The organism is Compostibacter hankyongensis, assembly GCF_039541075.1.
In the GTDB taxonomy this organism is placed as follows: domain Bacteria; phylum Bacteroidota; class Bacteroidia; order Chitinophagales; family Chitinophagaceae; genus Compostibacter; species Compostibacter hankyongensis.
Window position 1 is genome coordinate 288,356 of sequence record NZ_BAABFN010000001.1, and the last position, 57,671, is coordinate 346,026.

47 protein-coding genes (2 of these 47 running past the window's edge) are annotated in these 57,671 nt (G+C 56.4%); 33 read left to right on the forward strand and 14 right to left on the reverse strand.

What is annotated here, in order from left to right; all coding sequences use genetic code 11:
• The 3 genes in view from ABD851_RS01115 to tamL are tightly spaced (at most 35 nt apart) and all read left to right on the forward strand, a layout consistent with a single transcriptional unit that may run on beyond the window.
• A protein-coding gene (locus tag ABD851_RS01115) for a COX15/CtaA family protein (RefSeq protein WP_344973960.1) crosses the window boundary here: on the forward strand, positions 1-633 show its 3' portion. The gene continues 411 nt to the left of window position 1, outside the view; 633 of the gene's 1,044 nt are visible here — the last part of the coding sequence; its start codon lies beyond the left edge, outside the window; its stop codon occupies positions 631-633.
• A 35-nt stretch (positions 634-668) separates the two neighbouring features.
• Positions 669-5,720 (forward strand): translocation/assembly module TamB domain-containing protein, encoded by a 5,052-nt coding sequence (locus ABD851_RS01120; protein WP_344973963.1) that lies wholly within the window; start codon positions 669-671, stop codon positions 5,718-5,720.
• Positions 5,713-8,109, forward strand: coding sequence for a translocation and assembly module lipoprotein TamL (gene tamL, locus ABD851_RS01125; protein ID WP_344973966.1), 2,397 nt, complete (start codon positions 5,713-5,715; stop codon positions 8,107-8,109). The genes ABD851_RS01120 and tamL overlap by 8 nt, the downstream gene beginning before the upstream one ends.
• 51 nt (positions 8,110-8,160) lie before the next feature.
• Here tamL and ABD851_RS01130 read toward each other — a convergent pair whose 3' ends face one another.
• Positions 8,161-8,604 carry a GNAT family N-acetyltransferase gene (locus ABD851_RS01130; RefSeq protein WP_344973969.1) on the reverse strand — a complete coding sequence of 148 codons (444 nt, stop codon included), beginning with the start codon at positions 8,602-8,604 and terminating at the stop codon, positions 8,161-8,163.
• Between the two features lie 112 nt (positions 8,605-8,716).
• Here ABD851_RS01130 and ABD851_RS01135 point away from each other — a divergent pair, with 112 nt between their 5' ends.
• On the forward strand, positions 8,717-9,376 hold the full coding sequence (locus tag ABD851_RS01135; RefSeq protein ID WP_344973972.1) for a hypothetical protein: 660 nt from the start codon (positions 8,717-8,719) through the stop codon (positions 9,374-9,376).
• 33 nt (positions 9,377-9,409) lie between these two features.
• On the opposite strand, the gene ABD851_RS01140 is transcribed toward ABD851_RS01135, so the two are convergent.
• The gene (locus ABD851_RS01140) at positions 9,410-10,090 is read right to left on the reverse strand and encodes an SDR family NAD(P)-dependent oxidoreductase (protein ID WP_344973974.1); all 681 of its coding nucleotides are present in this window, start codon (positions 10,088-10,090) and stop codon (positions 9,410-9,412) included.
• A 141-nt stretch (positions 10,091-10,231) separates the two neighbouring features.
• On the opposite strand from ABD851_RS01140, the gene ABD851_RS01145 reads away from it, so the two are divergent.
• Positions 10,232-12,400, forward strand: a complete 2,169-nt coding sequence (locus tag ABD851_RS01145) for an alpha-galactosidase (protein ID WP_344973977.1) — start codon at positions 10,232-10,234, stop codon at positions 12,398-12,400.
• An 81-nt stretch (positions 12,401-12,481) separates the two neighbouring features.
• The gene (locus ABD851_RS01150; RefSeq protein ID WP_344973980.1) at positions 12,482-13,408 is read left to right on the forward strand and encodes a PfkB family carbohydrate kinase; all 927 of its coding nucleotides are present in this window, start codon (positions 12,482-12,484) and stop codon (positions 13,406-13,408) included.
• A gap of 67 nt (positions 13,409-13,475) precedes the next feature.
• On the opposite strand, the gene ABD851_RS01155 is transcribed toward ABD851_RS01150, so the two are convergent.
• On the reverse strand, positions 13,476-16,058 hold the full coding sequence (locus ABD851_RS01155; protein WP_344973983.1) for a lamin tail domain-containing protein: 2,583 nt from the start codon (positions 16,056-16,058) through the stop codon (positions 13,476-13,478).
• A gap of 167 nt (positions 16,059-16,225) precedes the next feature.
• Between ABD851_RS01155 and ABD851_RS01160 the strand changes: the two genes are divergently transcribed.
• Complete coding sequence (locus ABD851_RS01160) at positions 16,226-17,218, forward strand: aspartate-semialdehyde dehydrogenase (RefSeq protein ID WP_344973986.1); 993 nt, start codon at positions 16,226-16,228, stop codon at positions 17,216-17,218.
• Positions 17,219-17,227: 9 nt separating this feature from the next.
• Here the strand turns inward: ABD851_RS01160 and ABD851_RS01165 are convergent, their stop codons facing one another.
• From ABD851_RS01165 to ABD851_RS01175, 3 genes are all read right to left on the reverse strand, one after another.
• Positions 17,228-17,689, reverse strand: coding sequence for a class I SAM-dependent methyltransferase (locus tag ABD851_RS01165; RefSeq protein ID WP_344973989.1), 462 nt, complete (start codon positions 17,687-17,689; stop codon positions 17,228-17,230).
• Positions 17,690-17,707: 18 nt separating this feature from the next.
• Positions 17,708-17,848, reverse strand: a complete 141-nt coding sequence (locus ABD851_RS01170; RefSeq protein ID WP_344973992.1) for a hypothetical protein — start codon at positions 17,846-17,848, stop codon at positions 17,708-17,710.
• 168 nt (positions 17,849-18,016) lie between these two features.
• The gene (locus tag ABD851_RS01175; protein WP_344973995.1) at positions 18,017-19,063 is read right to left on the reverse strand and encodes a HEPN domain-containing protein; all 1,047 of its coding nucleotides are present in this window, start codon (positions 19,061-19,063) and stop codon (positions 18,017-18,019) included.
• A 183-nt stretch (positions 19,064-19,246) separates the two neighbouring features.
• On the opposite strand from ABD851_RS01175, the gene ABD851_RS01180 reads away from it, so the two are divergent.
• The gene (locus tag ABD851_RS01180; protein ID WP_344973998.1) at positions 19,247-19,675 is read left to right on the forward strand and encodes a hypothetical protein; all 429 of its coding nucleotides are present in this window, start codon (positions 19,247-19,249) and stop codon (positions 19,673-19,675) included.
• Positions 19,676-19,765: 90 nt separating this feature from the next.
• On the opposite strand, the gene ABD851_RS01185 is transcribed toward ABD851_RS01180, so the two are convergent.
• Positions 19,766-20,428, reverse strand: a complete 663-nt coding sequence (locus ABD851_RS01185; protein ID WP_344974001.1) for a DUF2461 domain-containing protein — start codon at positions 20,426-20,428, stop codon at positions 19,766-19,768.
• 223 nt (positions 20,429-20,651) lie between these two features.
• Here ABD851_RS01185 and ABD851_RS01190 point away from each other — a divergent pair, with 223 nt between their 5' ends.
• Entirely contained in the window at positions 20,652-20,837 is a 186-nt protein-coding gene (locus tag ABD851_RS01190; protein WP_344974004.1) for a hypothetical protein, read from the forward strand.
• Between the two features lie 129 nt (positions 20,838-20,966).
• On the opposite strand, the gene rho is transcribed toward ABD851_RS01190, so the two are convergent.
• Positions 20,967-22,667 (reverse strand): transcription termination factor Rho, encoded by a 1,701-nt coding sequence (rho, locus tag ABD851_RS01195; RefSeq protein ID WP_344974007.1) that lies wholly within the window; start codon positions 22,665-22,667, stop codon positions 20,967-20,969.
• Positions 22,668-23,044: 377 nt separating this feature from the next.
• Here rho and asnS point away from each other — a divergent pair, with 377 nt between their 5' ends.
• From asnS to ABD851_RS01220, 5 genes are all read left to right on the forward strand, one after another.
• On the forward strand, positions 23,045-24,478 hold the full coding sequence (gene asnS, locus ABD851_RS01200; RefSeq protein WP_344974010.1) for an asparagine--tRNA ligase: 1,434 nt from the start codon (positions 23,045-23,047) through the stop codon (positions 24,476-24,478).
• A 78-nt stretch (positions 24,479-24,556) separates the two neighbouring features.
• Entirely contained in the window at positions 24,557-25,207 is a 651-nt protein-coding gene (locus ABD851_RS01205; RefSeq protein ID WP_344974013.1) for a hypothetical protein, read from the forward strand.
• A 38-nt stretch (positions 25,208-25,245) separates the two neighbouring features.
• Complete coding sequence (locus ABD851_RS01210) at positions 25,246-26,202, forward strand: isopenicillin N synthase family dioxygenase (protein ID WP_344974016.1); 957 nt, start codon at positions 25,246-25,248, stop codon at positions 26,200-26,202.
• Positions 26,203-26,221: 19 nt separating this feature from the next.
• Positions 26,222-27,412, forward strand: a complete 1,191-nt coding sequence (locus tag ABD851_RS01215) for a chromate transporter (RefSeq protein WP_344974019.1) — start codon at positions 26,222-26,224, stop codon at positions 27,410-27,412.
• Between the two features lie 119 nt (positions 27,413-27,531).
• A complete protein-coding gene (locus ABD851_RS01220) occupies positions 27,532-28,629 on the forward strand; it encodes a fatty acid desaturase family protein (protein ID WP_344974022.1) in 1,098 nt (365 codons plus the stop codon).
• 7 nt (positions 28,630-28,636) lie between these two features.
• Here the strand turns inward: ABD851_RS01220 and ABD851_RS01225 are convergent, their stop codons facing one another.
• Positions 28,637-29,767, reverse strand: coding sequence for a GNAT family N-acetyltransferase (locus tag ABD851_RS01225; protein ID WP_344974026.1), 1,131 nt, complete (start codon positions 29,765-29,767; stop codon positions 28,637-28,639).
• Positions 29,768-30,005: 238 nt separating this feature from the next.
• Between ABD851_RS01225 and ABD851_RS01230 the strand changes: the two genes are divergently transcribed.
• The 6 genes from ABD851_RS01230 to ABD851_RS01255 all read left to right on the forward strand — a co-directional run bounded on the left by ABD851_RS01230 (position 30,006) and on the right by ABD851_RS01255 (position 35,821).
• Positions 30,006-31,223, forward strand: a complete 1,218-nt coding sequence (locus ABD851_RS01230) for a hypothetical protein (RefSeq protein WP_344974029.1) — start codon at positions 30,006-30,008, stop codon at positions 31,221-31,223.
• A 164-nt stretch (positions 31,224-31,387) separates the two neighbouring features.
• Positions 31,388-31,603, forward strand: coding sequence for a hypothetical protein (locus tag ABD851_RS01235; RefSeq protein WP_344974032.1), 216 nt, complete (start codon positions 31,388-31,390; stop codon positions 31,601-31,603).
• A gap of 217 nt (positions 31,604-31,820) precedes the next feature.
• Complete coding sequence (locus ABD851_RS01240; protein WP_344974035.1) at positions 31,821-32,033, forward strand: type II toxin-antitoxin system VapC family toxin; 213 nt, start codon at positions 31,821-31,823, stop codon at positions 32,031-32,033.
• A gap of 125 nt (positions 32,034-32,158) precedes the next feature.
• Positions 32,159-34,480, forward strand: coding sequence for an ATP-dependent helicase (locus ABD851_RS01245; RefSeq protein WP_344974038.1), 2,322 nt, complete (start codon positions 32,159-32,161; stop codon positions 34,478-34,480).
• Between the two features lie 2 nt (positions 34,481-34,482).
• Positions 34,483-34,959, forward strand: coding sequence for a regulatory protein RecX (locus tag ABD851_RS01250; RefSeq protein ID WP_344974041.1), 477 nt, complete (start codon positions 34,483-34,485; stop codon positions 34,957-34,959).
• A 67-nt stretch (positions 34,960-35,026) separates the two neighbouring features.
• The gene (locus ABD851_RS01255; protein WP_344974044.1) at positions 35,027-35,821 is read left to right on the forward strand and encodes an amidohydrolase; all 795 of its coding nucleotides are present in this window, start codon (positions 35,027-35,029) and stop codon (positions 35,819-35,821) included.
• Between the two features lie 13 nt (positions 35,822-35,834).
• On the opposite strand, the gene ABD851_RS01260 is transcribed toward ABD851_RS01255, so the two are convergent.
• Positions 35,835-36,860 carry a PDZ domain-containing protein gene (locus ABD851_RS01260; protein ID WP_344974047.1) on the reverse strand — a complete coding sequence of 342 codons (1,026 nt, stop codon included), beginning with the start codon at positions 36,858-36,860 and terminating at the stop codon, positions 35,835-35,837.
• A 65-nt stretch (positions 36,861-36,925) separates the two neighbouring features.
• Complete coding sequence (gene alaS, locus ABD851_RS01265; RefSeq protein ID WP_344974051.1) at positions 36,926-39,565, reverse strand: alanine--tRNA ligase; 2,640 nt, start codon at positions 39,563-39,565, stop codon at positions 36,926-36,928.
• A gap of 189 nt (positions 39,566-39,754) precedes the next feature.
• Between alaS and ABD851_RS01270 the strand changes: the two genes are divergently transcribed.
• Genes ABD851_RS01270 through ABD851_RS01280 form a run of 3 tightly spaced genes read left to right on the forward strand, consistent with a single transcriptional unit; the run spans position 39,755 to position 42,109 of the window.
• The gene (locus tag ABD851_RS01270) at positions 39,755-40,726 is read left to right on the forward strand and encodes a M23 family metallopeptidase (protein WP_344974054.1); all 972 of its coding nucleotides are present in this window, start codon (positions 39,755-39,757) and stop codon (positions 40,724-40,726) included.
• Positions 40,727-40,741: 15 nt separating this feature from the next.
• Complete coding sequence (locus ABD851_RS01275) at positions 40,742-41,506, forward strand: MerR family transcriptional regulator (RefSeq protein ID WP_344974057.1); 765 nt, start codon at positions 40,742-40,744, stop codon at positions 41,504-41,506.
• 36 nt (positions 41,507-41,542) lie between these two features.
• A complete protein-coding gene (locus ABD851_RS01280; RefSeq protein WP_344974060.1) occupies positions 41,543-42,109 on the forward strand; it encodes a thioredoxin family protein in 567 nt (188 codons plus the stop codon).
• Positions 42,110-42,111: 2 nt separating this feature from the next.
• Here the strand turns inward: ABD851_RS01280 and ABD851_RS01285 are convergent, their stop codons facing one another.
• Both ABD851_RS01285 and ABD851_RS01290 read right to left on the reverse strand, forming a co-directional pair.
• Positions 42,112-43,176: a mechanosensitive ion channel family protein gene (locus tag ABD851_RS01285; RefSeq protein ID WP_344974063.1), complete on the reverse strand. Its 1,065-nt coding sequence runs from the start codon at positions 43,174-43,176 to the stop codon at positions 42,112-42,114.
• 88 nt (positions 43,177-43,264) lie between these two features.
• The gene (locus ABD851_RS01290) at positions 43,265-44,443 is read right to left on the reverse strand and encodes an amidohydrolase family protein (protein WP_344974067.1); all 1,179 of its coding nucleotides are present in this window, start codon (positions 44,441-44,443) and stop codon (positions 43,265-43,267) included.
• 46 nt (positions 44,444-44,489) lie between these two features.
• On the opposite strand from ABD851_RS01290, the gene prfA reads away from it, so the two are divergent.
• Both prfA and ABD851_RS01300 read left to right on the forward strand, forming a co-directional pair.
• Complete coding sequence (prfA, locus tag ABD851_RS01295) at positions 44,490-45,554, forward strand: peptide chain release factor 1 (protein WP_344974070.1); 1,065 nt, start codon at positions 44,490-44,492, stop codon at positions 45,552-45,554.
• Between the two features lie 130 nt (positions 45,555-45,684).
• Positions 45,685-46,368, forward strand: a complete 684-nt coding sequence (locus ABD851_RS01300) for a YiaD family glycine zipper/OmpA-like lipoprotein (protein WP_344974074.1) — start codon at positions 45,685-45,687, stop codon at positions 46,366-46,368.
• Between the two features lie 174 nt (positions 46,369-46,542).
• Here ABD851_RS01300 and hemW read toward each other — a convergent pair whose 3' ends face one another.
• Positions 46,543-47,682 (reverse strand): radical SAM family heme chaperone HemW, encoded by a 1,140-nt coding sequence (gene hemW, locus ABD851_RS01305; RefSeq protein ID WP_344974078.1) that lies wholly within the window; start codon positions 47,680-47,682, stop codon positions 46,543-46,545.
• A gap of 169 nt (positions 47,683-47,851) precedes the next feature.
• On the opposite strand from hemW, the gene ABD851_RS01310 reads away from it, so the two are divergent.
• The 8 genes from ABD851_RS01310 to ABD851_RS01345 all read left to right on the forward strand — a co-directional run.
• Positions 47,852-48,961: a DUF4271 domain-containing protein gene (locus ABD851_RS01310; RefSeq protein WP_344974081.1), complete on the forward strand. Its 1,110-nt coding sequence runs from the start codon at positions 47,852-47,854 to the stop codon at positions 48,959-48,961.
• A gap of 37 nt (positions 48,962-48,998) precedes the next feature.
• Entirely contained in the window at positions 48,999-49,778 is a 780-nt protein-coding gene (locus ABD851_RS01315; protein WP_344974084.1) for a uroporphyrinogen-III synthase, read from the forward strand.
• Between the two features lie 74 nt (positions 49,779-49,852).
• Positions 49,853-51,901 (forward strand): thioredoxin domain-containing protein, encoded by a 2,049-nt coding sequence (locus tag ABD851_RS01320; RefSeq protein ID WP_344974087.1) that lies wholly within the window; start codon positions 49,853-49,855, stop codon positions 51,899-51,901.
• A gap of 246 nt (positions 51,902-52,147) precedes the next feature.
• Positions 52,148-53,422, forward strand: a complete 1,275-nt coding sequence (gene porK / locus ABD851_RS01325) for a T9SS ring complex lipoprotein PorK/GldK (protein ID WP_344974090.1) — start codon at positions 52,148-52,150, stop codon at positions 53,420-53,422.
• A gap of 74 nt (positions 53,423-53,496) precedes the next feature.
• Entirely contained in the window at positions 53,497-54,327 is an 831-nt protein-coding gene (gene porL, locus ABD851_RS01330) for a type IX secretion system motor protein PorL/GldL (protein ID WP_344974093.1), read from the forward strand.
• A gap of 74 nt (positions 54,328-54,401) precedes the next feature.
• Positions 54,402-55,934: a type IX secretion system motor protein PorM/GldM gene (gene porM, locus ABD851_RS01335; protein ID WP_344974097.1), complete on the forward strand. Its 1,533-nt coding sequence runs from the start codon at positions 54,402-54,404 to the stop codon at positions 55,932-55,934.
• 20 nt (positions 55,935-55,954) lie between these two features.
• The gene (porN, locus tag ABD851_RS01340) at positions 55,955-57,007 is read left to right on the forward strand and encodes a type IX secretion system ring subunit PorN/GldN (RefSeq protein ID WP_344974099.1); all 1,053 of its coding nucleotides are present in this window, start codon (positions 55,955-55,957) and stop codon (positions 57,005-57,007) included.
• 31 nt (positions 57,008-57,038) lie between these two features.
• Positions 57,039-57,671, forward strand: the 5' portion of a protein-coding gene (locus ABD851_RS01345) for a type III pantothenate kinase (RefSeq protein WP_344974102.1). Its footprint extends 105 nt past the window's final position; only the first 633 of its 738 coding nucleotides appear in the window; it begins with the start codon at positions 57,039-57,041; the stop codon falls past the right edge of the window.

A 57,671-nucleotide genomic window follows, 5' to 3' on the forward strand; every position in this document is an offset into this window, starting at 1 on the left:
CAGGGGCTTATCGGATGGGTCATGGTGAAAAGCGGGCTGGTAGGGGATAATACGAGCGTGAACCCCGTTAAGCTGACCATTCACTTTATGGCGGCCATGGTGCTGATCTGCTATACTTTCTGGTTTGCCCTTATGCTGCTGGTAAAGCCCGGGCAGTATACGACGGCGCCGGCCCTCCGGCGGTTTACGGTGCTGATCATCTGCCTGCTTTGTCTGCAGCTGGTGTACGGCGGCTTTATGGCCGGGCTGCATGCGGCCCTGTCTGCCCATACCTGGCCGGACATCAACGGCATGGCAGTGCCGGATACCCTGTTCCGGCAAAGCCCCGCGTGGAGTAATTTTGTTCAGAACCCCATCATGGTACAGTTTATCCACCGGGGGCTGGCCTATCTGCTGGCTTTGCTGATCCTGTGGTGGTGGATAAGGGCGTTGCGCACGGCCGGCAGCCCGCTCTTTCGTCAGACGCGCTGGCTGCCGATACTGGCAGTGTTCTTGCAGGTAACGCTGGGGGTGCTTACCGTAGTGAACAGCGCCGTTCAGATCCCGCTGTTGCTGGGCGTGCTGCACCAGTTCGTAGCGATGCTGCTGCTGGTCATACTTTTCGGTATGCTGTTCCTGTTAAGAAGCAGATAACGTTATACGCTTTGGCGTGTTGAATATATTTTTTCATGGCGGTAGGCGGCATAGTCAAAAAGGGACTAAAGATCATCCTTTGGATAACCGGATGCGTGATCGCATTGCTGTTGCTGCTCGCCATTGCCTTCACCTTGCCCGGCGTGCAGCAGTGGGCTGCACAGAAGGCTACTTCCTATCTTTCGCATAAACTGCGTACCCGCGTGGAAGTGGGGCGGCTGAGGATCCGTTTTCCCAGTGCTGTGGAAATGGAAGACCTCTTCGTGGCAGACCGGCAGCAGGATACCCTCTTGTATAATCATCGCCTTTTCGTGGCGATAGATATGTTCAAGCTGCTCTCCGGGGAAGTGTCGGTAAGCCGGCTGGAGGTGGAGCGCCTCACCGCACACGTGTACCGGGTGCTGCCGGATACTACCTTTAATTTTGCGTTTATCCCTGCCGCATTCGGCGATAGCACGGCCGTTGATACCGCCGCCGCTCCCGCCGATACCGCCGCTGGGTCTTCGCTGAAGATCACCCTGGGGAATATTTTGCTGAAAGACATCAACGTTACCTACCGCGACCAGGTCAGCGGCATGGATGCCGTCGTCAGCCTGGATGATTTCCGCACCCGGTTCCGGAAGCTCGACCTGGACAGCCTCTACTTCGATATCGATCATATCAACCTCTCCGGCGTCAATGCCCGGGTTATCCAATCCATCCCGCTGGTACCGCCGCCGCCTGCACCGGAAGACAGCAGCGCCGCTGCCCTGCCCCGCATCATGATAGAGCGGCTGGCCCTGCAGCAGATAAAGGCGGTCTATAAAGATACCACCGCCGGTATGGACGCGCGGGCCGATCTCGGCAGCCTCTCGCTCGAAGCCGCCGGCTTCGACCCCGGCAGACAGGAAGTATCCCTGAAATCATTCGCCCTGGAAAATACCGATGCAGGGTTGCGCCTCACGGCGGGGACAGACAGCAGCGCCGCCGACAGCACCGCGCAGGACACTGCCGCCGCAGAAAGCTCAGCCGGCTGGAAGGTTTCGGTCGGCACGCTGGCATTGGATCATAACCACCTCCGTTTCGACAACGGGCCGGATCGCAGAAAGCCCCTGCAGGGAATGGATTATGAGCATCTTGATATTGCCGGTCTGCTGCTGCATGGCCGCGGCATCGCTTACAATGCCGACAGTATGGCGGCGCAGATCGACAGCCTTGCTTTTACCGAACAGCAGAGCGGGTTCACCCTGCAACGCCTGCAGACAAATGTGGTGTACAGCGACACCGGCGCCACGCTTTCGGGCTTACTGTTAAAAACACCGCATTCCCTGCTGCGCGACTATCTCAGCGTGCGTTATGACTCGCTGGGCACGTTTTCCCATAATCCCGGGAAGATGGGCATCAAAGGAGATCTGCCGGAGTGTACCATCGGCATGCAGGATGTGCTGATGTTCACCCCCTTCCTGGCAGACAACGTCTATGTAAAGAAATTAAAGCAGACCAGCTTCCGCCTCACCGGCAAGCTGAGCGGTACGCTGGACAACCTGCATATACCCGTGCTGCGCGTATCCACCGGCCGGTATACCCATGTTTATTCCCGGGCCGACCTCCGGGGACTTCCGGATATGGATAAAGCCTATTTCGATGTATCGGTGAACGACCTGGCCTCTACCCGGAGCGAGCTGCTGTCGCTGTTGCCGGACAGCCTGCTGCCCTCCTCCCTGCAGCTGCCGGGGCGGTTTTCATTAAAAGCCGCGTACAAGGGTTCGCTTACGCGCTTTAATACCCGGGCGCAGCTGCAAAGCGATTTCGGCAATGCGCGCCTGCAGGCGGATATGAAGGGGTCCAAGGGGCATGAATCCTATGCGGCCACCCTGGGGGTAACGCAGTTCGAGCTCGGAAAGCTGCTGAAGCAGGATAGTCTGCTGGGACCGGTGACCCTGTCTGCCGACCTGAAGGGAAGCGGGCTGGATACTTCCAATATGGATGTAACGCTGCGGGGAGAGCTGGAGGAAGCCCTGGTAAAAGGATATACATACCGGAACCTGCAGCTGAACGGGCATTACGGCCGGAAGCAATTTACCGTTACGGCGGGGATGGACGATCCCAATATCCGCTTTGACCTGGACGGCAGCGGCGATCTTTCCGGTCAGTATCCTGCCGTAAAAATGGCGCTCAATGTGGACAGCCTGGATCTGCAGGCGCTCCATTTCAGCGACGACCCGCTGCGCGTGCGCGGCAGCATCCATGCCGATCTCCCTACGGCCGATATCGATCACCTGAACGGGCAGGTGCTGGTCAATAAAATTCAGATAGCCCGGGGAAGCGATCTGCTGCTGCTGGACAGCATCCGTTTGCAATCACGGGCCACCGATTCGCTTACCCGCATGGTATTGCAGTCCGAATTCATTACCGCCCTGCTATACGGTAACTTCCGGCCCAGCCAGCTGGGAACGGCGGTGCAACGGCAGCTGAAACAGTATTTCAATCTGACCGATACCACGCAGCAGGCAGACAGCCTGGGACAGCAGATCCGTTTCTGGGCTTCGCTGCATCATCCTGCCATCCTGCAACGGATGGTGCCGGAGCTGAGCACCTTTTCCGAATCCACCCTTTCCGGTTACCTGGATACCCGCCGCCGCACCATTGGCCTGAACGGATATTTCCCCAAAACGGTCTACGGCAGTTATGAGCTGGACAGCCTTGTGCTGAACATGGACGGCGACAGCACGCGGCTTGCTTATGAGCTGGGTCTGGGCCGGATCAACAGCAGCCTGGTCAAGACGTTTGACACCCGCCTGTACGGCGGACTGGAAGACAGCATCCTGTCGGTGAACCTGCACATGAAGGACAATGCGCGAAAAGACCAGTATCATCTGGGCCTCCAGCTGAAAGCGGCCGACAGCATGCTGACGGTTCACTTCCTGCCGGACAGCCAGCTGCTGGATTACCGGCGCTGGCAGATGCCGGGAGATAATTTGCTGAAATACGGTAAAGCCGGCATCCAGATCAATGACTTCGCCCTGGAAAACAACGGGCAGGCCCTGCGCATCAATAGCATGCAGCCGGTACCGAATGCGCCCATAGAAGTTTCCTTTAAGGATTTCCGCATTGAAACGGTGACGGATATCGCCGCTCAGGATACCGCGCTGGTAGGAGGCGCCATCAATGGCAGCATGGTGCTGGACAGCGTGCTGCAAAATCCGGTCTTTGCCGGGAAGCTGCAGGTGGACAGCCTGATGTTCCGCCGGTATCCGCTCGGTAATATGGGTATCCAGCTGCTGCATAAAAATGCCAATGCCTATGCCGCCGGTATCACCCTGTCGGGGGCAGGGAACGATCTGGAACTGAAAGGCATTTACTATACCGCTCCCGAAAGCCGGATGGCTATGCGGCTGGACCTGAAATCGCTTTCCATGAAAACCCTGCAGGCTTTTTCGCTGGGTCAGCTGAGTCAGGCTACGGGCAACCTCGACGGCAGCCTTACCCTCCGGGGTACGCTGGATGCCCCCGAGCTGCGGGGCAACCTGCATTTTAACCAGGCCGGACTGCATATCAACTACCTGAACGCCTCCTACCGCCTGCCGGATGCCACCATCGCCTTCGATGAGCAGGGTATCGGCTTTAACCGGTTTACCATCCTGGATTCCTCGGGGCAAAAAGCGGTTATCAACGGTCACGTATATACGCAGAACTACCGGGATTTCCGCTTTGGCACCAACATTACCGCCCGCGGCTTCGAAGCCCTGAGCGCAGGCACGGTTACCAGCGAACATCCGTACGCCGGACCGGTGTTTATCGATGCCGATATCCGTCTCCGGGGGGATATGAACCTCCCGAAGGTGGACATGACGGTGCATCTCCGGGAAAAGTCGGTGCTTACCGTAGCGCTGCCCAGCTCCGAGCCCGGCGTGGAGGAGCGCGAAGGCGTAGTGGAATTTGTGGATGCCGCCCATCAGCAGGACACGGTCCGCCTGGCCGCAGGCGATACCCTGCTCCGCCGTTCGGCCTATAAGGGACTGCAGCTGAGCGCCAACATAGCAGTGGATACTGCAGCACAGCTGAATATCCTCATCGACCAGGAAACCGGCGATAACCTGATGGCCCGAGGCGATGCGAACCTCAACGCCACCATCGACCCCAGCGGAAAGATCAGTCTTACCGGCCGTTACGAGCTGGTACAGGGCTCCTATCTGCTGTCCATGAACGGGCTGATCAAGCGGAAGTTTGACATCAGGCCCGGCAGCTCCATCACCTGGACGGGCGATCCCCTTTCGGCCAACGTGGATCTTACTGCCGTATATAATGTCCGGACCTCAGCCGAGGAGCTGGTGGCCGACCAGATCGCCGGCACCGACGCCAGCACGCAGACCACCTATAAGCAAAAGCTGCCCTTTGAGGTAAACCTTAACCTGAAAGGAGAGCTGATGAAACCGGACATCACCTTTGGCATCGATATGCCCGAAAGCCAGCAGAATGTCTTCAATGGTTCGGTATATGCACGGCTGAAGCAGGTGAACCAATCCACTTCCGAGCTCAACAAGCAGGTGCTGGGCTTGCTGGTATTTAATCATTTTATCGCAGATAATCCCTTCAGCAGCCTGTCCGGGGGCGGAGGCGGGGGGGTCGGCATGATGGCCCGGCAGAGCGCGGGAAAGCTATTGTCCCAGCAGCTGAACAACCTGGCGGCAGACCTCATCAAAGGGGTGGACGTGAATTTTGACCTGCAGTCCGAAGAGGATTATTCCACCGGACAGGCCGAGAACCGGACGGACCTTAACGTGGGGCTCTCCAAACAATTGTTCAACGACCGTACCACCGTATATGTCGGCAGCAACGTAGAGCTGGAAGGCCCGCAGACGCCCGGTCGCAAAGCCACCAACCTGGCCGGCGACGTGTCGGTGGAATACAAGCTGACAAAAGACGGAAGATACCGTGTCCGGGCTTACCGTAAAGACGAGTACCAGGGCGTTGTGGAAGGACAGGTGGTGGAAACCGGCGCCAGCTTTATCCTGGTAATGGATTATAACCGCTTCCGCGAATTATTCCATGATCCGGCGCGAAGGATGCGGCGGCGGCAAATGAAAAAGGAACCGTCAGATGAATAACCCTAATGTACATACGAAGATGCGGTGGTCTTTGCTCCTGCCGGCGGCATTGTCGCTGCTGGTATGCAGCTGCAGCAACCTGAAGTATCTGCCGGCCAACGAACAGCTGTATGTCGGGGGAAAGGTGAATTTCGATCCGAAGGTAAAAGATCAGAAAGACCTCACCGAAGAGCTGGAAGGGCTGCTGCGCCCCAAGCCCAACAGCAAGGTGCTGGGACTGCGGTATAAGCTGTGGCTGTACAACATCTCAAAACCCCCGAAAGGCAAAGGCCTGAATTACCTGCTGCATGAGAAATGGGGAGAGCCGCCCGTGCTGGCCCGTACGCTGGACCTGGATAAAAACAGGGATATTCTCGTAAACCGGCTCCAGAACCGGGGCTTCTTCCAGGGAGCGGTGGACGCCGACAGCAGCGGCAAAAACAGGAAGGTCACAGCCGTCTATACCGCTGATGCCGGCCATCGCTATACCATCCGCGAAGTGCGGTTTCCACAGGAGGACGATCCCCTGGACTCGCTGATCCGCGGTACGGCAAAAAGTACCCTGTTAAAACCCGGCGATTATTACGACCTCGACCGGATAAAGGACGAGCGGGAGCGGATAGACGCTGCCCTAAAGGAGCAGGGCTACTTTTATTTCAGCCCGGATAACCTGATCATGCGGGTGGACAGCTCTCTCGGCGGGGTGGTGGACATCAATGTCCGCGTCAAGGACGATGCGCCCGAAAAAGGCCTCCGTCCTTACGCCATCCGGAACATCAATATCAATACCAACTATTCGCTCAGCGGAAACCAGCGGCGGAGACGCGGGGAGGAATATACTTATGGCGATTTCAGCATACTGGACACCCGGCATCAGTTTCGTCCCATTATCTTCAAACGCTCTGTCTTTTTCAAACACGGCGGCCTGTATACCCGCAGGATGCATAACCTTACGCTGAACCGGCTGGTGAACCTGAATGTCTTCAAGTTTGTAAAGCTGGAATTTACCGATGTGCTGCAGAATCCGAAGGATTCCCTGGCGCGGGAAAAAGCGCGGGACACGGCCGGGATCGAAAGGGTCGATTTCTCAGAAAGGCCCCAGGCGACGGACTCGCTGGGCCGCGGCCTTATGGATGCCAATTTCTACCTGACGCCGGATAAAAAGAAATCGCTGCGCTTCCAGGTATCCGGCTATTCCAAATCCAACAACTTTGTGGGATCCGAGGTGAGCATCAGCGCGAGGAACCGGAATTGGCTGAAAGGCGCCGAGCTGCTCGAAGTAAAGCTGGCCGGCGGTTTTGAAACGCAGGTCGGCGGGAAGCAGGTGACCGGAAGCTCCAACTCCTACTCGCTTTCCCCGGAGGTCAACCTGTATATCCCCCGCTTTATCACCCCATTCAAAGGGATCAACGGAAGCACCATTTTTGTGCCCAAGACCATATTGAATGTGGGGTATGAACTTTTGAAACGGACCGGGTTTTACAACCTGAACTCATTCCGTTTTCAGGGAGGATATAACTGGAAGGAAAACGAGGCGAAGGAGCATACCCTCAACGTGGTCAGCGTCAATTACGTGCTGCCTTCCCACATTACCGATACCTTTCAGCACCGCCTGGACCTGGATCCGGTGCTCCGCCAGAGCTTTGAAAAGCAGTTTATCATCGGCACCAATTACAACTATGTGTACAACGACCAGCTTATCCGGGAGTCCCGCTTCAATACTTATTTTAACGGCAATGTCGATGTAGCCGGGAACCTGCTGGGGGCTGTTATGGGCAAGCATGATTTCGAGCATCCGGCCACCATCGGCAACATTCCTTTCTCGCAGTATGTGCGACTTTCTGCAGATGTCCGCAATTACTGGAAGCTCAATAAGAACGTGCGATGGGTGAACCGTCTTTTTATAGGCTACGGTTACGCCTATGGGAACTCCCGCTCGCTGCCCTTTGTAAAGCAGTTTTATATCGGCGGCAGCAACAGCATCCGCGCCTTCCGCGCCCGGGCGCTCGGTCCCGGCACCTACTATACGCGTGAGAACAATCTCTTTGCCAACGAGGCCGGGGATATCAAGCTGGAGATGAATACCGAGCTCCGTGCCAAGCTGTTCGGGCTGGTCAACGGCGCCGTGTTTGTGGACGCGGGAAACATCTGGCTGCAGCGGGCCACTCCCGAGCGCCCCGGCGGAGAATTTCATTTCAGCAAGGCCCTCAGCCAGCTGGCCGTGGGTACAGGGGTAGGCCTCCGCTTTGATTTTTCCATTCTCCTGCTGCGGCTGGACCTGGCCTTCCCGCTGCGGAAGCCCTACCTGCCGGAAGGACGCCGCTGGGTGCTGGACCAGATCAACTTCGGCGATGCCGGCTGGCGCAAGGAGAACCTCGTGCTCAATATCGCCATCGGCTATCCGTTCTGAGCCGGGCCGGAAGCAGCTGCAATACCCGCGGAAGCGCGACGTCGCTACCGCTTACCCATGCCGGTCTGCGGGAGCGCCGGAGCCGGACCGGGGCTTTCTCATCATATCCTGCGGCGCCGACAGCGGCCGGAACCCGAACTGTTCATACAAGCCGTGAGCATCCTTCGTTTCCAAACCCCATTTCAGGTCCTGCAGCTGCGGGTGCGCGGTGATCTCCTGCAGGAGCAGCTTGCCGAGTCCCAGGCCCCGGTGGCTTTCGAGGATGAACACATCCAGGATCCAGGCAAATACGGCGTAGTCGGTTACCACCCGGGCAAAGCCCACCTGCCCGCCCCGGCGGTCGAACACACCGAAGCAAAGCGAGTTCAGGATCGAGCTTTCCACCGCCTGCCGGCTCCTTCCTGCCGCCCAGTACGAGCGGTTGCTCAGAAAGTCGAAGATCATCCCCGTATCCAGCATGGATTTGTCGGTAGAGACATAAAAATCGTTTTTCACCACAGCTTGTGTAAAGGTTAACAGATAAACAAAATTATCAAATACACGCGTCATTGCGGACAGGACCCAAATAAGCGTTAACTTGTGTAAGCAGATGTTTAACCGACCGGACATGAAAACAAAGCCCCTGCTGCTCATCTCTTTTTTCCTGCTGTTGGCGGCCTGCCGCTCCGGAGACCGGCAGGCGGGCACGCAGGAGCAGGCAGACAGCGTCGATACCGCCGCCCCGAACATCAGCGACGATCTGCGTTCGCTTCCGCAATGGACCGGTTTTCTGCAAAAGACTACCGGCGGACGGTTTGATGTCCGGAAGTTCGATTTCCTGGGCAGCGATGTTCATCAGCCGCCGGCAACCGATTCCTTCTCGGCGGAGGAATGGAATACGTACCGGCCTTACCTGAAATATAATCCGGCCGGAACGCTGGCCATCGACCTGTATAGCTATAATATGATCCCCGTGAAGCGGAAAAACGGCACGGTGACGTTGGAGGGCGGGGAACCGGATGCCGAAGTGGCGCTGGTAGCGGTAAAAACGGGCCGGCGTCAGCGGCTGCTTTTCAGCGGCCCGGGCACGCTCTATCAGGACGCCCGCTGGCTGAATGACAGTGTCGCCGTCATCACCGGCATCAGCGATGCCAATGAAAGCAACCAGCCCCTGCCCGTGGTTTGGCGCTATCATGTGAATGGGCAACGTATGGAGACCTTCGGCTATGCCGACAGCCTTTCGCTCGGCGAGGCCCCGCATTATACGGACTCGCTGCTGCAGCGGTAGCGAACCGCCCGCGCCTTCTTAACAGGAAGGCGTTCAGCTTTCCCCGTACAGCTTCAATACCGCCCCGCGAAGGGGAGCGCCGCTTTCGCTGCAGATAAAATGCATGGCCGCGGCGATCTGCCCGGGGGATACCCATTTGCCGAAATCCGCATCCGGCATGCTTTTGCGGTTCACCGGCGTGTCGATGGTGCTCGGTACAATGACGCTGGCGGTCACGTTTTTTCCGCCTGCCTCGGCATTGAGCAAGGCGGCAAGCTCCGACAGCAGCGATTTGCTGAGCGTATAAGCGATCAGATCTTTGCCGGCAGCCGGCTGCAGCGCCGGGCGGCTGCCGACCAGGATCAGCCTCCCGTAGTCCTGCTGGAGGAAATGGGAAAAAAGAAGCCGGGCCAGGGGATAAGCGGTTTCAAAATTTATGGCGATCTGGCGGCGGATGTCTTCCATGCCGGTGTTTTCCAGCGCGCCGGGCGCAAAGCCGCCGGCCAGGAGCAGGGCGGCCTGCACGGTAGTGCGGGCAGTGGTGCGTGATACAAAATCAGCGACGGCTTTTTCATCGCGCAGATCAAGTGATTCCACCTCCAGGCGCTCATGCGCGGGGAGACGGTCCTGCTGTCCGCGTACAATGGCAATGACATGATAACCCTTGCCAAGGAAAAAGGAAACGGTTTCCTGTCCCAGTCCTCCGGCGGCTCCGGTGATGATGACGGTGGGCATATAAAATGGTTTTAAAGCGATGAGCTCCACCCATATGGCGGACCCGGCTAAGTTACTATAAATGCAGGCTTCTTTTCTTATCTTGCCGCCATTTCTCACGCACAGGATGGAGCGGCCATCCTGCTAACCGGACAAAAGAGTATGCAACAGTTTTATGGTTATCTCCGGATCTGTATCATCGCGCTGATATTTTGCAGCGCAGGATACAGGGGCGGGGCGCAGACGCCTGCCCTCATTACCATACGCACCCAACATACGGCGCTGGTTTTCCGGGGCGGCGATGCGGGACTGCAGCAGGTTTACCTGGGCGCCCCCCTTTCGTCGGACAAGGCCTACGAGACGCCCGGAACGGACATGCCGGCATATCCCACTTTTGGAACGGACAACCTTTACAGCGCCGCCATAAGGGTTACCCATGCCGACGGTAATCCTTCGCTGGAGCTTCGCTATGTGCGCCATACGGTAAAAAAGCTCAGCGACGATGTGACCGAGACCGCCATAGCGCTCAAGGACCCCCAGTATCCTTTCGAGGTTACGCGTTACTATAAAGCCTATTTCAAGGAAGACGTCATCACGCAGTGGACGACGATACGGCACCATGAAGCGGCTCCCGTTACCCTGTATGATTTTGCTTCCGGCGCATTGAACTTCGGTGCGGGGCATTACTGGCTCACGCAGTTCCACGGGGATTGGGCCTCGGAGATGCAGCTGCAGGAGAGCGAGCTCACCTCCGGTATCAAGATCATCGATACCAAGCTGGGAAGCCGGGCAGACATGTACCAGAGCTCCTCCTTTATGCTGTCGCCCGGGAGGTCTTCCACCGAGACCAGCGGGGAAGTGCTGGCCGGCACCCTCGCCTGGAGCGGTAATTTCCGGCTGCTTTTTGAGCTGGACCGGCAGAACAAGCTGCGCCTCCTGGCCGGCATGAATCCTTATGCCTCCGAATATCATCTCAAGCCCGATACGACCTTCACCACCCCGGCTTTTATCTTTACGTATAGCCGGCAGGGTAAGGGGCAGGCCAGCCGCAACCTGCATCGCTGGGCGCGGCAATACGGTCTCCGCGACGGGGATAAGTCGCGGTTTACCCTGCTCAACAACTGGGAGTCCACTTATTTTGACTTTGACGAGAACAAGCTGGTGCAGCTTTTTGGCGAAGCCAAAAAGATCGGCGTGGATCTGTTCCTGCTGGACGACGGCTGGTTCGGCAACAAGTACCCGCGTAATAATGATCATGCCGGCCTGGGCGATTGGCAGGAAAACAAGAAAAAGCTGCCGCAGGGGATCGGCTATCTGGTGAAAGAAGCCGGCAAACAGGACGTCCGCTTCGGCATCTGGGTAGAGCCGGAAATGGTAAATCCCAAGAGCGAGCTGTACGAACAGCATCCGGAGTGGATACTGAAGCTGCCCAACCGGCCGGAAAACTACTACCGCAACCAGCTGGTGCTGGACCTGAGCAACCCCGCAGTGCAGGATTTTGTATTCGGTGTGGTCGACGGTCTGATGACGAAGTATCCGGGGATTGCCTATTTCAAATGGGATTGCAACCGCATGTTCACCAATGCCTATTCCGCTTATCTCGGCAAACAACAGTCGCATTTGTTTATCGCTTATGTGGAGGGCCTGTACAAGGTTTTTGAGCGCCTGCGCAAAAAATATCCGCACCTGCCGATGATGCTGTGCTCCGGCGGTGGCGGACGTGTAGACTACGGCGCCCTGCCCTACTTCACGGAGTTCTGGCCCAGCGACAATACCAACCCGATGGATCGGATCTTTATCCAATGGGGATACTCTTACTTTTTCCCGGCCATCGCTACGGCCGATCATGTTACCAGCATGGGCGATTACCCGCTGAAGTTCAGGCTCGATGTGGCCATGACGGGAAAGCTGGGCTTTGACATGCGGCTGAACGGTTTGAAGGAAGAGGATATACGGTTCGTGCATGCGGCCGTACAGACCTACAAGCGGCTGGAAGATGTGATCTGGTACGGCGATCTGTACCGGCTGGTTTCTCCCTATCAGGGGCATCGCGCCGCGCTGATGTACGCCAACGAAGCCCGGGATCATGCCGTGCTGTTCGGCTATGCCATGCACATGACCCGCTGGGATGTCAACTCTCCGGTGCGGCTACAGGGTCTTGATCCCGACCGGCAGTACCTGGTGCAGGAAATAAACCTGCCCGAGGGAAAGAAATCATCCTGCCCGGAATCGGGACGGGTCATCACGGGAAAAGACCTGATGGAGCAGGGCCTGCATCTTCCGTTGCACGGGGATGCGGGCAGCGTCATGCTCGAGCTTACCGCCCGCTGAGGCGGTCTGTCTTGGCCGATTGGCGGGAGCTTGCTAACTTGTCTCCCGTTTAGGATTGATCATTGATTTAAAATAAAGCAGATGTCATTAATTGTGGTGGGCTCCATGGCCTTTGATATGATTGAAACCCCTTTTGGCAAATCAGACAGGATCATCGGCGGCGCGGCCACCTATATTGCCTGGGCCGCGCAGAACTTTGTAAAGCCCATCCGGCAGATATCGGTAGTGGGCGGCGATTTCCCAAAAGAGGAGCTGGATGCGCTCCGGGCGCAGGGGGTGGAGCTGGAAGGGGTACAGATAAAAAGCGACCGTCCTTCTTTTTTCTGGTCGGGGAAATATCATATGGATATGAATACCCGCGATACGCTGGTCACCGAGCTCAATGTGCTGGGCGATTTTGAGCCGGTGGTGCCGGAAAGCTACCAGGGCGCTGAATTGCTGATGCTGGGCAACCTGGCCCCTTCCGTGCAGCTGAGCGTGATCAGCCAGCTGAAAACACGTCCCCGCCTGGTAGTGGCCGACACCATGAACTTCTGGATGGAATCGGCCTGGGACGAGCTGTTGCAGGTGCTGAAGCAGGTAGATGTGTTGCTGATCAACGATGCGGAAGCGCGTCAGCTCAGCGGGGAATATTCGCTCGTAAAGGCGGCAAGGAAGATTGCCGAAATGGGGCCCCGCTTCCTGGTGATCAAAAAAGGAGAGCACGGCGCCCTCCTGTTCCATGAAAATCACGTGTTCTTTGCTCCGGCCCTTCCGCTGGAAGAGGTGTTCGATCCTACCGGCGCCGGCGATACCTTTGCCGGCGGCTTTATCGGCCATCTTGCCCGCACCCGCGATATTTCTTTTGATAACATGAAAAGCGCCATCATCATCGGCTCGGCCATGGCCTCCTTTTGCGTGGAGAAATTCGGCATACAGCGGCTGCGCGAGATCGACCAGGAGGATATCGAAAACCGTATCCGGCAGTTTATCGACCTGGTCAACTTCGATATCGATCTGATCGGATAAGCTGTTTTATCCGGCGTTTTACTCCTGATGAGCAGCCCGGAGCGCAGCAGCTTACTGGATAAGCCGCTTACCTGACGTTTCTCACTACGGTAACGGGCAACTTCCATTTCTTTACCGCTCCTTCGGTATTGAAGATTTCTATGTAAAGGATATACAGTCCGGTGGGCAGTACCCGGCCGCCGTTTCCCCGCCCGTCCCAGCGCAGGCTGCCCTGTGCGGAAAGCGTAAAGCTGCGGTAGGGATGCCCGACTGCGCGGCCGGAAGCATCAAATACCGTGATGTTGGCTACGCCGCCGGCCGGCCCGAGCCGGTAGCGGATGAAGGCCTCATCGTCGCGCCCGTCCTGGTCTCCCGGTGAGATCACCGGCGGGTCCACGGCGACATCCGCAGCGCCGGCGGCAGTGGCTGCGCTGCGATAGGTAGGGGTGGCATAGCCCGCATCGGCGGGAGCGCTTTGCCAGTTGGCAGTTTCTCCGGAAGGCTTGTTATAGTCGGTTTTTTCCAGCGAGATGCCCGCCGTGTTTTGCAACAGCTGAAAATGATCCTCTTCCCGGTAGGCCAGCTCATCCAGCACCGTGTCCTGTCCGCTCAGCAGGACCACATCGCCTTCTGTCTGCGGATAAGAAGGAAGCCTTCCGGGGCTGAGGAAAGCTTCGGGGTCCTTACAGTAATAACGGGAACGTATATCTTCGGGACTGGGGGTGACCACCAGCCAGGTGCCGGGAAGGAAGGGAGCGTGCTCTCCGGAAAGCCGGACGGCTTGGGTAAGAGCGCCGTCGTTTTCACGCCGGGCCAGATAAAGGTTGTGCAGGTCGATCATCTTCTGCGAGCGGTTATACAGCTCCACAAATTTTTCACCGCCGGGCTGCGGATGAAAAAGCACTTCGCTTAAAATGATATCCCCCGGCAGGGCCTGCTCGAGCAGCCCGAACGCCAGCGTGTTTTTCACCCCTACGGGTCTGCCGCCGCATCCTGCCGCCCCGGTTACTTCCAGCCGGTAACGCACGCCGCGTTGCAGCGGGCGTTTCAGATACAGGGCAACGGTGCGGAAGAAAGGAGCCCGGGCCACCACACTGTCGACCAGGATGTTTTTATCGATATGATAATGATCCGCTTTTGCCGCCAGGCTGCTGTCCATATCCTGGCTGAAGACAGCAGACAAAGTAAGGCTATCGATAACCGTGACCTCCACAAGGTCCGGTACGGATCCTCCGCCCGCAAGGTTGACCGAGTTGACGCTGCCGGGCGTGCCCCCGGAAGGATGTATGGAGGCCGACCAGTTGCTGCTGTCGCTGCAGGGGTGCCGGGTATCTTTCATTTCAAGGCTCCAGCCTCCGGCCGACCTGGCCGTATCCCCGTACCAGGAAGGACGGTAGGCTACCGCGTGGATCAACGCGCCATTGCGGCTGCGCAGGGAAAGCAGGTCGCCGTCTATCTTGGGGGTAGGGAAGCCCGTAAGGCCCGCTGTATTCCCGAAGGGGCGGTATTGCTCCTCATCGAGATGGCTGCAGAGGATCAGCATGCTGTCCGGGTCCAGGATAAAAGGCGGGAGGACGGCGCTGCGCGTGCTGTTGGAAAAAATCCAGTCCTGCAGGTTCAGGGGGTGGGCGCTGTTGTTCCGCAGCTCCACAAACTTTTCTGCGGGCAGGCCTTCTGCCGGATCGGGGTCGGCGAATATCTCGCTGATCAGCACATCATATTGCCGCGGGGGATGATAAGCGAAGGTAAACGCCGTATCGGGAAGCCGGTTGCCGGCTGCGTCGGCGATATCCCATATCCGGAGCTGCAGCGGGCGGTCTTCCGGAAGCGGGGTGTTGAAAAACAGGGAAACCCGCGCCGGCTGCGCAGGATCGTAGAAGGTGCTGTCCGGCCCGGCCCGGCCGGCTATGCGGTAATGGAGGAGCGACAGCGCGCTTTTGGCGGTAACGGCTTCGGAGAAGACAAGATTGAGCTGTCGCGGGGACAAGGGATCTGCCCTGATGATCTCCGGCGGGGCGGTGTCCGGCACAAAAGGCGCCGCCCGGATGTCGTCAAAAAAATGTTTTTGAAAAAAGCCGGAGGTGGACTGCCGGACCTGTATCCCGAAGAGGCGGCTGCGGGTATAGGTGCTGTCCGTACAGTTCCCTTCCTTTACTTCGTAGCGGCCGGTACCGGTAGTATCCCGGTAGAGCGACCAGCTGTATTGCCTGTCGCAGACCACTCTAAGGAACAACCGGTTGTTGGCGTGGTCGGTGACCCCCTCCCTTCCCGTGATCAGCGCGGTAATGCGGCCGGCCGTATCCTGACGGCAGAGCGAAATATTGTCGCCGGTGCCGCCGATCTGTACAAAATAGCCGGTGCTGCTGCTGTCGCCGGGCGGGGCGGTAGCGGCAAGATAAACCCGCACATAGTTTTTTGAAGAGGTATTGAAATGCAGCTGCATGCGAAAAGTCCACTGTGTTCCGGCCACGCCGGCGGAAGGGGTGCTGAGCAGAAAGGCGGTGTCTGCAACCCTGCAGCGGCTCTGCAGCCTTCCCCCGCTTATCTGCCAGCAGGCTGTATCTCCCTCCCAGGCCGGGGAATGGGTAAAATCCCCGTCGTCAAAGGATTCGCTGAGCTGTCCGAATGCGCTCAGCGGGCAAAGGCCTAACAGGTAAAGCCAGTAACGCATGGATGAAGTATGGATTATATTTAAAAATAACAATATTTTCTGAATGCGCCAAGAAGCGTTCTTGAAAATTAGGGGAAGTTGTATCTTTGCGGCCCCGCAGGGTCATGCCGGGATAAATGCGTTCGCGGCCGGCCACGGGTTTTCTGAATATTTATATCGTATCAATTATGAAGGTAGCGGTAGTGGGCGCCACAGGACTGGTGGGCTCCAAAATGTTGCAGGTGCTGGCGGAACGTAAGTTCCCCGTGACGGAACTGATCCCGGTGGCCTCGGCCAGGTCGGCGGGGAAAGAGGTGGAGTTTGCCGGTAAAAAATACAAGGTGGTGACGCCCCCCGATGCTATCGCGCTCCGCCCGGACGTAGCCCTGTTCTCCGCCGGAGGCGGTACTTCCCTGGAGTGGGCGCCCAAGTTTGCCGAAGCCGGGATCACCGTGGTGGACAATTCCTCCGCATGGCGGATGGACCCCACCAAGAAGCTGGTGGTGCCCGAGGTCAACGCGCAGGTCCTGACCCCGGAAGACAAGATCATTGCCAACCCCAACTGCTCTACCATACAAATGGTGATGGTGCTGGACCCCCTTCATAAGGCTTACGGGGTAAGGCGCGTGGTGGTATCCACTTACCAGTCGGTAACGGGTACCGGCGTAAAAGCCGTCAACCAGCTGATGGATGAACGGAACGGTGTGGAAGGAGAAAAGGCTTACCCTTATCCCATAGACCTCAATGTGCTTCCCCAGATCGACGTTTTCCAGGAAAACGGATATACGAAGGAGGAGATGAAGATGGTCAACGAAACCAAAAAGATCATCGGCGATGACAGTATCCGGGTAACAGCCACGACTGTACGCATACCCGTCATGGGCGGACACAGCGAATCGGTGAATGTGGAATTTGAAAAGGACTGTGAGCCGGTTGCCATACGCCGGCTGCTGGGTCAGACGCCGGGTGTGACCGTGGTAGACGACCCCGCCAACCTGCTGTATCCCATGCCCCGCGATGCCCATGAAAAAGACGATGTGTTTGTGGGCCGCATCCGTCAGGACGAGACGCAGCCGCGGACGGTAAACCTGTGGATTGTAGCGGATAACCTGCGCAAGGGCGCCGCCACCAATGCCGTACAGATCGCGGAATACCTGCTCGGGAAAGGCTGGATAGGATAAACCGCTGCTTCAGGCAATAATCCCCAACCCGAAGAAACGGGGATAGTTGTAAAACTGTTTGCCCGTTTCCCGCGCTACCCGGCTGACCGCTCTTTTTACGGCCGGATAGCTTTCCGTATCATGGAAGAGGGTGACCTTGCTATGCTGCGCGGCCCAGAGGCCGCAGCGGAAGGTGTCCCGGAAATTATGAATGATATCTACATGAATCATGTCGTAATGCCCGCCGTGCTCCCGGATAAAGTCGCGGTAATCTGCCTGCACCAGCGAGATGTTGGGCCAGGGCCGCACGCTTTCCTGCATCTGTAAGAAATTATTTTCGTGGCGACCGGCATGCGGATCGCCGGTAAACAGGTCTACGCCCGTAACCGTTTTGAAATAATTGGCAAAAACGGTGGTGGAAAAGCCAAATTCAACGCCGAATTCCAGACAGGAGCCGGTGTCTATATCGAAACGGCGGATGATATCTTCCACAATGCCTTCCAGGCCGCGTCAGGCGGAATCATAAAGCAGGTAATGTCCGGGATAATGGATTGCTGCGGGCTTATAGGGTATGGGTCTCCCGCTTTTAAACAGGAGCTTGTTTACCCGGTTGCCCAGCGCATTGAAATAATTGACGGCTTTTTTCTGCATGTAGCTTCTTTAAGGACAGGTATGGCGCTGCTTACAAAATAAGATAATCACCTCTCTTTTGCAAACGCCGGCGATCATTGGCGATAGCCGATGCGCTCCGGTCGGTAGCCATGGGTCAAGGGTTGCTGCTTGCTGCGCCATAGTCTTTGCCGGTAATTGCCGGCGTGGTCAGCTTCGCGAGAAGGCCGTTATCTTTTCTTCAAATACTTCCCGGGCTATGTTTTGCAACAGGATAACCCGCTGGAAAAGCAGATCCAGCTCTGCCGGGCTGACGGTATAATGATCCGTATAACGGGCCTGCACATACGCTTTTTCCAGGAGCTGCAGCAGCTGTTGTTCGGCGGCGGTATCTTCCGGGAAAACGGTGTTGAGCTGCGGAGCGCAGCGCCTGCAATATTTTTTTAGCTGCTGGAGGGAATGGGTGGGCTCCTGGTGATCCAGCAGCGCCAGGGTAGTGCTCCTGAAAACCTGCTCGGCAGCCTGGTGCAGCATAAAGGCGCCCATCGCTGTTTCTCCCTTTCGCCGGTGGAAGCCCGCCGTGTCAAGAAAAGATGCCGACCGGCTCAACCCGCAGGTAAAAACTTCCCGCATCTGCGCGGTGAGGGCTGCCTTCATTGCCGGATCGGGAGCGGGCAGACCGGTATGCCCGTCGTCATAGACCATGTTTTCAGAAGTGCAGACCCGAGAGTAAAACGGATGCCCTGAACGGAGCAGGGGATAAAGCCTGTCTGCCTTGTGCAGCGAGCAGGAAACGTCCGCAGCGCCGATGCATCCCAGCCCGATGACCGTTTCGTAGGCTTTGAAGCTGCGCTGTTCCTTGTCGGGTATTACGATCAGCAGATCGAAGCGGCCGGCTTTTTCTCCCGTCGCCGGCTTGTTTTCTACCACAAATATCTTTTCGGGACGAACGACAGCCGCGATAAACCGGATGATATGGCCCGGCGAAGCATGGCCGGACCGGAGTACCGCCAGCCGGAAAATTTCGGGATCGGCCCGGAAGATCTTTTCCATGAACAGCTCCAGGTCTTTCCAGAACCGGAGCAGGGAGGCCGCAGGCTTGGGCTGGCCGCCGGCGTTTACCGCCCCTTCCAGCAAAGACCAGAGGTGCTGCCTGACGGTGGCCAGGTCATAGCGGCTGAGAAAATCGCCGAGCGTTTCTACGGGGCGGGGCATTATCCCCGAAGCATCGGCAGGAGCAGCAGATACAGATTCCATGAGCAGGTATTGAGGGATGAAGGCAGTATTGCACGCTGGCCGGGGCCGGACCCGGGTAAATTATTTTGTATCTTCACGAGGTACGGACCGGTGTGGCAGAAAGGGACCGTTCCTGATCTCTTTCTTTCTCAAATATAGCACTTCTTTTCTAATGTAAGAAGTGCCTTCATAAATTTTTCTATTATGGAAAATACGCAGAAGGGCAGGCTATTGACCTTTCTCACCGCAAAAAGTATAGGCAAGCCCGAATTTTACCGTCGCACCGGGCTGGGGAACGCCTATCTGGATAAGGCCGGCCAGATCCAGCAGGGGAAGATCGGCGCCATTCGCAAAGCGTATCCCGAACTGAACATGCAATGGGTGCTGACCGGGAAGGGAGACATGCTGTTGCCCCGGGAGGACCAGGAGGACGGTCCGGTTTCCCGCCAGGCGTTGGAGGAGCCCGATCCTGCTTTCCGGGAATTATTTGAGGCCCTTATCGCTGCCAAAAACGAAACGATTGCCGCGCGGGACCGCATTATTGCCGCAAAAGACGAGCTCATCTCGGTACAGGCGGCGACCATCAAATCCCTGGAATCGGCGCTGGAGCTTTTAAAGACGAGGACGGGCTGATCAGGCAAGACCGGCCATGCCCGGATCAGTCCATGGCACGGCTGAAGCAATATCGCCTTGCGCCGGAACAGTGAACGCTGCACCTGAGCATCAGTCCATGGCGCGGTTCAGGAAGTCGATCAGCGGCTTCATGGCGGTAAAACGCTGCAGGATCAGCTTCAGCAGCTTGGGTGAGGCTACTTCGGCATCCGAAAAGCTGCTGCCCACGATAAAGCTCCGCAGTTTTAGAAAATCGACGGCGGGGTTGTCGGCAGAATAGCCCTGGGGCGGGCGGCTCAGCGCGCTTTCCGTATTCAGCTCCCCGAACAGCTTCCGGAATTGTTTTTCCCGGATAATGCCCAGAAATTCATCCAGGTTGTAATCGATCTCCTGCCGTATTTTTTTTAGCTCCGGTGCCGCCGGCATCCAGATCCCTCCTCCGCAAAAATGATTGCCTCCCGGCTCAATATGCAGATAATACCCGGGCAGATGCACCCGTTTGCCTCCTTTGTTGAAGCCGGCTGCAAAATTGGATTTGTAAGGCGTTTTATCCTTGGAGAAACGTACATCCTTGTATATGCGGAACACGCAATCCTTGACCTCCAGCCCGGCCAGGGAGGTATCCGTTTGGCCGTATGCAGTAATGACCTGCTCAACAAATGCTTCGAAATCGGCTTTGGCTTCCAGGTATTTGTCTTTATGCGCCTCGAACCAGGGCCGGTTGTTGTTTCGTTTCAGCTGGCGTAAAAATGTAAGCGTGGCGGGTTGCAGCATAGGGCGCTTTATTTGGTTTCAGGGCTTCAAATGTAATAAAAATTCGGGCAGGCGGGCACCGGGAGCGCACTGCTTTCGGCGTTGCTCCGCGCGCTAATTATATTTAGACCGGGCGCCCGGCTTCTTTAGACCCGGGCTCCGGCCTCGCCCTTCCGGCGACCCGGAGGGGAGCAGTAAAAAATCTGGCAGCATTTTCGCATAAGAAAGAATAAATTGGCTTAATATGACAAAAAAGACAATCAGCTGGCTGGTGCTGCCGGTAATAATTGCGCTGCTGACCGCGGGCTGCAGCTACCGCACGGTTTCCCACCGCAGCGGCAAGGTGCCGCCCGGGCAGGCCAAGAAGATATACGGCACCCAGTCGGCCAAGCCCTTTGCACCGGGGCAACAGAAAAAACGGGGCTGGTAAGCTGCCCGGTATTGCGTTGGGCTCCGGAGCATCCGTAAGGCCGCGATCAAACAGCTTACGGCCGTTAAAAAATAAAAAACCGGCGGATCTCTCCGGCCGGTTTTTTATTTTATCTGTTTGTAAGGGGGATCAGCGGTTCATGGAAATAAGAAACTCCTCGTTGCTCTTGGTATTTCTCATCTGGTTGAGCAGGAAGTTCATCGATTCTTCCGTATTCATATCCGCGAGGTGATTGCGTAAGATCCACATACGCTGCAGCACATCCTTTTCCAGCAGGAGATCGTCGCGGCGTGTAGACGATGCCGTTACATCGATGGCGGGGAAGATGCGGCGGTTGGACAGCTTGCGGTCCAGCTGCAGCTCCATGTTGCCCGTACCCTTGAATTCCTCGAAGATCACTTCGTCCATCTTGGAGCCGGTATCGATCAGGGCAGTGGCCAGGATGGTCAGCGAGCCGGCGTTTTCGATCTTACGTGCGGCGCCGAAGAACTGTTTGGGTTTGTGCAGGGCATTGGCTTCCACGCCGCCGCTCAGCACCTTGCCGGAGGCCGGCATAACGGTATTGTGGGCGCGTGCGAGACGGGTGATGGAGTCCAGCAGGATCACCACATCGTGTCCGCATTCCACCAGGCGCTTTGCCTTCTGGAGGGCGATGCCGGATACCTTCACGTGTTTTTCGGCGGGCTCGTCGAACGTGGAGGCGATCACTTCTGCATTTACGCTGCGCTCCATGTCGGTCACTTCTTCCGGTCTTTCATCGATGAGCACCACCATGAGGTAACATTCCGGATGGTTCTTGGCGATGGCGTTGGCCACTTCCTTCAGCAGCATGGTTTTACCCGTCTTGGGTTGCGCTACGATAAGTCCGCGCTGCCCCTTTCCGATGGGGGTGAACAGGTCCATGATCCGCGTGGAATAATTGTTGGGAGCGGTCACCAGGTTCAGCTTCTCATGCGGAAACAGCGGGGTGAGATAATCGAACGGAACGCGGTCCCGCACTTCGTCGGGGTTCTTGCCGTTGATGGTTTCCACCTTCAGCAGGGCAAAATACTTTTCCCCTTCCTTGGGCGGACGTACAGATCCGCGTACGGTATCTCCCGTTTTCAAGCCGAACAGCTTGATCTGGGAAGGAGATACATAGATATCATCCGGGGAGCTGAGGTAGTTATAATCGGAGGAGCGGAGGAAGCCGTATCCGTCGGGCATCATTTCAAGCACGCCTTCGCTGACGATAATGCCGTCAAATTCGATATTAAAGGCAGGGCTGCTGCTGGGCTCCTTACGCTGCTGATAACGGGGACGGAAAGGGGCGGAAGGTTCGCCGGGCAGGGGTTCGCGTACCTCGTTTTCGGGGTCCTCTGCAGCGGAGGGGGCTTCTTCCTCCGGTGTTTCCTTAGCGGGTGCCGGCTGTGTGGCAGGAGCAGCAGCGGCAAATAATCCTTCCTCGGGGTGTTCTTCTTTTTTCGGTTCCTTTTTGGGGGATGCGGCAGGAGCGGCTTCATTTTTGGGTGGCCTGCCCGGTTTACGGCCTCGCCGCGCGGGAGTGTCTGCCGGGGTTTCTTCATCGGCTTCGGGAGCGGCAGCGGCAGCTGCTTTGGGAGGAGCGCTTTCGCTTTTCGGCGGCCTGCCCGGTTTGCGCCGGGGCTTTTTCTCCCCGCTGCCTTCCTTACCGGCCGTGGTATCATCAGGGGCCATAACTGCTTGTTTGTCTAATATTTTATAGATGAGCGTCTGCTTGTCTAATTTTTTGACACCGGGAATATCGAGCTCTTCCGCAATGTCATGCAGTTCAGGAACGATCATATCGTTCAGTTGCAAGATGTCGTACATAAATTTTTGAAAATAGTTTTAGAATTGCGTAAGAAACGCATAGGGAAATTCCCCGCCACAAATTCCACGTTTTACAAGGTTAATCGCCAATAAATAATGAATAGTCTAATCGCTGTTTGGGAAAAGGACTGCTGACAGAAGCGGAAATATCAGTGATCATATCAGGCAGATGCAAGTGCAACATTACGATAAATTTTTGTATCTGCCAAATAAATATTATGTAACCGTTACCCCGCGGGCGCTTCCGCCGAAAGCGGCGGTTTGGGGACCGGGCGCTGCTGCCGGGCCCGGCAGGGACGGCAGAATTCCCGGAGCGGTTTATTTTAAAGACAGTTTAACTGTATCTTTGTTCCCCCAAAAAACATAATTCAACGCGCATGCACCCCCGTGTAAAGATCAAAACGCTGCTGCAATCCGGACGCTCCGGTTATGAAACCACCGTAAAGGGCTGGGTCCGCACATTCCGGAACAACCAGTTTATCGCCCTTAACGACGGGTCCACGTCCGCCAGTCTGCAGGTAGTGGTTGACCGGGAGCAAACCGACCCGGCGCTGCTGCGCCGGATCGTTACCGGCGCGGCGCTGAGCGTTACGGGTACGGTGATACCTTCCCCGGGAAAGGGTCAGCAGGTAGAGCTGAAAGCCACGGAGATCACTATCCTGGGAGACTGCGATCCGGATACCTATCCCCTGCAGCCCAAAAAACACAGCCTTGAATTTTTACGGGAGATCGCCCATCTGCGTTTCCGCACCAACACTTTCGGAGCGGTATTCCGGGTGCGCCATGCGCTGGCTTTTGCCATACATCGCTTTTTTAACGAAAAAGGGTTTGTATACCTGCACACGCCCATCATCACCGCTTCGGACGCCGAAGGCGCCGGCGAGATGTTCCGGGTTACCGCCTTTGATCTGAATGATATTCCCCGCAGCGCCGAAGGGAACCCCGATTTCCGGCAGGACTTTTTCGGCCGCCCCGCCCATCTCACGGTATCCGGACAGCTGGAAGGGGAGCTGGGCGCCATGGGTCTCGGGGAAGTCTATACTTTCGGTCCCACCTTCCGGGCGGAAAACTCCAACACCGCCCGGCACCTGGCCGAGTTCTGGATGATAGAGCCGGAGATGGCCTTTTATGAGCTGGAAGACAACATGAACCTGGCCGAAGAAATGCTGAAATACCTGATCGCCGCCGCCCTGGAGCATTGCGGGGACGACCTGGAGCTGCTCGGCAAACGCTTCGACGAAGAGGAAAAGCAAAAGCCCCAGCAGCAGCGCAGCGAAATGGGTCTGCTCGAAAAGCTGAAGTTTTGCCTGGACCAGCCTTTCCAGCGGCTGACCTATACCGAGGCAATAGCCCTGCTGGAGAACAGCCCTTATCAAAAGAAGAAGAAGTTCCAGTACCCGGTCTCCTGGGGTATGGATATGCAGAGTGAGCACGAGCGTTATCTCGTGGAAAAGCACTTTAAAAAGCCGGTGATCGTTACGGATTATCCCGCAGAGATCAAGGCCTTTTACATGCGGCAGAACGACGACGGCAAAACGGTTGCCGCCATGGATGTGCTGTTCCCGGGTATCGGCGAGATCATCGGCGGATCCCAGCGCGAAGAGCGGTACGACCGGCTGTTGCAGCGTATGGAAGTCCAGCATATATCGCCGGAGGAACTGTACTGGTACCTGGATACCCGCCGTTTCGGCACCTGTCCCCATTCCGGATTTGGCCTCGGTTTCGAACGGCTGATCCAGTTTATCACGGGTATGGGCAACATCCGCGACGTGATCCCCTTCCCGCGTACGCCCAGGAACATCTCATTCTGACACGCGGCAACCGCATTTTTTGTACTTTTGAAACAGCAGCACCCTGCCCGGATGATGCTATCATGTTTCTGTAACACGATGAGAAAGACAATCCGTTATACCTGCTTTCTCCTGCTGTTGACGGCCGTTGCCTGCCGTGAAGAGAAAAGTACGGAGCGGCCCTACGATCCCACCGGCAATATGGATTATCAGCCGGTGAAGAAAGGCGCCAGCTGGCAGTACGTATCCGCACAGTCTTCCGATACGCTCAGCATGCAAGCCACCGGCGAGCAGACAACGCGCGACGGCATCTCCTATTTTGCTTTTACCATGAGCACGGCCGACAGTAGCTGGACCGGCTACATGGGCAAGTCCGGAGTGGATTACTACCTGCTCAACAGCTTCTTTCCACCCGATTTCATCTCCGGCCCCCTGCTTTATCTCAAAGACGGCAGCCCGGCCGACAGCAGCTGGACCCAGCGATTGTCTTACAAGGGTATCGGGGGTACGGCACAGTTTGTGATCCTGGACCGGGAGATCAGCCTGCAGGTCGGCAGCCAGACCTTCCCGCAGGTGGTGCATGTGCAGATGAACCTTGCTCCGGATTACCTTCCACCCGGCTTTCCCGCGGAGACGACCCTCACGGCCGATTATTATATAGCCCGCGATGTGGGCATCGTTTATATGGTGATCCGGGCAGGGGGTGTCAAGGTGGAGGAAACGCGCCTGGTGGATTATGAGATCCCCTAATTATTATTACATTTACAATATTACCAAACACACGCACGATGTCTATGCACGCTGCTATACCCGTGGTAGATCTTTCGGCCTTTACGGCGGGCGATACCGGCCGTAAAAGCGCTTTTGCCGCACAGCTGGGAAGGGCATTTGAAGCGGTTGGTTTCGTGACGGTGGAGCACCACGGCATCCCGGCCGGACTGATCGGTGAACTCTATAAATATGTACAGGAGTTTTTCGATCTGCCGGAAACCGTGAAACGGCGTTACGAGCCGGAAGGGCTGGCCGGGCAGCGCGGCTATACCTCTTTCGGGAAAGAGCATGCCAAAGGATATGATGCGCCGGACCTGAAAGAGTTTTTTCAGTTCGGGCAAACGGTAGAAGACGATGCCCGGCTGAAGGCCGAATATCCCGAAAACCTGACGGTAAAAGAGATCCCCGGCTTTACCCCCGCGGCCCAAAAGCTGTACCGGGCCTTTGAAGATGCAGGCGCTTCCCTGCTGCAGGCCATCGCCCTCTACCTGGGGCTGGAGGAGCATTACTTTGACGAAAAGATACACAACGGCAATTCTATTCTCCGCGCGATTCATTACCCCCCTATCCGGAACGAACCGGCTTCATCCATCCGGGCGGAACAGCATGAGGACATCAACCTGATCACCCTGCTGGTGGGGGCATCTGCAGAGGGGCTGGAGATACAGGACAAGTCGGGACAGTGGGCGCCCGTAACGGCCGGTGCGGGTCAGATCGTAGTGAACGTGGGCGATATGCTTCAGCGGCTGACCAACAATAAGCTGAAGTCCACCACGCACCGGGTGGTGAATCCCCCCAGGGCGCAATGGCATACCTCCCGTTATTCGCTTCCCTTTTTCCTGCATCCGAAGTCGGAGATGGACCTTACCTGTCTGGCGGATTGTGTCAGCGACGCAATCCCCGCGCAGTATCCTCCCGTTACCGCCGGGGCATACCTGGAGGAACGGCTTCGCGAAATAGGATTGAAAAAATAAAAAGCTGCGGACCCGGTCAATGCTACTACGTCATCTTCCTTTCCTGAGAACCGTTTTCTGGTACAGCCTGACCGCCTTCGGCGGCCCGCAGGGTCACCTCGCCATCATGCTGAAGACCTTTGTACAGCAGCGGCGGGATGTTACGGAGGAAGAGCTGCTGGAGTACAATGCTTTTTGCCAGCTGCTGCCCGGCGCCTCCTCCACGCAAACGGTAACGCTGATCGGTTACAAACGCGGCGGCGTGCCGCTGGCCGTGCTGACCCTGCTGATCTGGATTACTCCCGCTTCCATCCTGATGGGCCTTTTGTCGTTTGTGATGTACTATATCGACAAAAGCATCTTCAAGTTCGTACAGCCGATGGCGGTAGGCTTCCTGGCCTATGCCGCCTTCAAGGCTTTCCGTATCAGCATCAAGAACGCCGCCACGGCTTATATCATGGCGGGAGCCATCCTGGCGGCGGCCCTGTTTAAAGGGCCCGGCCTGTTTCCCGTGCTGATCATACTGGGCGGCATCGTATCCAACTTCAGCAGCAAACGCATTCCCGAACATCCCGTACCGCCCCGGAAGATACAGTGGACCAACATCTGGCTTTTCGCCGCCGTTTTTATCCTGGCCGGTTTCTTCAGCGAATATGCCCGGGTGCATAACTGGCAGGACCGCAGGGCCTTTAACCTGTTTGAAAACTTTTACCGTTTCGGCAGCCTCGTATTCGGCGGCGGGCAGGTGCTGATCCCGATGATGTTCGACCAGTTTGTAACCCGGCCCGTCAATCACGGGATGATGCCGCTGATGTCCACGCGCGACTTCCTGACGGGAGCGGGGATGGTGCAGGCCATGCCCGGACCGGTCTTTTCCGTTTCCTCCTATATCGGGGGCATGGTCATGCGTCCTTCCGGGGCAGCCATGCAGATAGCCGGCTGTCTGATCAGCACGGTGGGCATCTTCCTGCCTACCCTCCTGCTGGTGCTGTTTTTTTATCCCATCTGGCACAACCTGAAAAAATATGTCTACATCTTCCGCGCCCTCGAAGGGATCAATGCGGTGGTGGTCGGGATCATGTGGGCGTATACGCTTATTCTCTTCAATGCCATTCCCTTTGCATGGTTTAACCTCGTGGTCATGGTCGGCACCTTCTGTGTCTTGCAGTTTACCCGTGTGCCGCCCCCGCTGATCGTGGTGGGCTGCCTGCTGCTGGGATGGATCAGCTGAACGACTGCTTTCTCCCGTCGCCTGTTTGCGTTTTCAGATTGTTCCGTAAATTTGCAGTACGCTATCCTTCCGCATGAACCTGCTACGGATGTAAAGATTCGTATAAAAGGACTGTGGTTATGGAAAAAACCCTGAAGCCGGTATTTGTAAAATCCCCGGACGATACCGTGTTTTTGAGAATAAAAAAACGGGTATCCGACAAGGTCCGGGAGCTTGAGCCCCGGCGGCGCGCTACGATTGTATTCAAAGCCATTCTTTTCCCGCTGGTTTATATCGCTGCCTATGTGCTGGCGCTCTGTTATGGCCGCCAGTCAGCCGTATTGTACGGGGCTTACTTTTTGATGGGCATCATGCTGGTGCTTATTTTCCTGAACCAGATTCACGATGCCGTGCATGGCGTGCTGTGGAAAAGTCCCCGGCTGAACAAGCTGTATGTGCATTTCTTTGATCTCATGGGCGCCAACAGCTATGTCTGGAAAGTCCGCCATACGCGGCTGCATCACAATTACCCCAACATCATGGGCTGGGACAGCGATATCGAGCAAAGCACGCTGGCCCGCATCTTCCCGCACGGCCCTTTCAGCCGCATCCACCGGTACCAGCATATCTATCTGCCGCTGATCTATCCGCTGTATCTGCTGAACTGGCTGCTGGTGCGCGATTTCAAGGATTTTTTCAACCGGAGCAAGCCGGTCTGGAAGGTCGTGGACATCCCCCGTTCCGAATACATAAAGCTGTTTATCTTCAAGGCCTTCTTTTTATTTTACATCATCGTCCTGCCGGTGCTGGTGCTAAAGATCAGCCTCTGGAAAGCCATTGGTGTTTTTCTGATCATGATGTTTACGGCCAGTATCTTCTCCCTGCTGGTACTGCTTTCGCCGCATGCCAACACGGAAAACGAGTTTCCCCTGCCCGACGAGCGCCTTCTCATCGGTCATCCCTGGTTTGTGCATCAGATCCGCAATACCAATGACGTCATTCATGACAACTGGTTTATCCGCTTTTTTATGGGATCGTTCAACTACCATGTCGTGCATCATCTTTTTCCGAAGGTGAACCATGTGTTCTACCCGGAGGCCACAGCCATTCTCAGGGAGGAGGCGGCGCGGCATAACCTGCCGTATCACAGCTATCCTCTGGTTACCACTCTGGTGAACCACTACCGGCTGCTGAAGCAGAACAGGATACCCGAAAATATCTTTGAGGAAACGATGTAGGCGAGGGTCAGCTTCCGAACAGGTAGCGGTAAGTCCGGTGTACCTTGTCCTTTTTTGCGCCGGTGGCGGCGTGTATAGCCAGCATCTTTTCGTTAAAATCCCCTACCCAGGCCAGCTCTACGCCCGTGATGGTGCCTCGTGGCAGCACTTCCTTTTGCAGGCAGCGGATGAGGGCCGATTCGATGCCGTGATTCTGGAACCGCTTTTTGCAGCCCATCACGATGATTCGCAGCCGGTCCGGCTTACGGACATGCTTATACCAAAAGAACTTGAGCTTTCCCCAGAGGTTGAGCGTTCCGTTCACATGCCTGAGCAGCTGGTTCACATCGGGAAGGCATACCACAAAGGCGATGGGTTCCTCCCGGTGATAGGCAAACCAGATGATCTTTTCGTCCATGACAGGGCGCATCTGTCGGAAGGATTCCCGGATGGTGGCGGGGACGATGGGGGTAAAATTTTCGAAATCGCTCCAGGCGTCGTTATAGATTTCGCAGAAGTCGGCGATAAACTTTTCCAGCTTTGCTTTTGAAAAATGCCGGAAGCTGTATTCCGGCTTCTGCATGACCCAGTCTGCAATTTTGGTAAACCGCTCGGGGAGCGGCTCGCGGGCGTCGAGGAAATTGGTATACTGGTCGTATAGCTTTTTAAAACCATAGGATTCAAACAGCTCGCGGTAATAAGGCGGATTGTAGTTCATCCCCAGGCTGGGCGGCTTGAAGCCTTCCACCAGCAATCCCCAGTATTTGTCGTTCTCTCCGAAGTTGACCGGGCCGTCCATCGCTTCCATGCCCTGTGCGCGAAGCCAATCCCTGGCGGTATCAAAAAGAAGACGGGCCGCATCGTGGTCGTTAGGACATTCAAAAAAACCGGTGCCGCCGGTCGGCTGCGGATTTTTGCCGGCTTTCTCGTTGTTGACAAAAGCGGCGATCCTGCCGATGGGGTTTCCGGTCTCGTCTTCGAGGATCCAGCGGTTGCAGACGCCGTGTTGAAAGAAATTATTCCGCTGCGGATCGAAGACGGCGCGGATATCGTCATCCAGCGGGCAGATCCAGTTGGGATCGTTCCGGTAAAGCATACGGGGAACTTCAAGGAATTTCCGGACTGTGGACTGGTCGGTAACCGCTTTGCAATACATCATATCTGCCTTCGCTTAAAAGAGACAAAAACACAACAGCCCTTATCTTACATCACAACGGTTGCTGTCATCAAAAAGGTTTTCAAGTGGCGGCAGGCATAACCTTCTCAAGGCCTTGCGGCATATCGCATGGCGATACAAAAATACTGCGGTTTAGAGGAATTGCGAAAAGAAAAATAGGAACATATTTAACTTTTCTCCAACACGAATAAATGTAACTTCGGATAAAAAAATAAAGCGTATGCTGCAAAAAGTACTTTTCCGCTTTTGCTGTATTTATTTTGGGCTGTATTTCCTCCCCCTGCCCCTGGGCTTTCTATGGGACCCGGCCGTGCATTGGACGGGCAGACATATTCTTCACCTGGGCAGTGCCATTACGGTAAAGCCAAACGGCAGCGGAGATACCACCTATAACTACGTGCAGGTGCTGGTAATGGTGCTGGTCTCCCTGGCCGGATGTCTGGTCTGGAGCCTGGCGGATCATAAACGAGCCAGCTACCGCAGGCTGAAGTACTGGCTGATGGTCTACCTGCGTTACAGCCTGGCTATCGCCCTGATGAGCTACGGTTTTTACAAGATATTCAAGAGCCAATTTCCCTTTCCCTCGCTGATCCGCCTGCTGGAACCTTACGGGCAATCTTCTCCCATGGGGCTGGCGTGGACCTTTATGGGATATTCCACAGCATTCAACTTCTTTACGGGCTTTTTTGAAGCGCTGGGCGGCTTTCTGTTGTTTTTTCGTCGGACTACCCTGCTGGGCGCCTGCATCGCAGTGGGTGTCATGGGCAATGTGGTCATGATGAATTTCTGTTATGACATTCCGGTGAAACTGTATTCCAGCAACCTGCTGTTGGCTGCAATTTTTATCCTGCTGCAGGACTTTCCGCGGTTGACCCGCCTTTTTATCCTCAACCGCACCGCGCCGCCCGCAGATATCCGGCCTGTCTTTACCCGTTCCTGGAGCCGCTGGACGAGGATCGTCCTGAAGGGGTTGCTGATCCTCTTATTCCTGTACAGGAATATCTCCGGCGGCTGGCAAGGTCTGCAGCAATACGGAGACAACAGACAGCGTCCTCCTTTGTACGGCATCTACGAGGTGGAGACCTTTGTCCGGGGCAGGGATACCCTGCCTCCGCTGTTGACGGATACCCTGCGATGGAGACGGCTCATCATTGACTATCCGGGCTATGCCACCGTGCAGAGGATGGATGAGCGCGGGTCTGTCTACTATGGCTTTCGGCCGGATACCCTGCAGAAAACGGTCCTTCTCTTTTCCAATCCGGATACGGCAACGAAATACCGGTTCCGTTACGAATGTCCGGACAGCGCCCGCCTGGTGCTCCGCGGGAAGCTGCGGGAGGATAGTCTGGAAATCATGATGCGGCGAAAAAAACCGGACGAATTCCTGCTGGTAAACCGCGGCTTTCACTGGATCAACGAGTATCCGTTTAACCGGTAACCCGGCTTGCAGGTGCTGTGGGTGAGTAAAAAATGCTTAAGCCCGCAGCTGCAGCCCGGCAAAGCGGCCTGAGAGAAAAGGTATTGAGAAATTAGTTGTAAATTTGGAAACTCGAGTCAAATTATTCCGAGATAAGGGTCGAGGTTACTGAAAAATAAGTAGCTATGCAGGCAACTATTGATATAAATGATATTCTGTCAAAAGTAAAGCAACTTAATGAAGAAGAGCAGCTAACGCTTTTGGAGAAGATTGCTTTATTGATCCGGAAAACGGCCGTAAAAAACAAAAAAGTAGGGCTTTCGGCTATTTCCGGGGTGGGGGGAGCAGTGTGGAACGATATAAATATCGATAAATATGTAGACGAAGAAAGGCAATGGTGATCGCTGATTTTCGTTCAAAGCAGGTATTTTTGGATACAGCGCCGCTGATCTATTTTATCGAAGGACATTCTGTCTATCAACTTCAACTACAGCAGCTCTTTTCCTCTAACGACAAAGGTAATTTTGCATTTATAACTTCTTCCCTGACCTTGTTGGAAGTTCTGGTAAAACCATTGAGAGAAGGACAAACTCAGCTTGTTCAGCAATATAAGGAGATTTGCTGAATGCTGCGGGAATTGAAATTTATGAAATCGGAAATCCAATTGCGGAAAAAGCTGCTGCATTAAGGGCCAGATACAATCTTCGGACACCTGATGCACTTCAGCTGGCGACCGCCATAGAATACAAAGCTGATTACTTTTTGACGAATGATGTAAGACTGACCGCTGTCCGGGAAATACAAAGCATTACACTGAACGACCTGGAATAATCAGGAGTTATCTTCCTGCGGCGACATTAGATGCCAGAAGGCACAATCCTACTTTCCGCTTCGATTTCCGGGCAGCTTCCCGTATTTTTACAAAAAATTCCACGTACCCAATACGAGTATATTTCATGGACTATCTGGCAGGATTGAATGAGCCGCAGCGCGAAGCGGTATTGCATATGGACGGCCCCCTGATGATCGTCGCCGGCGCCGGTTCTGGGAAAACCAAGGTACTGACCACCCGGATCGCCCACCTGCTGCACAGCGGTGTGGACGCCTTTAACATACTGGCCCTCACCTTTACCAACAAGGCTGCCCGTGAAATGAAGGAGCGGGTGGAGCATATGCTGGGCAGCACCGAAGCGCGTAACCTGTATATCGGCACCTTCCATTCCGTGTTTGCCCGGATATTGCGTGCAGAGGCGCACCGGCTGGGATTCCCCAACAATTTTACCATCTACGATACGGACGATGCCAAAAGCGTGCTGAAAACGATCATCAACGAGCAGAATCTCGATGATAAGCATTATAAGCCCGGGCAGGTGCTGAACCGCATATCGGCGGCAAAGAACAGCCTGGTGAGCCCCCAGGAATATGAGCACGATTATTATATCCAGCAGGAAGACACGCGGAGCAACCGCCCCATGATGGGCAAGCTGTACGACCTCTATGTAAAGCGCTGCTTTAAAAACGGGGCCATGGACTTCGACGACCTGCTGTTCAAGATGCATGAGCTGCTCACCCGGTTTCCCGAAGCGCTGCACAAATACCAGCATAAGTTCAAATACATCCTCATCGACGAATATCAGGATACCAACCCCGCCCAATATGCCGTGATCAAGCTGCTCGGCGCGGTCTATGAGAATATCTGCGTGGTGGGCGACGATGCCCAGAGCATATACTCGTTCCGCGGGGCCACGATCCAGAACATCCTGCAGTTTGAAAACGATTATGAAGATGTGAAGGTGGTAAAGCTGGAACAGAATTACCGCAGCACGAAGTCCATCCTGAACGCGGCCAACAAGATCATCGGCAATAACAAATCCCAGATCGAAAAAATACTGTGGACGGATAATGCCGACGGGGAGAAGATCCGCGTGGTCCGCACCATGACGGATAACGAAGAAGGAAAATTCGTCGCGGACGCCATCGCCGAGCAAAAGCTGCGCAACCACTACAGCAACAAGGATTTTGCCATCCTGTACCGGACCAACGCCCAGAGCCGCAGCTTTGAGGAAAGCCTGCGCCGTATGAACATCCCCTACCGGATCTACGGCGGTCTCTCCTTCTACCAGCGCAAGGAGATCAAGGATTATCTGGCCTATCTGCGGGTTATTGTCAACCCCCGCGACGAGGAAGGGGTTCGCCGCATCATCAACTATCCCGCGCGGGGCATCGGAAAAACCACCGTGGACAAAGTAACGCTGCTGGCCGGCGAGCAGGACATCACCTTCTGGGAAGTGCTGGAAAGGGCCGGCGAGTATGGTTTCCGGGCGGGAGCGCTGGAGGCCATCGAGGGCTTTGTGACCATGATCAAAAGTCTCCGCGTGCTGGCGGAAAAGCACAATGCGTATGAAGTGGCGGTACAGGTGGGCAAGTCCACCAACATGGTCCGGGAGCTGTTTAACGACAAAAGCACCGAGGGGGTGGCGCGGTACGAAAATATCCAGGAGCTGCTGAACTCCATCAAGGAGTTTACCGAAACGCCTACGGAAGACGGGGAGCTGATAGAACGCGGTCTCGGGGCTTATCTGCAGCAGATATCCCTGCTTACGGATGCCGATCAGGGCGGCGACGACGTTGACGTGGTAAGACTGATGACCATCCATGCAGCCAAGGGGCTCGAATTTCCCTGTGTTTTTTCGGTGGGGCTGGAAGAGGGCCTCTTCCCCAATGCCATGGCGGTGAATACCCGCGAAGAGCTGGAAGAGGAGCGTCGCCTGTTTTACGTGGTGGTTACGCGGGCCAAGTCGAAGCTGTGGCTGACCTATGCCAATAGCCGCTATCGTTTCGGCAGCCTGATGCAGAACGAGCCCAGCCGTTTTTTACAGGAAATTCCCGAGGAGCACCTGGACCACAGCTTTGCGGGAGGCGGCATGCGCAACGTGCCGCGGGGCGGCAGCCTGTGGAAAGAAAGTGCTTATGAGCGGATGCACCGGCAGCCGGGTGGCGGCGCTGCAGCCGGAAGTACGGCCCGGCCGGCCCCGAAGACCGGGGGCAGCAGCAAGGTAGTGGCTCATGTGCCCACGCCGGATTTCGCGCCGGATGATCCGGCTGTCTTTGAGGCGGGCGTGGAAGTGGAGCACCTCAAGTTTGGTTTCGGCAAAGTGCTGCGTATGGAAGGCAATCCCAACAACCGTATTGCCACCATCTTCTTTCCCCAGGGCGGCGGTGAGAAAAAGATCATGCTTAACTACGCCAAGCTGCGTATGGTACGTAAGGAAGAATAGACGTGTATCGTAAATCCCTGACACCGGAACAGGCCCTGCAAAAGATGCGGCAGTACTGCGCTTACCAGGAGCGGGCGCATGCCGAGGCGCGGAACAGGCTGTATACGCTGGGCATGCGGAGCGCCGACGTGGAGGAGATACTCTCCCGCCTGATCACGGAAGGCTTTTTAAATGAGGAGCGGTATGCCAAAGCCTTCGCCGGGGGGAAATTCCGCATGAAGCAGTGGGGGCGCCGGAAGATCCGGGCAGCGCTGCAGCTCAAGCAGGTATCGCCCTACTGTATCCGCAAGGCCATGGAGGAGATACCGGAGGAAGACTATCGGAACACGCTGAAGCGGCTGGCCCTGCAGAAATACGCCGCCTTGAAGGGATGCCAGTATTTGGTAAGGCGGGCCCGGACGCAGCAATACCTCCTGCAGAAAGGGTATGAGCCAGATGATATCCGGCAGGTGATGGAGGAGATATTAAAGTCGATTTGATAATGTGCTGATCGGGTAAATCATTAAATGCCCTTCACCCTTTACCTTTCACCCTTCACCTAAAAAAATGGACCTTACCCTGACCCTCATCCAGACCGACCTTTACTGGGAAGACAAAGCTGCGAACCTCGGCATGCTGCGGGAAAAGATCGCCGATCTGAAGGAGCGCACGCAGGTGATTGTGCTGCCTGAAATGTTCAGCACCGGTTTTAGCATGCAGCCGGAAAAGCTGGCCGAATCCATGGCCGGCCCTTCGCTGCAGTGGATGAAAGGGCTGGCCCGCGAAAAAAAGGTGATCCTCACCGGTAGCCTTATCGTGGAGGACCAGGGCGGTTATTACAACCGCATGCTGTGGGTGATGCCCGACGGACGGGTGGGGTATTACGACAAGCGGCATCTTTTTGCCTATGCCGGAGAAGACCGGCAGTATACCGCCGGCAACCGCCGCCTTATCGTCCGGGTAAATGGCTGGAAGCTGCTGCTCCAGGTCTGCTACGACCTGCGCTTCCCCGTCTGGAGCCGGCAGACGGCCGGCCGGGAGAACGATGATCCTTCTTACGACATCTTGCTGTATCCGGCCAACTGGCCGGCTTCCCGGGCGGCTGCCTGGGATACCCTGCTGCGGGCCCGCGCCATCGAGAACCAGTGCTATGTGATCGGGGTGAACCGCGTCGGCACCGACGGGAACGGCATCCGCTATCAGGGCGGCTCTTCCGTTGTGGGTCCCCTGGGGGAATTGCTTTACGGCAAGACGGACGATGAGGACTGCTTCACCATCACCCTTTCCTTTGAGGAGCTGGCCGGGGCCCGGGCACGGTATCCCTTTCTGAAGGATGCCGACCGCTTTGATATCCGGCTGTGATCATGCCTCTGTATTACAGATCGAAGCTCTTCTTGGGGTGGTTTAGCTTTACGGAAAATGTCTGCGCCTTCCCGCCGCGGTCTACCGTAATATCGATCTTATCCTTATCCCGGTCCTCATGCAGGGCCTTCATGACCGCTTCCGCGCTGCTGACGGATTTATCCCCGAAACGTGTGATCACATCCCCGCGCTGAAAGCCCGCTTTTTCTGCCAGAGACCCGGGCAGTACGCTGGATATCTTGGCGCCCTGCGGCTTTTCAGCATCTTCAATACGCATGCCGAGCTGGGGTGTATCGTCGTTCATCCAGTTGAATGAGAACGGGTCGCCCTCCTCGTTCATCCGGGGCATCGGGTAAAAATGAAATTCTGGGTTCCGCGGGAGGGCTGGGCTGATTGACCAGGCTACCATCTCGTTTTCTCCGAGGGTGGCCGTGGCGGTATGTTTTGCTCCGTCGCGGGTATAAGAGAGGGTGATCTTGTCGCCGGGTTTGTGCCCGCCGATGGCTTTTACCAGGTCTTCGGGACTTTGGATGGCCTGGTCGTCCACGCCGGTGATCAGGTCGCCTTCCTGCAGTCCGGCCGTGTCGGCGGCGCTACGCTCCTGTACTTTCTCCACGCGGGCGCCTTTGTCCGCTCCGTCAGGCGGCGAGGTGAACACGCCCAGGAGGGCTTTATTTGCATAGTGAGGCTGGCCGGGGAACCGGTCGGGGGACCTCCGGGGAAATATGCTGAGCCCCTGTGGTCCGCCGTGTGGTACGGCTTCGCGGAAGCTAAAGCTGCGGCCGCCCCGGCTGCTGCCCTTGCGCTGGATGACGGTGACATCCCCGTTTTTGAGCTCGCCGGGCTTTTTGCCGTTGATCAGTACCGAGTCCCCGTCGATCTGTATCGTCATTTTAGGCGGAGCGTTCCCCTTGCGGCGGATGATGATCTCCTGGTACTGATCCTGCCCTTTGGCGGTATCCTGCTGCGCCCAGGCCTGCCCGGCGGTAAGCCCGGTAACGGCAAGGACCAGCATCGGTAAATATGATAGCTGCTTCATGGTTGTTGATTTGAAGTGATCAACAAAATTACGGTCCCGCCCCTATCTGCAGCACTAAGGGAATGTTAAAAAACGAGCGTTCTGACCTTTTCCACCGCTTCCTCCAGTCGGGTGGCGTCCTGCCCGCCCGCGCTGGCAAAGGTCGGCTGTCCGCCGCCGCCGCCTTTGATCAGGGGGGCTACCTGTTCCCGGATGATCCGGGGGGCTTCCAGGCCGGTTTGCCGGGCGGTGGCGTCGTCGAGCATGAGGGCGATCCCGGCTTTGCCGTTGACGGCCGCGGCCAGTACAAAAAGGTAACGGTCGAAACGTGGTTTTAGCAGAAAGCAAAGCTGCTTGAGGGCGTCTGCGCTGTCTACTTCCACTACTTTGCCGATAAAGAAAAGTCCGTTTGTTTCGGTGGCCCCGCGGGCCAGGTCTTCCGCCAGCTGCTGCAGCTGCTGCTGTTCCAGCCGGGCTACCTTCTTGTCCAGCGCTGCTTTTTCCTGTAACAAGGTTTCGATGGCCTTCAGCGGGTCCTTGGCCTTCAGGCTGGCGCCGATATGATGGAGAGACTGCAGCTGATCGTAGATATGCTTGATGGCAAAGCGTCCGGTGACGGCTTCGATCCGCCGCACTCCGGCCGCTACCGCCGTTTCGTGGATGATGCTGAACAACCCGATCATCCCGGTGGCCGGCACATGGGTGCCGCCGCAGAGCTCCACGGAGAAGGCGGGATCTATCGTAACCACCCGCACGGTATCTCCGTATTTTTCCCCGAAGAGGGCCATGGCCCCGCTTTTCAGGGCTTCCTCCCGGGGCAGGTAGCGGATATCCACAGGAATGTTTTCCCGGATCTTATCGTTGACCAGGAAGGTGACCTCGCGCAGCTCTTCTTCGGAAAGCCGGGCAAAATGGGAAAAGTCGAAGCGCAGATAGCTGTCGGTGACCAGCGATCCTTTCTGCTGCACATGCGTGCCCAGCACCTTGCGGAGCGCTGCATGCAGGAGATGCGTGGCCGAATGGTTGTAGGCGGTATACAGCCGCTTTTCGGTATCCACGCGGGCGGTCAGCGGTCCTTCGATACCTGCCGGAAGCTTTCCGGTAAAATGTACGATGAGGTCGTTTTCCTTTTTTGTATCGGTAACCGGAATCACTTCCCCTTCAAAATCGAGGGTGCCGGTATCGCCGGTCTGTCCCCCGCTTTCCGCGTAAAAAGGGGTATTATCCAGCACCAGCTGGTACTGCTCCCTGCCCTTTACTTTTATGCTGCGGTATCGGGTCACCTGTGCGGGCACCAGCAGATCGTCGTATCCCACAAAAGCGGTGGGTATTTCCCGGAGCACGGTCCAGTCGCCGGTATCCAGGGCGGTGGCTGCGCGGGAGCGGTTTTTCTGCTGCTGCATCTCCGCCTGGAAGCCGGCTTCGTCGATGCCGAAGTCTTTTTCCTGGGCGATGAGCCGCGTCAGGTCCAGCGGAAAGCCGTAGGTATCGTAAAGCTCAAAGGCGGTTTTGCCGTCTATGACGCCGGAGGTCCCGGCCGTCGTCAGGTATTCGTCTATACGGCGCATCCCGCTTTCGAGGGTGCGGAGGAAGTTGCCTTCCTCTTCGAGGATTACTTTCTGCACAAAGTCCGCCTGCTGCCGGAGCTCGGGGAAAACGTCGTCGAACTGCGCGGCCAGGGCGGGCACCAGCAGGTGGAGGAGCGGCTGCTTTCTGTTCAGGAACGAGAAATAATACCGGACGGCGCGCCGCAGAATGCGGCGGATCACGTAGCCGGCGCCCGTATTGGAAGGCAGCTGACCGTCGGCAATGGTAAAGGCAATGGCGCGGATATGATCGGCGATCACCCGGAAGGCGATGTCCGCCCGGCTGTCGCTGCCCCCGTACTGCTTGCCGCAAAGCTGCTCGGTAAAGGCGATGGTGCCGCTGAATACATCCGTATCATAATTGCTTTGCTTCCCCTGCAGCACACGTACCAGCCGTTCGAATCCCATGCCCGTGTCCACGTGCCTGGCCGGCAGCGGCTGCAGGCTTCCGTCCTTCAGGCGGTTGAACTGCATAAACACGAGGTTCCATATCTCGATCACCTGCGGATGGCCGGCGTTGACCAGGGTGCCGCCGTCAACCGCTTCCCGCTCCGCCGCTTCCCGGCAATCCACATGTATTTCGGAGCAGGGGCCGCAGGGACCGGTATCACCCATTTCCCAAAAATTGTCTTTCTTGCTGCCTTTCAGGATACGCTCCCCGGGCACCCACTTCTCCCATTCCCGGTAAGATTCCTCATCGAAAGGAAGCTTGTCGGGGTCGTCGCCTTCAAATACGGTGACGTACAAACGCTCTTTATCAATTTTATATACTGCCGTCAGCAGCTCCCATGCCCAGGCGATGGCTTCTTTTTTGAAATAGCCATTCTCCGGATGCCGGGGATCGCCGAAGCTCCAGTTTCCCAGCATTTCGAACATGGTATGATGATAGGTGTCCACGCCCACCTCTTCCAGGTCGTTGTGCTTGCCGCTGACCCGGAGGCATTTCTGCGTATCGGCCACCCGCTGCTTCGCCGGCGCCTTATTGCCCAGGAAGTAGTCTTTGAACTGGTTCATGCCGGCATTGGTGAAAAGCAGGGAGGGATCGTTTTTGATCACGATGGGTGCGGCAGGGACAATGATGTGTTCCCGGGAACGGAAGAAGTCGAGGAACTGCCGGCGTATTTCGGAAGCGGTGGTCATAAAATCAAATGAGAAATCCGTATAATTTTTTATTTTTATTAACAGAATAATCAGCGGCAGGACGTTAATTTGCGGCCGTTTTACGGCACATATGCCTGCCCCCTCCGGTTGTTTGCGCAAAGGGAATGCAAAAGTATTAAAATAAAACAGGTTTTGTGGATGCGTGTCGCGGAGGATTAAGTCGCTCTCATGAAGAAGGTCAAATATTATTATAATACCCGTACGCTCAGGTATGAGAAGCTGGTCGTCCCTCTTTATGTGAAAATACTCCGTATCCTGGGTTTTATTGCCGCGGCTCTCGTCACTTCGGTCATCATCGTATCCATTGCCTACCGTTTTTTCGACTCTCCCAATGAAAAAAGGCTGCGGCAGGAGGTGAACGAAATGCGCGACCGGTACGAAGCGCTGGAGGGTCAGTTTGATATTGCCACCGTTCAGCTGAAGGAGCTGCAGAACCGCGACGACCAGATCTACCGCGCCATCTTTGCAGCGCATCCTATACCGGACAGCGTGCGGGCGGGACGTCAGGCCCGGCAGGCGGAATACGCCTTTCTGCAGAATTTCCGGAATGAGGAGCTGATCTCCAATGCCGCCGGAACACTGCACGAGATAGTTCACCGCATCGACATTCAGAACCATTCCTATGACGAGCTCGACAAGCTGGTCAGGAACAAACAGCAGATGCTGGCGGCCCTTCCGGCCATCCAGCCGGTGGCCAACCGCAACCTGACGCGCATCGCTTCGGGCTTCGGATACCGGATCGATCCCATCTACAAAACGGTGAAATACCATACTGGCCTGGATTTTGCTGCTCCAACAGGAACTCCTGTGTATGCCACCGGCGACGGGAAGGTATCCTATGCCGGCCGGGATAACAGCGGATATGGTAACCACGTGATTATCAGTCACGGTTATGGTTACGAAACCCTATATGCCCATATGGTGCGGATAAAGGCAAAGATCGGCCAGCATGTCAAGCGCGGAGAGGTAATCGGCTGGGTGGGAAGTACCGGGAAGTCTACCGGGCCGCATTGTCATTATGAAGTGATCCGGAACGGCAATAAGGTGGATCCGGTTTATTTCTTTTATAACGATCTGACCCCCGAGCAATATGAGCGTATGTTAAAGATTGCTTCTTCCAGCAATCAGTCACTGGATTGATAAACCAACCATCAAATGAACGAGCAGTCCCCCGTCATGAGCCAGCTGGATCTTTTTTCTTCCGCATCCCTGTCCAACCCCGCCCCATCCGGGCAGTCCCCGGAAGCCGCCGTCACGCCCCGTCCCCGGACTACGGACGAAAAAACGGAAGTCGAGGGAAAGGCGGAGAGCGGCGCTCTTCCGGCAGCAGCCGAACCCCAGCGGGCCCCGGATGGGCAGGAGCAGGCAGAAGCGGCCGCGGAAGAATGGCCCGTCCTGGCTGTTCAGGAGGCTGAGCAATCTTCCAACGGGGCCGTCGTTGTAACGGAAGAAGCCGGAACGGCCGGAGAAACCGGAGCGATGTCTCCGGCGGAAAATACCCGCACAGCCGGGGCGAAGACGGGCACGGGCAGCAAGCGCGGCCGCAAGTCCCTCAAGGAACTGGCAGATGATCCGGAGGTGCTGCAACAGATCGGACAGATGGACCTGGCCAAACAATATTATCCCATCAGCGAGGTGGCGGAAATGTTCCGGGTCAATGCATCGCTGATCCGCTACTGGGAAAATGAATTTGATGTTTTAAAACCCCGGAAAAACAAGAAGGGCGACCGGCTTTTCCGGCCCGAGGATATCCGTAACCTGCAGCTGATCTATCATCTGCTGCGGGAGCGGAAGTATACGATAGAAGGCGCCAGGCAAAAGCTGAAGTCGGAGAAAAAGCTGGCCATGCAGCATTTTGAGCTGGTACAGTCTTTGCAAAAAGTGAGAAAATTTTTAGTGGAACTCAGGGAACAGTTATAACTTTAGCCCCGAGGACCTCATCTAACAAAAATGATTATGAACAGAAAGACATTTCGCGGAATAAGCATGCTGGTCGTATTACTGCTGACCGCAGCGGTACAGCTGAAGGCTCAGGATAAGCAAACGGTATACGCAGCCAGCGGTGAAAAGGTCATCACCGGTCCCCTGACGATGAAAGCCCTGGCCAACGATTCTGCCTTTGGCTGGTTTTATACCGGCGTAAACAAATACAAGCCCGATCCCGCCCTGATAAAATATATCAGCGCTTACCGCGACAGCTTTGACGTAGTGGTTTTTGCCGGCACCTGGTGCCAGGAAACAAAAGACCTGCTCCCTAAATTTTTCAGCACCATGCTGGCCTCCAGCTATCCCGTGGCGCGTATACACATGTATGGCGTGGACCAAAAGCTCGATATGCCGGGAGACGAGGCAAAGCAGCTTCACCTGACCAAGGTGCCCACCTTTATCGTGTTGCGGAAAGGAAAAGAAGTCGGCCGTATCGAAGAGCGGGTGCAGAAAAGCATCGAGGCCGACCTTGTGGCCATCCTGGACAAGATGATGGCGGCGGAGCAGGGTACAAAAGCCGTTACGGCGCACAGATAATCCTATCCCCGTATGTGCCGCTGTTCGAGGATGCCCGCAATGGCGAGATTTACCCGTTCCCGCAGCGCATTGTAGCTGTTCCAGGCCGTGGTATTCGTATAATAGATCAGCTGAATAACATAGGCGTCGCGGGTGATGTCGTTGAGGTTCAGGGTGTATCCCTCAAGGATCTCGGGCTCGGCCTTCAGGACGGCTTCAATATCTTTTAATACCTGCTCTATGGCCCCGGCATGCGTGTATGCCGGCAGCTCCAGCTTCATCAGCACGCGGCGCTGCGAGATGAGCGTGCCGTTGTCCAGGATATTATCGACCATCTGCTTATTCGGTACCGTTACATACGTCTTGTTGTCCGTGCGGATACGGGTGCTGCGCAGACCGATCTTTTCGACCGAGCCGGAAACGCCGCTGACCGTGACGTAATCCCCTGTTCGGAAGGGCTTGTCCAGCAGGATCACAAAGGATCCGATCAGGTTCTCGATGCTTTCCTTGCCGGCCAGGGCCAGGGCTGCGGCCCCTATCCCCATCGCACCCACCAGCTTGTTGACCACGCTTTCCCCCACCATGAAGCGGAGTATTACGGCCAAGCCGATCAGGCCGATAAAGGCCTTTAACAGGTCCCGGAAGAAAAGGACGATCTGGGCATCCGACTGATTTTTCCGGGAGCTGAGCCTGCGGCTGAGGATCAGGGCCACAAAATCGATGAGCCGGAGGAGTATCCAGAAAAAGGAAACGGTCAGCACGATCAGCTTCAGCACATTCAGCACCGAAGAAAAACGGGTGTTCAGGAAGTGGATGCTGAAATCCAGGACCCTGGGGTACTGAAAGTGATCGATGTTGCCGATAAAGACAAAGATCAGGAGGAAAAGCTCCAGCGGACGCCGCAGCAGGGCCATCAGCTCCTTCTTCTGTACATCCGGAATGCTCCTTTTGACGATCCTGTAAAGCAATCCTATGATCAGACGGGCTATGGGGCCGCGCAGCAGGAATACCAGCGCCAGCATCCCCACCAGCACCAGGTAATCGCCTACAGGATTATCCAGAAAAGAGCGCTCCCAAAACTGCAGCATATGTTCTTATTTTAGCTACGGCATGCGCCATACCGGAATAAAATTAGCATAAATAACGCAGCGGCGGAAAGTCGGCCCGGCTTTCCGCTTAGCTTATCCGCTCTGCCGTGCTGCCGGGGCTGAGTCTGCCCTCTCCGCTGATGAGCAGCACGCCCGGCTGTTTTCCTTTTTCAAAGCTGCCCAGCCGGTCATCCAGCTGCAGGGCTTTTGCCCCGCCGGCGGTTGCCCAATGCAGCAGGGTCTGGACGGAGAGTGCCGGCAGCCGCTGCTGCAGGGTCTTTATCTCGGCCAGGATGGACAGGCTGTGGTTGGAAGCCAGGCTGTCCGTCCCCAGCGCTATGGGAATGCCCTGTCTTTGCAAGGCGGCAATATCCGGCAGCCTGTTCTCGATATACAGGTTGGCATTGGGGCAAAGACAGGCATACAGGGGCTGTCCGGCGGCGGCGGCAAAGGCCCAGTCCTCCTCTGTGGTGTAGGTGTTGTGCACCAGCAGCAGGGGATGCCGGTTCAGGGCCGGCAGCCAGCTCCTGAGGCTGGAGAGGCCGGAAGGCCGGAAGGCCGCAGGTTTGATGCCCAGGCTGTGGTACAGCCGCAGCAGATCGCCCTGCCGTTCCCGGTAGAGGTGATCTTCCGCTGCGCTTTCCTGGTTGTGTATGCTGAGCAGGGCGTTGCCGGGAAAGTCATTGATCAGTCGCAGCAGGGCGGGTGAAACGGAGTAGGGGGCATGGGGCACCACGGAGGCGGCAGGTCCATATCCCGCTTCTCCGGGCGACGATGACCGGAAGAGCGTGTAGAGCTCCCGGGCGGCGGCGAAACGGGCGGCGGCATCCTGCTCCGCCACGCCCATCACTTCCACAAAGGTATGATAGTGCAGCCGGCCTCTTTTCTTCAGCGGCAGGCTTACGGCGGTATTGACAATATCGCCCACCGCCACGATGCCGGCGCGGAACATGTCTTCCTCCGCCTGCTCCATGGCGTCGTTTATGATCGTTTCGGAAAAGTGTCCGCGGAACTTCATCACCCCCAGCAGAAAGTCGGTAAGACCGGTTTTTTCGGGCATATGGCCCTTCAGGTGGGAAAGCTCCAGGTGGCAGTGACAGTTTACAAAGCCGGGGCACAGGATACCCCTCAGATGACGGACGTCCCCGCCGGCATCGCCGGCGGGCAGCAGGTCTGCCACACGACCTTCCTTGTCGAGGACCAGCACGGTGCCCTCCTGCCGAAAACGATATCCGTCGAAAAGCGCATCCGCAGAAAATTTTACCATTTTTGTACCTTAATTTTGCAAAGAGCAAGGACCATCAAAAGTACACATGTTAGACAAACTGGAGGCCATCAAGGCCCGCTTTGAGGAAACCGGCATTGCGCTGACCAACCCCGAAGTGGTGGCAGACAACCGTCGGTTCAGCAAGCTGAGCCGCGAGTATCGGGAGCTGGAAAAGATCGTGAAGGCCTACGAAGGATACAAAAAGAACCTGGAGGATATCGCGTTTAATAAGGAGGCGCTGCAGAGCGACGATGAGGAGATGCGCGAGCTGGCCAAGGCCGAGACCGAAGCTTTGCAGGAACAAAAGGCAGATTGGGAAACGCGTATCCGCAACCTGCTTATCCCCAAGGACCCGCAGGATGAAAAGAACGCCATCCTGGAAATAAGGGCGGGAACGGGCGGCGACGAGGCCGCTATCTTTGCCGGCGACCTGCTGCGGATGTACCTGCGGTACGGAGAGCAGCGGGGCTGGAAGCTGGCGGTGCTTTCCGAAACCGAAGGGGCTGTCGGCGGTTATAAGGAAGTGCAGGTGGAAGTTCAGGGTGAAGATGTCTACGGAATCCTTAAATTTGAAAGCGGAGTGCACCGGGTGCAGCGGGTGCCGGCTACCGAGGCCAGCGGAAGGCTGCATACCTCGGCGGCTACGGTAGCGGTGCTGCCTGAGGCTGAAGAGATCGACTTTGAGCTGAAGGAAAGCGAGGTGAAGATGGAGACGGCCCGCAGCGGCGGCGCCGGCGGCCAGAATGTCAACAAGGTGGAGACAAAAGTGTTGCTGACCCATATCCCCACCGGCACCGTGGTGATCTGCCAGACCGAACGCACCCAGCTGGGCAACCGCGAAAAAGCCATGCAGATGCTGCGTACCCGCCTGTATGAGGAGCAGGTCCGCAAACAGGAGGAAGAAATTGCTCGGCACCGGAAAAGCCTGGTCAGCTCGGGCGACCGCTCCGCAAAGATCCGTACGTATAATTACCCTCAGGGTCGCATTACCGATCATCGTATAGGGATGACCGTTTATAACCTGGATGCTTTTATGAACGGCGATATCGGGGAGATGATCGAAGCCCTGCAGTTTGCCGAGAATGCGGAAAAGATGAAGCAACAGGCCTGAAAGAGCAGCATTAGGAGATTGTATGCTAATGCGTTGTGAAGACAGGTCGGAGATTGGCACAGAACTTGAAACCCTTGCAGCGGCAAGTTGATATAAAATCCATTGTTTCATTTTAATTAACAAAAGCATGATGACAAACAGGACTAAACATCGCAATTCGATAGTTGCCCTCGGCTTGGCAGCTGTCGTGTTATTCGGCTGCGGACAACCCCTTACCCGCACCCAGAAAGGCGCCATGATCGGCACCGGCGCCGGCGCAGCCACGGGCGCCATTGTAGGGAAAGTAGCCGGTAATACGGCGCTCGGCGCTATCATCGGCGCAGCCGTCGGAGGTACTGCCGGCGTGCTGATCGGGAAAAAGATGGACAAGCAGGCCAAGGAAATCCAGCAGGAGCTGCCCAATGCGCAGGTAGAGCGGCAGGGTGAGGGGATCATCGTCACCTTTAACTCCAGCGTATTGTTCGGCTTCGACAAGTCTGACCTTACGGATGCCTCCAAAGCCACGATCGGCGATCTGAATACCATCCTGCAGAAATACCCGGATGAGAATGTGATGATCATCGGTCATACGGACGACAAGGGCACGGATGCCTATAACCAGGGGTTGTCCGAGAGAAGGGCCTCTTCGGTAGCCGCTTACCTGCGGACGCTGGGCGTCAGTTCCTCCCGCATCACCACCAAGGGTATGGGCGAATCCGATCCCAAGGTACCCAATGATTCGGAAGCCAACCGCGCCGAAAACCGCCGCGTGGAATTTGTGCTGACCGCAAATGAAAAGATGAAGCAGGAAGCTCGGCAGGAAGCCCAGCAATAAAGCAAAGCGGGTATTTTACAGTATTCCCATGCGATGTATCAGCATCGCGGTATACAGAAAAAGGTCCTCCCGGGCAAAAGCGCAGGAGGACTTTTTTTATGCCGGAAATCTCCGGATCCACAAACCGGCCCTGGTCTCACCCGGATCTTAAATCCGAACCTCAAACCAGGAAACTTAACAGAACAGATCTGCCGCTATGCCGTCGGCAAAGAGCCTGCCGCGGGGACTGAGCCGGAGACGGGCGCCTTCCTGCAGCATCCGGCCGTCGCGGAGAAATCGGCCGCTTTCTTTTTCCAGCTTTTTGCGCTTTTCGGCGCCGAAACGGCCGGCCACCAGCTCAAGGTCGCAGCCTTCAAGCGTCCGCAGCGCCGTCATGATGTATTCGTTGTATTGCTGATCCGGGGTGAGCACCTCCTGCTCACAGGGAATACGTCCTTCCCGGATACTTTTTATATACAGGGCCGTGTTGGCGATATTCCATTGCCGGGTATGGCCGTTAAAGGAATGGGCGGCGGGCCCCAGCCCCAGGTAGGGAACGCCCTGCCAGTAGCTGCTGTTGTGCCGGGCCCGGTGGCCGGGTTTTGCGAAGTTGGAGATCTCATAATGTTCATACCCCGCGTCTTCCAGCCAGGTTTCCAGCAGACCGGCCTGCCGGGCGGCTTTTCCCGGGTCCACGGGAGGATATTGCTTTCGCCGGATCATGCTGTCGAGCGCTGTATGCGGCTCTACCGTAAGGGCATAGCAGGAAAGATGGGGAAGCCCGAGGCCGAGCAGCTGTTCCACGTTGTGCCGCCACTGCCCGTCATCCAGCGTAGGCGTACCATAGATCAGGTCGGCAGACAGGTTGCTGAAGCCGTGCTGCTGCGCCAGCAGGATGCTTTGCAGGGCCTGCCGGCTGTCGTGCGCCCGGTGCATGCCCCGGAGATCATCCCCGGAAAAGCTCTGCACGCCTATGCTGAGCCGGCGGATGTCCAGCTGCTTCCAGGCCTGCAGCTTTTCTGCGTCTACATCGTCCGGATTGGCCTCGAGGGTGATCTCTGCATCGTGCTCAAATAGGAAGTATCGCCGCAGCTGTCCGAAGATAGCGGCCAGCTCCGCGGTGTCCAGCAGGGAAGGGGTGCCGCCGCCCAGGTAAAGCGTGGCCAGGGGATCCGGGTCCTGCCCTGCGGCGGTAAAAAAATCACCCTGCAGCCGGATCTCCTCCAGCAGCGCCTCCAGCCAGGCCGCGCGCTGCTGCTGCGAGGTGGAAAAGTAAAAATTGCAGTAGTGGCAGGCCTGCCTGCAAAAGGGGATATGGATATAGATGCCGGCCATGCGGCGAAGGTACTGATTCGGGTCTAAACGGAATTTTATATGCTAAAAAGATACCTTTGTGTTTGTGACAGGTAAAGCGATCCTGAACGTTGCCACTGCATCAGAACGTCGATAAGGAAGCACGCGGACAACACCGGACCGAAAAGAGCGTTTGCCTGTATAGTATCCCATGAAGATCATCTTTTGCTATATTCTTTTTTGTTGCTGGCTGGGCAACGCATTTGCGCAGCAGGCAGATAGTCTGCGCCGGGACAGTGGGTCCCGGTCTGTACAGCATACGCAGCCGGCCGGGAAAACGTCATCCGTATCCCGGGGTGCATCCCCGCCATCCGGCCCGGCGCTGCACACGCAGCCGGCCAAGACAGGGACCTCGGTGCTTCCGGCCGGCCGGACTGTTTCCTCCGGCGGGGCACACCGCCCTCCCGCACATGCAGCCGCAGATTCCCCGGCCACAATCCCCGCGGCGACTGCAGTTACGACCCCGTACCCTCCAGGCATTCCCTCGGTGGTGCCGGAGACGCCGCTCAGCTACCGGGGCTTCCTGCAGCAGGCGCTGGACAGCAATGCGGTGTTCTCCGGCGGGAAGCACGCCGTGCTGATGCTCGACAAAGTGCGGCCCCGCCGCTCGGCGAGCGGACTTTTCTACATCGTCACGGGGGTGTTCCTGCTGCTGGGTATCATCCGCTTGGCCTTTGGCAAATACTTTTCCGACCTGTTCCGCGCTTTTTTGAACCCCACGCTCAGCCAGCGGCAGCTGAAGGACCAGCTGTCGCAGACCCCTTTCCCGGCCTTTCTGCTCAACATCTTCTTCAGCGTATCGCTTGGCGTATACCTGTTCCTGATCCTGCAGCTGTATGATTATATCGAGGTGGAACGTCCCCTGTACCTGGTGCCGGTGTTTATCGTGCTGGTAGCCGCCATTTACCTTATCAAATATCTCTTTCTGCGGCTCAGCGGCTGGCTCTTCGGCCTTCCCGAGCTGCTGGATGGTTATATCTTTACCATTTACCTCGTCCATAAGGTGCTGGGTGTGATCCTGCTCCCTTTCCTGTTGCTCCTCGCCTTCGGGGGACCGGAGCTGGCCCGTTCCGCATTATACATTTCACTTTGTTTAATAGTATTACTCGTTGGTTACCGGTACTTAAGGATATACAACGGCCTGCATAATCACATTTATTTCAGCAAATTTCATTTTTTTCTTTACCTTTGCGCCTTCGAAATAGCTCCCGTCCTCATTGTAGGCAAAGGGGTGCTGATTTGGCTAAATGGCACCTCCTGAACGGAGGTTCTGATCTGTTAACTCATTTGGAAAGCGTATGACCAGTGCAGAGCAAAAAGAACCGGGGAAAAGGATCCGCTCTATCCTGATCTCCCAGCCGAAGCCAGAGGCCGAAAAATCTCCTTATTTTGATCTGGCCAAAAAATTCAACGTGGAGCTGGTGTTTCACCCCTTTGTACGGGTGGAAGGGGTGTCCGCAAAAGAATTCCGCAAACAAAAAATCGATATCCAGTCCTATACGGCAGTAATCCTGACCAGCCGCAATGCGGTAGATCATTTTTTCCGTATCTGCGAAGAGATGAAGGTAAAGGTGTCGCAGGACTGTAAATACTTCTGCATTACAGAGGCCGTAGCCCTGTACCTGCAGAAATTTATCCTGTACCGCAAACGAAAGGTATTTTTTGGCGCCGACGGTTCCACAAAAGGGCTGCTCGATGTCGTGGCCAAGCACAAGGATGAAAAATTCCTGGTGCCCCGTTCGGAAACAGGCAAGGAAGACATTCCCAAATGGCTGAAGGAAAATAAATGCGATTATGCCGCCGCCGTCCTGTACAGGACCGTCTGCAACGATATCAGCACCGTTATGCAGGCCAAGCATGATATGATCGTCTTCTTTACGCCCACGGGGGTAAGGTCGCTGGTGGAGAACTTTCCGGACTTCAAGCAGAACGGCACCTTTATCGGCGCCTTTGGTCCCACGACCTCCAAGGCGGTGGAAGAGGCGGGGCTGCGGCTGGATGTGAAGGCGCCCATGCCCGAAGCTCCCTCCATGGTAGCCGTGCTGGAAAATTATCTCAGCGAGGTCAACAAAAAATAACATTCCCCTTCGGCGGAATTACGTTAAATTTATGCAGCAAAGGACAACCTTTAGAAGTTGTCCTTTTTTATTTTATGAAAACGGCAAACCGTCTCATACACGAAAGCAGCCCTTACCTGCAGCAGCATGCCCGTAACCCGGTGGACTGGTATCCCTGGGGACCCGAGGCGCTGCAACGGGCAAAAGAGGAGGATAAGCCCATCCTGGTCAGCATCGGGTATGCCGCCTGTCACTGGTGCCACGTCATGGAGCGGGAAAGCTTTGAAGACGAAGCTACCGCCCGGTTGATGAACGACCATTTTGTAAACATCAAGATAGACCGGGAAGAACGTCCCGACCTGGATCACATATACATGGATGCCGTGCAGGCGTTGACGGGCGCCGGCGGCTGGCCGCTGAATGTCTTCCTCACCCCTGCGGGAGCGCCTTTCTTCGGCGGCACCTATTTCCCTCCGGTAAACGCATACGGCCGTGCCTCCTGGCGGGAGGTGCTGGCGGCTACGGCAGCCGCCTACCGGGACAAGCGGGAGGAGGTGCTGGAGCAGGCGCAGCAGCTGACCGGCTGGCTCCGGAATGCCGCCGCTGCCGGCGCCGGCGGCACCGAAATACCCTCCGGCATCCTGGACACCATGGCCCGGGAGCTGCTGAAGCAGGCCGATACCCGGGAAGGCGGTTTTGGCGCCGCTCCCAAGTTTCCCTCCACCATGGCCCTGCAATACCTGCTGCGGTACCATTCCGCCACGGGCAACGAAGCTGCGCTGGAACAGGTGCTGCTGAGCCTGGACAAGATGAGCGCAGGAGGACTGTACGACCAGGTCGGGGGCGGTTTTGCCCGCTATGCCACGGATGCCCGCTGGAAGGTGCCGCATTTTGAGAAAATGCTGTACGACAATGCCCTGCTGGTAGAGACGCTGAGCGAAGCCTGTCAGCTGACCGGCAAAGAGGCCTATGCACGGACCCTGCGGCAGACCATGGACTATATCACCCGGGAGATGACGGGGCCGGACGGTGGGTTTTATGCTTCGCAGGATGCCGATTCGGAGGGAGAGGAAGGTAAGTATTACCTGTGGGATAAGGCGGAGATAGAAAAGGCGCTGGGCGCCGATGCCGCCTGGTTTTGCCGCCTCTTCCAGGTGACGGACGAAGGCAACTGGGAGGGCCGGAATATTTTGTACCGGACGGTTTCCACAGCGGAATTTGCCCGTCAGCAGGGATGGCCGGAGCCGGAGCTGCTGGAACGGCTGGAAAAGGCCCTGGCGCAGCTGCTGGCCATCCGGCTGCAGCGGGAAAAGCCCCTGCTGGACAACAAGCAGCTGCTGGGCTGGAATGCACTGATGACGGCGGCCTGCTGTAAGGCCTATGCCGCATTGGGAGAGGAAGCCTGGCTGCAGATGGCCCTCCGTAACGCCGCTTTTGTCCGGCAGCGCCTCCGCGATCCGGCGCAAACCGGAGCCCTGCTGCATAGCGACAAAAGCCATAGTCCTCATCCGGCTTTCCTCGATGACTACGCATTTTATATCCGGGCCCTGCTTTTGCTGCAGGAGACTACCGGCGACACGACCTGCCTCGAAGAAGCCGCCGGCTATGCGGAGCATGTGCTGCAGCATTTCGGGGATGAGGAAGGACTTTACTTTTATTATACCGCGGAGGGGCAGCAGGACGTGATCGTCCGGAAAAAGGATCAGTATGACGGCCCCGTCCCTTCGGGCAACGCGGTGATGGCGGACAATCTGCTTCGGTTGGGATTGTTGCTGGAGCGGCCGGATTTCGGACAGCGTGCCCGGCGGATGCTGGAGGGGATGGCGCCGACCGTCATGCGCTACCCTTCTTCCTTCGGCGCCTGGGCCGGCGTGATCTGGTCGGTGGTGCAGGGCATCGCTGAGGTGGCGGTGGTGGGGCCGGCCTACCGGGAACGGCTGAAGGAAATCCTGCCGCGCTGGTTTCCCGCCCGGGTGATGATGGCCGCCGCGGGACCGGACGAGCGGTATCCGCTCCTGCGGGACCGGGAAGGACCGGGAACCCTGCTTTATCTTTGCCGCGACTACACCTGTCTGCAGCCGGTGAAGACGGCGGCGGAACTGTGGGAGCTGCTGGAGCGGGGAAGATTTTTGGCAAAAGATTAACAATAATGCTTTGATCCTTGCGTTTTAAGGAGTTACCATGACTTGTGCGACGATGTGAAAAACCTGTGCAAAAAATAGTAATCTTTAAAATAATAATTACATTTGCTTCCTTGTGATCCTAAAAGAGCCTTTATGCAACCGGATATGCGCAATTATGCTCGCAGCGGTAGTAGGGAAAGAATATGGTTGCAAGCAGCTGCAAGGCGGGCAAGAGGATTGACCGCGGGGAGGTCAAATTACTTATCCATGAATTTCACTACATTCAGAAGCATACTTTTCCTCTCGACGGTGCTGTGGGTGACGAGCAGTTGCGGTAACCGCGGCGCCAAGGATGCGCAGGGGCAGCTTATCGGCGAGTCCAGACGTTCCAGCTACAAGCCGCCGGTACCCCGGGGAATGGTGTATATCCGTCCCGGTTTCTTCCATATGGGGCCGAGCGACGAGGATATCAGCTATGTGTTCACGGCCCGGAACAAGGCGGTGACCATCCCTGCTTTCTATATGGATGCTACTGAGATCACCAACAACGAATACCGCCAGTTTGTGGAGTGGGTGCAGGATTCCATCGCCCATAAGCTGCTGGGCCAGGTAAAGACCTCCGACGATCAGGAATATATAGACTGGTCCCAGAAGATCAACTACGGCGACCCGGCCACCCAGGAAAAGCTGGATGCCATGGTCTATACCCCGGAAGACCGCATCTGGGGCCGCAAGGATATCGATGTCCGCAAGCTGGTATACCATTGGGAAAAATACGATCTCAAGGCTGCGGCCATGGACAAGGGCAAAAGCCCCCGTTCCGCCTTCATCGTGAAAAACGACGTGGCCATTTATCCCGATACCCTTTGCTGGATCAGGGATTTTTCCTACTCCTATAACGACCCGATGGCCAAGATGTATTTTTCGCATCCGGCTTTCGACAATTATCCCGTGGTGGGGGTCAACTGGAAACAGGCATCCGCCTTCTGCCAGTGGCGTACCCGTCTCTGGAATGATTACAGGGCTTCCAAAAAGCAGCCCAGCGCGGGAGAATTCCGTCTGCCTACCGAGGCGGAATGGGAATATGCCGCCCGGGGCGGCAGGGAGCAGGTGCCCTATCCCTGGGGCACGCCTTATCTGCGCAACAAGAAAGGCTGTCTGCTGGCTAACTTCAAACCCGGCCGGGGAGATTATACCGAAGACGGCGCGCTCTATCCGGTAAGGGCAGATGCTTACTGGCCCAACGACTGGGGTCTTTACAACGTATCCGGCAATGTGGCGGAATGGACCTCCTCCGCCTATTATGAGGACGGCTACAGCTTTGCCATGGACTTCAGCCCGGATATTCAGGTAAATGCGGCGGACAGCGCCGCTCCGCGGATGAAGCGTAAGGTGGTGCGCGGCGGCTCCTGGAAGGACATAGGCTATTTTCTGCAGACAGGCACACGCAGCTACGAATACCAGGACACGTCCAAATCCTATATCGGGTTCCGCTGCGTAGCGGATTTCCTGGGCCGCTCCAAGAACGATTACGGGCGTTAAGCCTGGAAAAGGAGCATAAAAAGTACACACACGTCACTACAAAAACAGCAAATACTCAAAAGAACGGTTAAACCATGGCTAATTTCTTCACAACCAAGAAAGGAAAAGATACGCTGAACGTTATCTTCAGCGTGGGGGCGGCAGTCGTGATCTTCGGCGCACTCGCAAAAATAGAACACTGGGGCGGTCCGCTGAGCCATGCGCTGGAAGTGGGCATGCTCGTGGAAACGGTCGTGTTTCTGCTGATGGCGCTTATCCCGGCCGAAAAGGAATACCACTGGGACCGTTTTTTCCCCAACATCACCATGAGCCCGGAAGAGGAAAAATCCCGTACCGGACGTTTTGAGATGACTCCCTTTGCGCTGGGCGGCTCCCAGGGCAACCCCGCGCTGCAAAAGATGGATCGTATGCTTGAGGAGGCGGATATTACCCCCGCCAACCTGCAGAAGCTGAGCGATAATTTCCAGCGTCTCGGCAATACCGTGGACAAGATGAGCGAGATATCCGACGTGGTGGCCGCTACGGGCGACTACACCCAGCGTACCCGCGAGGCCACCGTAGCCCTTTCCAGTATGAAAGAGGCCTATGAGGCCGCCGGGTCTGCCGTGCAGAGCTTTAACAACGCTTCGGGATCGGCCCAGACCTTTCATGAGCAGCTGCAGACCATGACGCAGAACCTGGCCTCGCTGAATGCCATTTACGAACTGGAATTACAGGATACCAATAATCACCTGAAGGTGATGAACAAATTTTACAGCAGCCTTGCCGAAGCTTCCGAACGGATGACGGTCGGCGCCGAAGACGCCCGGAAAACCCAGGAGCAGATCGCCGTGCTGGCCCGGAACCTGTCTTCGCTGAACGCCATCTACGGAAATATGCTTTCTGCCATGCAGGGGAGCAGGTAATCCGCAATCGTAACCTGAACGGATATCGACGAACTGAACGACAAAAATTCCAAGCGTAAAAAAGGTTAATACCGATGGCATTACCCAAAGCACCCCGGCAAAAGATGATCAACCTGATGTATATCGTGTTGACCGCTATGCTGGCATTGAATGTATCTGCGGAGATCCTGAATGCGTTTAAAACCGTGAACGAGAGTATCGGCAGGTCCAATACCTCCATCACGGATAAAAACAATATTATTTATCAGCAGTTTGCCAAACAGATGGAGGTGGACCCCCAACGGACCGCCCCCCTTAAAAAGGCGGCTGAAACAGTGAAAAAGCAGAGCGCGGACATGTACAACTACATCGAAACCCTGAAGGAGGAGATCATCCGTGAAAGCGGGGGCCGCGATGCCGACAGCCAGATTGCCAAGATCGACAACCTGGATGCCGCCTCCCGCGTTATGGAAAACCGGAAGCGGGGACCCGAGCTGCAGCGGAGGCTGGAGCAGTTCCGCGAAGCGCTGCTGAAGAACTATACCGACCCGGCACAACGGCAGATGGCCGAAAAAACCTTTCCGCTGACCATCGAAATGCCGGCCAAGACCCAGAAAAAAACCTGGACCCAGGCCCATTTCGATATGGTACCCACCATCGCCGCCGTGACCATCCTGAGCAAGTTCCAGAACGACGTAAAGAATGCCGAGGCCCAGGTGATCGACGATCTGTACAAACGGATCAACGCCCAGCAGTTCACCTTCGACACCTATACGCCGCTGGTATCGGCCAGCTCCGGCTATGTCATGAACGGACAGGCCTATGAAGCCAAGATCATGCTGGGCGCCTACAGCTCTACGGTCAACCCCACCATTACGGTAAACGGGCAGCCGGTGCCGGTGGAAAACGGGGTGGGCACTTACAAGATAAACGCCTCCGGCATAGGAGAGCATACCTACAACGTGGCCGTGGCGCTGAAAGAGCAGAGCGGACAGGAAAAAACCTTTACCACCTCGGGCACCTATATGGTCGGCGCTTCCTCCGTATCGGTATCGGCCGATAAGATGAATGTGCTGATCGCCGGGCTCGATAATCCCGTATCCGTGGCTGCAGCGGGCGTGCAGGTGGAAAGCGTGAGCGCTTCCATCACCGGCGGCTCCCTCTCCAAGACCGGCGCGGGGCATTACGTGGCCCGGGTGCCGGCTTCGCTGATCGGCAAGAATGTGCAGATCAACGTTTCGGCCAATATCGGGGGGGCAACCAAAAATATGGGGGCGATGACCTTCCGGGTGGGCCGGCTTCCCGACCCCGTACCGGAAGTGGGAGGCAGCAACGGCGGACAGATGAGCGCAGCCGCCTTCCGGGTACAGAAAGGCGTGGCCGCCACTTTAAAGGATTTTTATTTTGATGCCAAGTTTGTAGTCACCAGCTTCCGGATGGGCTTCAGTGGTACGGGATTCCCGGATTACCTGGAAAAAGTATCCGGCTCGGCCTATTTCACATCGGATATGCAGCAGCTGATGAGCCGCTGCCGCCCGGGCACACGGGTGTATATCGACGATATCCGGGCCAAGGGACCGGACGGGCTTACCCGTAAGCTGCCGAGCATCAATTTCAGACTGAACTGAGTGCTTTAAAACCTGCAATCATGAGGAAGGTGATCGTTAAAAAAGGAAGTATCCCGGTATTGCTGGGAGCACTGTTCCTGGGAATGCTGACCGCCGGGGAAGCCGCCGCGCAGCAACCGGCGCAGCAGCCTACGACAACCAATCCCGATCCGCTGGTCAACCCCGCCACCGGAAACGTGGTGACGCCGCCGCCTACCGATGCGGATATCCTGTCTTCCGGCATCATGCTGCCGGACTCTGCCAACCCCTTCGGAAGCATCGACACCATCCGTCACTCCCTGGCCAACAACGAGGTAGTGGACCGCAACCTGAATAAAAGCCGTACCCCGCTGGCCTATCAGTATATCCGCGAGGACGACGCCATCTGGGGAAAGACCATCTGGGAAGAGATAGATACCCATGCCAAGATGAACCTGCCCTTCCGCTACAAAGGCAACGAGGAAGGGGGGCCTACCAGCCTGATTGCCGCCCTGCTCGAAGGGATACGCAAGGGGGAGATAAAGGTATACAGCCCTGTGGACGACCGCTTTACCACCGCCATGACGATGGCGGACGTGTCCAATAACCTGCAGGGAAAGCCGGACACCATCGAGGTGGTGGACCCGGTGACCAACCAGCAGACCACCCAGGTGATCCGCAACGATTTCAATGCCGACCTGATAGACCGTTACCGCATCAAGGAAACCTGGGTTTTTGATAAACAAACCTCCATCATGTATGCCCGGATCATCGGCATTGCCCCGGAAAAAGCCGTCATCGATGAAGCCACGGGAGAGGTGCGGGCCTATACCCCCCTGTTCTGGCTCAGCTACCCCGATATACGCGGTGTGCTGGCCCGTTATGATGTCTATAACCCCAAAAACGACATGATGCGGATGAGCTGGGAGGATGTTTTTGAAATGCGGTTTTTCTCCAGCTACGTCATCCGGGAAGAAAATGCCTTCGACCGGTCCATCAAGGACTACGTGATGCCCGGCGATACCAGCATCAAGGCCGGCGTACGCCGCCTGCTGGAAGGGCAACGTATCAAAAACGACATCTTCAACTGGGAGCAGGACGCCTGGTCGTACTAAGCGCTATGCAGCAGCGGATTAACTTTGCGGCATGACTTACCTGTGTCTCGATTTCGGGAACAGCCGGCAGAAGGCCGCATGGTTCAGTAACGGCGTCCTCGAAGGGGAATCCCTCCTGGAGCCCGCTTCCCTGACCGTCCGGGTGAAGGAGCTTGTCGGCCGGCATTCGCCGGATGGCATCATCCTCAGCTCAGTCATTGATCATCCTGAAGAGATCGACACCTTCCTGGCCGCACAGCCGTTTTTTATCCGGCTGGATGCCGATACCCCGCTTCCTTTTCATAATGCTTACGAGACGCCCCGGAGCCTGGGGCCGGACCGGCTGGCGCTTGCCGCCGCCGCACAGCGGTATTATCCCGGGCAGCATAATCTGGTGATCGCCCTGGGCAGCTGTATTACCTTTAATTTCCTAACCGGGGATGGCGTGTTCCTCGGCGGCAGCATAGCCCCGGGCCTGCAGATGCGTTTCCGCGCCATGCACGCCTTTACCGGCCGCCTGCCCCTGCTTGGCCCCGAAGAGGGATATCCGCTTGTCGGCTCCGATACGCGCCAGTCCATGCTGAGCGGCGTGCTCAACGGCATGCGGGCTGAGCTGGATGGTCTGATCGAACAGTACCGCGAAGTATACTCCAACTTTAACGTGCTTTTAACAGGGGGGGATATG

Coding starts and splice junctions, on each gene's coding strand:
- ABD851_RS01120 (WP_344973963.1), top strand. CDS start 669: ATGGCGGTAGGCGGCATAGTCAAAAAGGGACTAAAGATCATCCTTTGG.
- tamL (WP_344973966.1), top strand. CDS start 5,713: ATGAATAACCCTAATGTACATACGAAGATGCGGTGGTCTTTGCTCCTG.
- ABD851_RS01135 (WP_344973972.1), top strand. CDS start 8,717: ATGAAAACAAAGCCCCTGCTGCTCATCTCTTTTTTCCTGCTGTTGGCG.
- ABD851_RS01140 (WP_344973974.1), bottom strand. CDS start 10,090: ATGCCCACCGTCATCATCACCGGAGCCGCCGGAGGACTGGGACAGGAA.
- ABD851_RS01145 (WP_344973977.1), top strand. CDS start 10,232: ATGCAACAGTTTTATGGTTATCTCCGGATCTGTATCATCGCGCTGATA.
- ABD851_RS01150 (WP_344973980.1), top strand. CDS start 12,482: ATGTCATTAATTGTGGTGGGCTCCATGGCCTTTGATATGATTGAAACC.
- ABD851_RS01155 (WP_344973983.1), bottom strand. CDS start 16,058: ATGCGTTACTGGCTTTACCTGTTAGGCCTTTGCCCGCTGAGCGCATTC.
- ABD851_RS01160 (WP_344973986.1), top strand. CDS start 16,226: ATGAAGGTAGCGGTAGTGGGCGCCACAGGACTGGTGGGCTCCAAAATG.
- ABD851_RS01170 (WP_344973992.1), bottom strand. CDS start 17,848: ATGCAGAAAAAAGCCGTCAATTATTTCAATGCGCTGGGCAACCGGGTA.
- ABD851_RS01175 (WP_344973995.1), bottom strand. CDS start 19,063: ATGGAATCTGTATCTGCTGCTCCTGCCGATGCTTCGGGGATAATGCCC.
- ABD851_RS01180 (WP_344973998.1), top strand. CDS start 19,247: ATGGAAAATACGCAGAAGGGCAGGCTATTGACCTTTCTCACCGCAAAA.
- ABD851_RS01185 (WP_344974001.1), bottom strand. CDS start 20,428: ATGCTGCAACCCGCCACGCTTACATTTTTACGCCAGCTGAAACGAAAC.
- ABD851_RS01190 (WP_344974004.1), top strand. CDS start 20,652: ATGACAAAAAAGACAATCAGCTGGCTGGTGCTGCCGGTAATAATTGCG.
- rho (WP_344974007.1), bottom strand. CDS start 22,667: ATGTACGACATCTTGCAACTGAACGATATGATCGTTCCTGAACTGCAT.
- asnS (WP_344974010.1), top strand. CDS start 23,045: ATGCACCCCCGTGTAAAGATCAAAACGCTGCTGCAATCCGGACGCTCC.
- ABD851_RS01205 (WP_344974013.1), top strand. CDS start 24,557: ATGAGAAAGACAATCCGTTATACCTGCTTTCTCCTGCTGTTGACGGCC.
- ABD851_RS01210 (WP_344974016.1), top strand. CDS start 25,246: ATGTCTATGCACGCTGCTATACCCGTGGTAGATCTTTCGGCCTTTACG.
- ABD851_RS01215 (WP_344974019.1), top strand. CDS start 26,222: ATGCTACTACGTCATCTTCCTTTCCTGAGAACCGTTTTCTGGTACAGC.
- ABD851_RS01220 (WP_344974022.1), top strand. CDS start 27,532: ATGGAAAAAACCCTGAAGCCGGTATTTGTAAAATCCCCGGACGATACC.
- ABD851_RS01225 (WP_344974026.1), bottom strand. CDS start 29,767: ATGATGTATTGCAAAGCGGTTACCGACCAGTCCACAGTCCGGAAATTC.
- ABD851_RS01230 (WP_344974029.1), top strand. CDS start 30,006: ATGCTGCAAAAAGTACTTTTCCGCTTTTGCTGTATTTATTTTGGGCTG.
- ABD851_RS01235 (WP_344974032.1), top strand. CDS start 31,388: ATGCAGGCAACTATTGATATAAATGATATTCTGTCAAAAGTAAAGCAA.
- ABD851_RS01245 (WP_344974038.1), top strand. CDS start 32,159: ATGGACTATCTGGCAGGATTGAATGAGCCGCAGCGCGAAGCGGTATTG.
- ABD851_RS01255 (WP_344974044.1), top strand. CDS start 35,027: ATGGACCTTACCCTGACCCTCATCCAGACCGACCTTTACTGGGAAGAC.
- ABD851_RS01260 (WP_344974047.1), bottom strand. CDS start 36,860: ATGAAGCAGCTATCATATTTACCGATGCTGGTCCTTGCCGTTACCGGG.
- alaS (WP_344974051.1), bottom strand. CDS start 39,565: ATGACCACCGCTTCCGAAATACGCCGGCAGTTCCTCGACTTCTTCCGT.
- ABD851_RS01270 (WP_344974054.1), top strand. CDS start 39,755: ATGAAGAAGGTCAAATATTATTATAATACCCGTACGCTCAGGTATGAG.
- ABD851_RS01275 (WP_344974057.1), top strand. CDS start 40,742: ATGAACGAGCAGTCCCCCGTCATGAGCCAGCTGGATCTTTTTTCTTCC.
- ABD851_RS01280 (WP_344974060.1), top strand. CDS start 41,543: ATGAACAGAAAGACATTTCGCGGAATAAGCATGCTGGTCGTATTACTG.
- ABD851_RS01285 (WP_344974063.1), bottom strand. CDS start 43,176: ATGCTGCAGTTTTGGGAGCGCTCTTTTCTGGATAATCCTGTAGGCGAT.
- ABD851_RS01290 (WP_344974067.1), bottom strand. CDS start 44,443: ATGGTAAAATTTTCTGCGGATGCGCTTTTCGACGGATATCGTTTTCGG.
- prfA (WP_344974070.1), top strand. CDS start 44,490: ATGTTAGACAAACTGGAGGCCATCAAGGCCCGCTTTGAGGAAACCGGC.
- ABD851_RS01300 (WP_344974074.1), top strand. CDS start 45,685: ATGACAAACAGGACTAAACATCGCAATTCGATAGTTGCCCTCGGCTTG.
- hemW (WP_344974078.1), bottom strand. CDS start 47,682: ATGGCCGGCATCTATATCCATATCCCCTTTTGCAGGCAGGCCTGCCAC.
- ABD851_RS01310 (WP_344974081.1), top strand. CDS start 47,852: ATGAAGATCATCTTTTGCTATATTCTTTTTTGTTGCTGGCTGGGCAAC.
- ABD851_RS01315 (WP_344974084.1), top strand. CDS start 48,999: ATGACCAGTGCAGAGCAAAAAGAACCGGGGAAAAGGATCCGCTCTATC.
- ABD851_RS01320 (WP_344974087.1), top strand. CDS start 49,853: ATGAAAACGGCAAACCGTCTCATACACGAAAGCAGCCCTTACCTGCAG.
- porK (WP_344974090.1), top strand. CDS start 52,148: ATGAATTTCACTACATTCAGAAGCATACTTTTCCTCTCGACGGTGCTG.
- porL (WP_344974093.1), top strand. CDS start 53,497: ATGGCTAATTTCTTCACAACCAAGAAAGGAAAAGATACGCTGAACGTT.
- porM (WP_344974097.1), top strand. CDS start 54,402: ATGGCATTACCCAAAGCACCCCGGCAAAAGATGATCAACCTGATGTAT.
- porN (WP_344974099.1), top strand. CDS start 55,955: ATGAGGAAGGTGATCGTTAAAAAAGGAAGTATCCCGGTATTGCTGGGA.